At 66.5% G+C, this 56,815-nt stretch carries 50 protein-coding genes (2 of these 50 cut by a window edge); 19 read left to right on the top strand and 31 right to left on the bottom strand.

Features of this window, described 5'->3' with window-relative positions:
• Positions 1–88, top strand: partial view of an SH3 domain-containing protein gene (locus U0177_RS01160; protein WP_409568746.1) — the end only. 1,265 nt of this gene lie to the left of the window's left edge; 88 of the gene's 1,353 nt are visible here — the last part of the coding sequence; the start codon falls outside the window, past its left edge; the stop codon is at positions 86–88.
• A gap of 461 nt (positions 89–549) precedes the next feature.
• Complete coding sequence (locus U0177_RS01165) at positions 550–1,617, top strand: glucose-1-phosphate thymidylyltransferase (protein ID WP_409568747.1); 1,068 nt, start codon at positions 550–552, stop codon at positions 1,615–1,617.
• 160 nt (positions 1,618–1,777) lie between these two features.
• On the opposite strand, the gene cas6 is transcribed toward U0177_RS01165, so the two are convergent.
• From cas6 to cas10, 5 genes are all read right to left on the bottom strand, one after another.
• Positions 1,778–2,737, bottom strand: a complete 960-nt coding sequence (gene cas6 / locus U0177_RS01170; RefSeq protein WP_409568748.1) for a CRISPR system precrRNA processing endoribonuclease RAMP protein Cas6 — start codon at positions 2,735–2,737, stop codon at positions 1,778–1,780.
• Positions 2,738–2,999: 262 nt separating this feature from the next.
• A complete protein-coding gene (locus U0177_RS01175; RefSeq protein WP_409568749.1) occupies positions 3,000–3,899 on the bottom strand; it encodes a hypothetical protein in 900 nt (299 codons plus the stop codon).
• Positions 3,896–4,564 carry a type III-A CRISPR-associated RAMP protein Csm3 gene (gene csm3, locus U0177_RS01180; RefSeq protein ID WP_409568750.1) on the bottom strand — a complete coding sequence of 223 codons (669 nt, stop codon included), beginning with the start codon at positions 4,562–4,564 and terminating at the stop codon, positions 3,896–3,898. The genes U0177_RS01175 and csm3 overlap by 4 nt, the downstream gene beginning before the upstream one ends.
• Before the next feature lie 32 nt (positions 4,565–4,596).
• Positions 4,597–5,292 (bottom strand): type III-A CRISPR-associated protein Csm2, encoded by a 696-nt coding sequence (csm2, locus tag U0177_RS01185; RefSeq protein ID WP_409568751.1) that lies wholly within the window; start codon positions 5,290–5,292, stop codon positions 4,597–4,599.
• Between the two features lie 30 nt (positions 5,293–5,322).
• Positions 5,323–7,476 carry a type III-A CRISPR-associated protein Cas10/Csm1 gene (cas10, locus tag U0177_RS01190; RefSeq protein ID WP_409568752.1) on the bottom strand — a complete coding sequence of 718 codons (2,154 nt, stop codon included), beginning with the start codon at positions 7,474–7,476 and terminating at the stop codon, positions 5,323–5,325.
• Between the two features lie 256 nt (positions 7,477–7,732).
• Here cas10 and U0177_RS01195 point away from each other — a divergent pair, with 256 nt between their 5' ends.
• The 5 genes from U0177_RS01195 (at position 7,733) to U0177_RS01215 (ending at position 12,059) form a co-directional block, all read left to right on the top strand.
• The gene (locus U0177_RS01195; RefSeq protein WP_409568753.1) at positions 7,733–8,209 is read left to right on the top strand and encodes a DinB family protein; all 477 of its coding nucleotides are present in this window, start codon (positions 7,733–7,735) and stop codon (positions 8,207–8,209) included.
• A 33-nt stretch (positions 8,210–8,242) separates the two neighbouring features.
• Positions 8,243–9,826 (top strand): flippase, encoded by a 1,584-nt coding sequence (locus tag U0177_RS01200; protein ID WP_409568754.1) that lies wholly within the window; start codon positions 8,243–8,245, stop codon positions 9,824–9,826.
• Between the two features lie 74 nt (positions 9,827–9,900).
• Positions 9,901–10,302 carry a hypothetical protein gene (locus U0177_RS01205; protein WP_409568755.1) on the top strand — a complete coding sequence of 134 codons (402 nt, stop codon included), beginning with the start codon at positions 9,901–9,903 and terminating at the stop codon, positions 10,300–10,302.
• Between the two features lie 104 nt (positions 10,303–10,406).
• Positions 10,407–11,660: a Glu/Leu/Phe/Val family dehydrogenase gene (locus tag U0177_RS01210; protein ID WP_409568756.1), complete on the top strand. Its 1,254-nt coding sequence runs from the start codon at positions 10,407–10,409 to the stop codon at positions 11,658–11,660.
• Between the two features lie 24 nt (positions 11,661–11,684).
• Positions 11,685–12,059 (top strand): YraN family protein, encoded by a 375-nt coding sequence (locus U0177_RS01215; protein ID WP_409568757.1) that lies wholly within the window; start codon positions 11,685–11,687, stop codon positions 12,057–12,059.
• Positions 12,060–12,204: 145 nt separating this feature from the next.
• Here U0177_RS01215 and U0177_RS01220 read toward each other — a convergent pair whose 3' ends face one another.
• From U0177_RS01220 to U0177_RS01260, 9 genes are all read right to left on the bottom strand, one after another.
• The gene (locus U0177_RS01220) at positions 12,205–12,765 is read right to left on the bottom strand and encodes a dTDP-4-dehydrorhamnose 3,5-epimerase family protein (protein WP_409568758.1); all 561 of its coding nucleotides are present in this window, start codon (positions 12,763–12,765) and stop codon (positions 12,205–12,207) included.
• A gap of 137 nt (positions 12,766–12,902) precedes the next feature.
• Complete coding sequence (locus U0177_RS01225) at positions 12,903–14,225, bottom strand: dihydrolipoamide acetyltransferase family protein (RefSeq protein ID WP_409568759.1); 1,323 nt, start codon at positions 14,223–14,225, stop codon at positions 12,903–12,905.
• Entirely contained in the window at positions 14,213–15,211 is a 999-nt protein-coding gene (locus tag U0177_RS01230; RefSeq protein WP_409568760.1) for a pyruvate dehydrogenase complex E1 component subunit beta, read from the bottom strand. Before U0177_RS01230 ends, U0177_RS01225 begins: the two co-directional genes overlap by 13 nt.
• A 3-nt stretch (positions 15,212–15,214) precedes the next feature.
• On the bottom strand, positions 15,215–16,300 hold the full coding sequence (gene pdhA / locus U0177_RS01235) for a pyruvate dehydrogenase (acetyl-transferring) E1 component subunit alpha (RefSeq protein ID WP_409568761.1): 1,086 nt from the start codon (positions 16,298–16,300) through the stop codon (positions 15,215–15,217).
• Between the two features lie 93 nt (positions 16,301–16,393).
• Positions 16,394–16,861, bottom strand: coding sequence for a CBS domain-containing protein (locus U0177_RS01240; RefSeq protein WP_409568762.1), 468 nt, complete (start codon positions 16,859–16,861; stop codon positions 16,394–16,396).
• A gap of 53 nt (positions 16,862–16,914) precedes the next feature.
• Positions 16,915–17,670: a hypothetical protein gene (locus U0177_RS01245; protein WP_409568763.1), complete on the bottom strand. Its 756-nt coding sequence runs from the start codon at positions 17,668–17,670 to the stop codon at positions 16,915–16,917.
• Positions 17,671–18,315: 645 nt separating this feature from the next.
• Positions 18,316–19,242, bottom strand: a complete 927-nt coding sequence (locus U0177_RS01250; protein WP_409568764.1) for a hypothetical protein — start codon at positions 19,240–19,242, stop codon at positions 18,316–18,318.
• A gap of 464 nt (positions 19,243–19,706) precedes the next feature.
• Complete coding sequence (lon, locus tag U0177_RS01255; RefSeq protein ID WP_409569071.1) at positions 19,707–22,112, bottom strand: endopeptidase La; 2,406 nt, start codon at positions 22,110–22,112, stop codon at positions 19,707–19,709.
• Positions 22,113–22,386: 274 nt separating this feature from the next.
• On the bottom strand, positions 22,387–22,899 hold the full coding sequence (locus U0177_RS01260; RefSeq protein WP_409568765.1) for a MarR family winged helix-turn-helix transcriptional regulator: 513 nt from the start codon (positions 22,897–22,899) through the stop codon (positions 22,387–22,389).
• A gap of 205 nt (positions 22,900–23,104) precedes the next feature.
• Between U0177_RS01260 and U0177_RS01265 the strand changes: the two genes are divergently transcribed.
• Positions 23,105–23,479 (top strand): response regulator transcription factor, encoded by a 375-nt coding sequence (locus tag U0177_RS01265; protein WP_409568766.1) that lies wholly within the window; start codon positions 23,105–23,107, stop codon positions 23,477–23,479.
• A 34-nt stretch (positions 23,480–23,513) separates the two neighbouring features.
• On the opposite strand, the gene U0177_RS01270 is transcribed toward U0177_RS01265, so the two are convergent.
• The 4 genes from U0177_RS01270 to U0177_RS01285 form a co-directional block, all read right to left on the bottom strand.
• Positions 23,514–23,984, bottom strand: a complete 471-nt coding sequence (locus U0177_RS01270; protein ID WP_409568767.1) for an MgtC/SapB family protein — start codon at positions 23,982–23,984, stop codon at positions 23,514–23,516.
• Between the two features lie 90 nt (positions 23,985–24,074).
• Positions 24,075–24,830: a triose-phosphate isomerase gene (gene tpiA / locus U0177_RS01275; protein WP_409568768.1), complete on the bottom strand. Its 756-nt coding sequence runs from the start codon at positions 24,828–24,830 to the stop codon at positions 24,075–24,077.
• Between the two features lie 240 nt (positions 24,831–25,070).
• On the bottom strand, positions 25,071–25,742 hold the full coding sequence (locus U0177_RS01280; protein ID WP_409568769.1) for a site-2 protease family protein: 672 nt from the start codon (positions 25,740–25,742) through the stop codon (positions 25,071–25,073).
• A gap of 24 nt (positions 25,743–25,766) precedes the next feature.
• Positions 25,767–26,426: a protein-L-isoaspartate(D-aspartate) O-methyltransferase gene (locus U0177_RS01285; RefSeq protein WP_409568770.1), complete on the bottom strand. Its 660-nt coding sequence runs from the start codon at positions 26,424–26,426 to the stop codon at positions 25,767–25,769.
• Between the two features lie 220 nt (positions 26,427–26,646).
• On the opposite strand from U0177_RS01285, the gene U0177_RS01290 reads away from it, so the two are divergent.
• A complete protein-coding gene (locus tag U0177_RS01290) occupies positions 26,647–27,198 on the top strand; it encodes an RNA polymerase sigma factor (protein WP_409568771.1) in 552 nt (183 codons plus the stop codon).
• Between the two features lie 62 nt (positions 27,199–27,260).
• On the opposite strand, the gene U0177_RS01295 is transcribed toward U0177_RS01290, so the two are convergent.
• The 4 genes from U0177_RS01295 to U0177_RS01310 are packed head-to-tail and all read right to left on the bottom strand — an operon-like array spanning position 27,261 to position 30,577.
• Positions 27,261–28,016 carry a phosphate ABC transporter ATP-binding protein gene (locus tag U0177_RS01295; RefSeq protein WP_409568772.1) on the bottom strand — a complete coding sequence of 252 codons (756 nt, stop codon included), beginning with the start codon at positions 28,014–28,016 and terminating at the stop codon, positions 27,261–27,263.
• Between the two features lie 13 nt (positions 28,017–28,029).
• Positions 28,030–28,866: a phosphate ABC transporter permease PstA gene (gene pstA / locus U0177_RS01300; protein WP_409568773.1), complete on the bottom strand. Its 837-nt coding sequence runs from the start codon at positions 28,864–28,866 to the stop codon at positions 28,030–28,032.
• Positions 28,863–29,726, bottom strand: coding sequence for a phosphate ABC transporter permease subunit PstC (gene pstC, locus U0177_RS01305; RefSeq protein ID WP_409568774.1), 864 nt, complete (start codon positions 29,724–29,726; stop codon positions 28,863–28,865). Before pstC ends, pstA begins: the two co-directional genes overlap by 4 nt.
• Positions 29,723–30,577 (bottom strand): phosphate ABC transporter substrate-binding protein, encoded by an 855-nt coding sequence (locus U0177_RS01310; RefSeq protein ID WP_409569072.1) that lies wholly within the window; start codon positions 30,575–30,577, stop codon positions 29,723–29,725. Before U0177_RS01310 ends, pstC begins: the two co-directional genes overlap by 4 nt.
• 186 nt (positions 30,578–30,763) lie before the next feature.
• On the opposite strand from U0177_RS01310, the gene U0177_RS01315 reads away from it, so the two are divergent.
• The 3 genes from U0177_RS01315 (at position 30,764) to radC (ending at position 33,339) form a co-directional block, all read left to right on the top strand.
• Positions 30,764–31,234, top strand: a complete 471-nt coding sequence (locus tag U0177_RS01315; RefSeq protein WP_409568775.1) for an NUDIX hydrolase — start codon at positions 30,764–30,766, stop codon at positions 31,232–31,234.
• Positions 31,235–31,240: 6 nt separating this feature from the next.
• A complete protein-coding gene (locus U0177_RS01320; RefSeq protein WP_409568776.1) occupies positions 31,241–32,563 on the top strand; it encodes a lysophospholipid acyltransferase family protein in 1,323 nt (440 codons plus the stop codon).
• 77 nt (positions 32,564–32,640) lie between these two features.
• The gene (gene radC / locus U0177_RS01325) at positions 32,641–33,339 is read left to right on the top strand and encodes a RadC family protein (protein ID WP_409568777.1); all 699 of its coding nucleotides are present in this window, start codon (positions 32,641–32,643) and stop codon (positions 33,337–33,339) included.
• Here the strand turns inward: radC and U0177_RS01330 are convergent.
• Positions 33,336–34,670 (bottom strand): hypothetical protein, encoded by a 1,335-nt coding sequence (locus U0177_RS01330; protein WP_409568778.1) that lies wholly within the window; start codon positions 34,668–34,670, stop codon positions 33,336–33,338. The genes radC and U0177_RS01330 overlap by 4 nt on opposite strands.
• A 115-nt stretch (positions 34,671–34,785) precedes the next feature.
• Positions 34,786–35,952: a GAF domain-containing sensor histidine kinase gene (locus U0177_RS01335; protein ID WP_409568779.1), complete on the bottom strand. Its 1,167-nt coding sequence runs from the start codon at positions 35,950–35,952 to the stop codon at positions 34,786–34,788.
• Positions 35,953–36,582: 630 nt separating this feature from the next.
• Between U0177_RS01335 and U0177_RS01340 the strand changes: the two genes are divergently transcribed.
• Positions 36,583–39,240 carry an ATP-binding protein gene (locus U0177_RS01340; RefSeq protein WP_409568780.1) on the top strand — a complete coding sequence of 886 codons (2,658 nt, stop codon included), beginning with the start codon at positions 36,583–36,585 and terminating at the stop codon, positions 39,238–39,240.
• An 8-nt stretch (positions 39,241–39,248) separates the two neighbouring features.
• Here U0177_RS01340 and U0177_RS01345 read toward each other — a convergent pair whose 3' ends face one another.
• Together U0177_RS01345 and U0177_RS01350 are read right to left on the bottom strand one after the other, a co-directional pair.
• Complete coding sequence (locus U0177_RS01345; RefSeq protein WP_409568781.1) at positions 39,249–40,061, bottom strand: ComEC/Rec2 family competence protein; 813 nt, start codon at positions 40,059–40,061, stop codon at positions 39,249–39,251.
• 96 nt (positions 40,062–40,157) lie between these two features.
• Positions 40,158–40,844 (bottom strand): methyltransferase domain-containing protein, encoded by a 687-nt coding sequence (locus U0177_RS01350; protein ID WP_409568782.1) that lies wholly within the window; start codon positions 40,842–40,844, stop codon positions 40,158–40,160.
• Between the two features lie 293 nt (positions 40,845–41,137).
• Between U0177_RS01350 and U0177_RS01355 the strand changes: the two genes are divergently transcribed.
• Entirely contained in the window at positions 41,138–41,434 is a 297-nt protein-coding gene (locus U0177_RS01355) for an RNA recognition motif domain-containing protein (RefSeq protein WP_409568783.1), read from the top strand.
• Between the two features lie 92 nt (positions 41,435–41,526).
• On the opposite strand, the gene U0177_RS01360 is transcribed toward U0177_RS01355, so the two are convergent.
• Together U0177_RS01360 and U0177_RS01365 are read right to left on the bottom strand one after the other, a co-directional pair.
• A complete protein-coding gene (locus tag U0177_RS01360; protein WP_409568784.1) occupies positions 41,527–42,519 on the bottom strand; it encodes an ATP-binding cassette domain-containing protein in 993 nt (330 codons plus the stop codon).
• Positions 42,520–42,573: 54 nt separating this feature from the next.
• Entirely contained in the window at positions 42,574–43,485 is a 912-nt protein-coding gene (locus U0177_RS01365; protein WP_409568785.1) for a 2-dehydropantoate 2-reductase, read from the bottom strand.
• Positions 43,486–43,801: 316 nt separating this feature from the next.
• On the opposite strand from U0177_RS01365, the gene U0177_RS01370 reads away from it, so the two are divergent.
• Positions 43,802–47,977 carry an Ig-like domain-containing protein gene (locus U0177_RS01370; protein WP_409568786.1) on the top strand — a complete coding sequence of 1,392 codons (4,176 nt, stop codon included), beginning with the start codon at positions 43,802–43,804 and terminating at the stop codon, positions 47,975–47,977.
• A gap of 7 nt (positions 47,978–47,984) precedes the next feature.
• Here the strand turns inward: U0177_RS01370 and hisZ are convergent, their stop codons facing one another.
• Both hisZ and U0177_RS01380 read right to left on the bottom strand, forming a co-directional pair.
• Positions 47,985–49,454 carry an ATP phosphoribosyltransferase regulatory subunit gene (hisZ, locus tag U0177_RS01375; RefSeq protein ID WP_409568787.1) on the bottom strand — a complete coding sequence of 490 codons (1,470 nt, stop codon included), beginning with the start codon at positions 49,452–49,454 and terminating at the stop codon, positions 47,985–47,987.
• Between the two features lie 256 nt (positions 49,455–49,710).
• A complete protein-coding gene (locus tag U0177_RS01380; RefSeq protein ID WP_409568788.1) occupies positions 49,711–50,895 on the bottom strand; it encodes a hypothetical protein in 1,185 nt (394 codons plus the stop codon).
• Between the two features lie 948 nt (positions 50,896–51,843).
• On the opposite strand from U0177_RS01380, the gene U0177_RS01385 reads away from it, so the two are divergent.
• Positions 51,844–53,193, top strand: coding sequence for a phosphomannomutase/phosphoglucomutase (locus U0177_RS01385; protein WP_409568789.1), 1,350 nt, complete (start codon positions 51,844–51,846; stop codon positions 53,191–53,193).
• 85 nt (positions 53,194–53,278) lie between these two features.
• Here the strand turns inward: U0177_RS01385 and U0177_RS01390 are convergent, their stop codons facing one another.
• Entirely contained in the window at positions 53,279–54,016 is a 738-nt protein-coding gene (locus U0177_RS01390; protein WP_409568790.1) for a peptidylprolyl isomerase, read from the bottom strand.
• A gap of 196 nt (positions 54,017–54,212) precedes the next feature.
• Between U0177_RS01390 and fni the strand changes: the two genes are divergently transcribed.
• The 3 genes from fni to U0177_RS01405 all read left to right on the top strand — a co-directional run.
• Complete coding sequence (gene fni / locus U0177_RS01395) at positions 54,213–55,250, top strand: type 2 isopentenyl-diphosphate Delta-isomerase (protein ID WP_409568791.1); 1,038 nt, start codon at positions 54,213–54,215, stop codon at positions 55,248–55,250.
• Between the two features lie 52 nt (positions 55,251–55,302).
• Positions 55,303–56,502: a DNA replication/repair protein RecF gene (recF, locus tag U0177_RS01400; protein WP_409568792.1), complete on the top strand. Its 1,200-nt coding sequence runs from the start codon at positions 55,303–55,305 to the stop codon at positions 56,500–56,502.
• 93 nt (positions 56,503–56,595) lie between these two features.
• Positions 56,596–56,815, top strand: partial view of a YhbY family RNA-binding protein gene (locus tag U0177_RS01405; RefSeq protein ID WP_409568793.1) — the 5' portion only. Its footprint extends 86 nt past the window's final position; only the first 220 of its 306 coding nucleotides appear in the window; it begins with the start codon at positions 56,596–56,598; the stop codon falls past the right edge of the window.

The following is a 56,815-nucleotide window of genomic DNA, read 5'->3' on the forward strand; positions in this document are numbered from 1 at the left end:
GACGCCACGCTACGGCGTGCAGGTCTCAAACCTATACGACGACTACTGGGTGCGCCACTACGCCGGCGCAATTCGCCCGAACCGCTAATACCCCTTTCTCAATGTGCCACAGGGAGCGTGTGAGATATTCCTCACCTACGCTCCCTGTTTATTTATAACCCTTGCACGGAGGGGTCGGAGGCGTTTTCGCAGCCCCCGGTCCTTTTTTGGCAGGTCGCCGTGTTGGTGGCAGCGACCCGCCAAAACTGAAGCACAGAAGACAGCGAGTAGCTTGCTACCGTAGGCAGAGGCAGCCCATAGCGCAGGCGACCGCGCGCCGTGTGTTATTGTCGCGAGTTACGCGGTGGGGGTTCGGGGGCGGCGCCGCCTGCTGGCTGGTCGCGGCCACTGCGGTGGCCGCGATAATTAAAGGAAAGCGTGACCGATCTTGGAGGGCTTGCGCCCTCCAAGCCTCCCACGCGAGAGGACACCGCGTAACTTGTGTTATTGACGCGCGCAGGTAGTGCTATAATCAGGCGCTTCGACAAACCGTGAACATAAGGAAGTGTGATGAAAGGCTTAGTTCTCAGCGGCGGCAAAGGCACGCGCCTGCGGCCGATCACCTATACGAGCGCCAAGCAGCTGGTGCCAGTTGCGAATAAGCCGGTGCTGTTTCGCGTGATCGAGGCGATCCGCGATGCTGGTATCGACGAGATCGGTATTGTTATTGGCGATACTGGCCCGGAAGTGCGCGCCGCCGTGGGCGATGGCAAGCGCTTTGGCGTGAGGATCGAGTACATCCCGCAGGACGCGCCGCTCGGGCTGGCGCACGCGGTGAAGATCTCGCGCGACTTCATTGGCGACGAGCGCTTTGTGATGTTCCTCGGCGATAACTGCATCCAGGGCGGTATATCGTCGCTGATCGAGCAGTTCGGCAAAAGTGAGTACAATGCCCAGATCGTGCTCAAGCAGGTTACAAACCCGCAGCAGTATGGTGTAGCCGAGCTCGACGAGCGCGGCCGGATCATCCGGCTCACCGAGAAGCCGCGCACGCCGCGCTCCGACCTGGCGCTGGTAGGCATCTACCTGTTCGACCCAAGTATCTGGCAGGCCGTCGACACAATCAAGCCCTCGTGGCGCGGCGAGCTCGAGATCACCGACGCGATCCAGTGGCTCGTGGAGCATGACAAGAACGTCTACCCCTATATCCACGAGGGCTGGTGGATCGACACTGGCAAAAAAGACGATATGCTCGAAGCCAACCGGCTGATCCTCGAAGAAATGGCCGCCGCAAACGAGGGTTATGTCGACCGCGATTCGCAGATCATCGGCAAGGTCATCATCGAGAAAGGCGCCGAGATCATCAACAGCACCATTCGCGGCCCCGCGATCATCGGCGAGCATACGCGCATCGTGAATGCGTACGTTGGGCCGTTCACCTCGGTATATCACCACTGCACAATTGAGAGCAGCGAGATCGAGCACTCGATTGTACTGGAGCATAGCACCATTCTCGATCTGCCCAACCGGCTCGAAGATAGCCTGATCGGCCGCCATGTCGAGGTGCATCGCTCGCCGTTTAAGCCACGCGCCTACCGGATGGTGCTGGGCGATCACAGCAATGTCGGGGTGCTCTGATACCGGCTCCGCTTGCCCGCTTTCTTGCTGTGATGCGCTGTTCGCCTGATCACGTATAGATTGCGTTGCACTGTCTACGAAATCACCCAAATTTGCTATGATGCCCTGCCCAGCTTCGCCGGGCAGGGCATCACAGCAAGAACGTGCTCAGATGCGGATCTTATGAGGAGATAAGCTGGTAGCGCCCGTGGCCGAACACGGCGGCCTTGCCGACGTGAACCAGCGCGCCGAGAAGCAGAAACTCGCGAAATGGCGCAAGCTCGCCGCAATAGGATATCTCGCCAACAAAGCCCCCAAGCTCGACACGCTGGTGCTGGCGCCCGGAGTAGCGACCCCAATCGACCCACGCCAGGCTCGCGCCACTCATCTCGACCCGCTCGGCGGCGGCGATCAGCGCGCGCGGGTCGCCTGGCCAGGCAGCGCCGCAGTGAAACTGCGCCAGGGTAGAGATCCGGCGCAGCAGCGCGCGCAGCAGCACGTGGAACGGCGGCTGCGCCACAAATGCCTGCTGGTACTTCAGGCGGGTGGGCGTGAGAAAGCGCAGTGTCAGCGCGTCGTCGGGCAGAAGAGCGGCTTGTGCCGCAGCCTCGGCCCAGCTGACGCTCAGGTCGGGGCCACCCAGCCGCACATCCACGCCATCGTAGACGAGCGACTGCTCGCCGCTCCACGGGTGCAGGGCGCTGATGCGCTGGAGCGCATAGCGGCCGGCGGGATGGCCGATCCCGGTGCGCCCAAGCTCCTGGAAGGCCAGCAGAAAATACGGCAGGTAGCCGATCGCCCGGCCAACCAGCACCAGCTCGAAGCCAAGCCGATCGCCCGCGCGGTACACGCGCGGCGCGCCGGATGGCGCCTCGATCACAAACGGGGGCGCGATCTCGTGGAGGTGGTGAAACTGCGGCCCCTCGGCGGGCGCGGTACTCTCGAAGATATAGCCGTATGGGCAGCTGTTGCCGCGCGCGCACGGCGTACAGGCGCGCCAATCGAGTTGAAAGCAGGCGATCTGCTTGAATGAGTGCCCGAAGCCACCACGAAACGTACTGCCCTGGTATGCGGGCAGGTGCAGCTGGTCTACCGCCTCGAGATCGAAGCGATAGCGCGCGACGCGAAATGACTCGACCATCGTGAGCATCCTTGGGCGCCGGCTGCATGGCCGGCGCGCTCGTCCCCTTTCGGCGGGGCAATGTGAACGGTTACATACTCGCCAAGTACTGGCTTGTACCAAGGCAATCCCCTGTTGGCGGGGCTACGGTGGCGTGCGCTACATCGGCGGCCTCCTTTCACAATCGGCCTGCGGCAGCACCACGAAAAGTACGCTCTGCGCGGGCAAAAACGCCGACCGCGTACGTCGTGCTGTTTGCACGAGCTGTGTGGGCTAGTTCGCCTCAGGTGCCTGGTATCGGCAGCGCGGCGGCCACGGCAAAGGCGTAGCCATACTGCACAATTGGCAGATCGCGCAGCTCGGCGATCTGCTCGACCAGGCGGCCATACCAGGGCCGGGCCGGGGTTGCACGAAAGTACGATCCGGCCGCCAGCATGAGCAGCGGAAGCTTAAACGGGTTCGCGCTGGCCGCCAACTCCTCGCCGAGCCTGCCGTATTTCACCAGCGTCGCATAGCTGCCATCGGTGGGATCGTGGCGCGCGGGCACCCAATTCGACAAGCTAATAAAGCTGTTTGCTCGCGGCGGGGCCTCGTCGAAGCCGGGCCAGGCCTCCCAATCAATCAGCTCGAACTGGCCGTAGCCGGCCGATTTGCCCGCGCCATACCCGCCAAGCGCGAGCTGCTCAAGCCAGCCGCGCGCGCGCGTGGCCCAGGCGCTATCGGCGGCGCGCACATACAGGCAGATATCAAGGCCCTGCCGGCCATCGAGCTGCGGCTCGGCGAGCGCCAGCTCTTCGACGCGATAGCCCTGGCTGGCGGGCGCGTCGCCGGGCCAGGCGCCGTTCAGCCGGCTGGCGCTGCCCTTCAGCACTACACGGCCCTGCGCAAACGCCGGCTTTTCAAACGCGGCCACTCGCTCGCCCCGGCGCAGCGCCTCGAAAGCCGCCTCGCGCACCAGCGAGGGCGCGCCAAAACCAATCGGGCCGGGCAGCCAGCCCACCGGGAAGCCATCGGAGAACAGCAGCGGCGGCGCGCCGGCACGGTAGTGCGCCAGCAGCTCGGCCAGGCCAGCCTCGCCCTGATCGTAGCGCACCTGCCAGCACAGCTGGCCGAACAGCGTATCGGCCAACCAGGGTGTACGCGCTGCCGAGCGCGGCCGGATTCGAGCCCGAAAGGTGTTCATGTGACTGTATAATCGAGACGCACCTGGCCGTAGCCGCGGCTGCCCGATGCGCCAAGGTAATCTTGCTCGAGCAGCTTCAGCCCCTCTTCGAGCAGCCCGATGATCGCCGTCTCGTCGTCGTCGTGAAAGATCCGCACCGCGATCGTGAACAGAAAGGTGGTTCCGGCCGGCACCCGCTCTTGCACGCGCGGGCTGGAGGCCACGCCGGTGGTGCGCGTGATCATATTCTCAGTCTTCACCTCGGTGAAAAACAGGCCCTTGCTGGCGCGCGCGTCTTGCAGCTGCTGGCGCGCCTGGCTCGTCAGCTGCGCGTCGCGAAACAGCGCGCGGGTGGGGCCTTGCTCGTGGCGCGGATTCTTGTGCGGCCCAAACACCCGGCAGATCATGCAGCGGCCGCACTGGCATGGCTCGCCGTCGTCGCGCGCGGTCTGGCCCTTGGGCTGGTTGCGGCTGTCGCGCCGATCGTGACGGTACTCGAGCAGCGAGCGCAGCTTGCCTTTGAGCGACGAGCCGGGGATGTACGGCTCATCGCTGATCGGGTGGCGAATGATCGTATTTTCGAGGCCACCGATCTCGATATGCTCATTCGACCCGCCGATGCGCAGGCCGGTTTCGCAGTAGATCGTGCCGCTGATCGTTCGGTATCGCGCCAGAGTACTGGCCATTGGGCTGGCTCCTTTCGGCTTACCGCGCGGGCTTATTGATCGCGAAAGTAGTACACAAAGTAGGCGAATACGCTCTCGAAATGCGGAATAAAGCCATTCTGAAAGCTCTCGGGGTCGGCCACCGACAGCTCGATGTTCCGGTTGATGAACTGCTGGAATGGCTCGGGCGCGGCTTTGCGGCCCACCTGGTAGGCGATGTCGCGCTTGAAGCTGTAGATATCGGCCACCAGCGCCGGGCAGCTATGGTCGCGGGCATAGCGCGCGTAGATGCCGTGTATCCGGCTGAGTGCCCGGCGCAGCTGCAAGCCCTTCACGCCGGCCATGCCGAGCGTACGAGCTACGCCGATCGCCAGGCTGTCGAGCAGCTCGGGCCGGATCGAGCGCCGGCCATCGCGGATCTCGAAATAGCCATCGCGCAGGTAGCTGTCGTCGAAGCGCGAGGGCGCAAAGGCTTCGCGGGCAGGCGGCTGCGCCTGGCCCACGGCGCGCTCGCTCAGCACGCCAGCCTGCGCCTCGCCGGGCCGCTGGAGGTTCTCGGCCTGGAGGCCACGCTCGGTGCGGCGTATCGTGAAGCTGATCGGCTCGCCCTGCACCAGCAGGCCCAGGCCGGCCCGCTCGACCGACGTGCGCGACACGAAAACATCTTCGCCCGCGCGCCGATCGATGAATCCAAAGCCGCGATCAGGGTTATACATTTTCACTGTGCCCTGTTCTCGTTCACTGGTCATGGCAATCTCCTTCATGAGCGCCGCACCGCGTCATTCTTCGCGCCGCAGCAGCAGCAGGTAGGTGGCGATCGGCCCGAGGTAGCGCATAGCCGGGCTGTCGCTCTGGCCGTGAAGCGATTGGATCAGTTCGTCGGCCCACTGGTAGATCTCGGCATCGCCGCGCCGCAGCGCCTGGCTGATGCTATACACAAACATGGCTTTGTAGCGCAGCCCCTCGACGCGTTGTTCTTCGCGCCAGAGCCTCTGAAGCCGCCCGTACTCGGCCAGGTCGCGCAGCAGCTGGGCGCTAAGCGTCTGGCCGTGCTGGTGCAGGCGGGCAATCTCGTCGAGCACGCCCATCGCCACCGGCCAGGGCAGCGTTTCGCCCAGCAGCGCCAGCCGATCGCCCATGCTGGCGCCTGCCGCAGCCACAGCCGCCGCGCGCGCCGGCGGGTAGCCGGGCCGGCTGAACAGCACCCCGGCCGAGCAGCTTATACCGGGATGCTGCCCAGTACGGCGGCCGAGCGAGGCGCGCAGATCGATCGCCAGCGGGGCGGCCTGGCTCCACGGCCCTGCCAGCAACACGCTGTCGCCCAGATCCAGCGCCGCGAACGGCGCGTAGCCCGCTGTGGCAAGCAGGCGCCGCGGCCCTGCCGCGCGGAACAGCTCGAGCTCGCGCTGCAGCGCCAGCACGTGCACGGCGCTGTCGCGGCGCAGCCGCCCCGGCAGCGCGCCGGCACCGTCGATCGCAAGCTGCACGTAGCCAAGCAGCGCGTGGCCCTGCGCCTGCCTGGCGATATCGGCCAGGCGCAGCGTAGCCCCGTCGTCGCCAACTGGCACGCGGCCGGCGCTGTAGCAAAATGTGCCGGGTAGCGCGGCGAGCTCGTCGATGCTCGGGTCGTCGAGCTTCACCACGAGGTATGGCTGGCCCAATGCATGCGCTTCGATCGCCGGCAGCGGCCGAAACGCGCGGCCTGGCATAAGCTCGGCGGCATCGCGAACCTCGCGATTGTAGAATGCCAGGTAGCGCGCGCGCAGCGCCTCGCCGCCCAGGCGCTCATCGCGCGCGCACTGGGGGCACAGCTTGGCCGCCTGGCTGGCGGGCAGCCGGCCACACGCCGCGCATGGCGCGCGCCTGGCGAAGCTGCGCTCGCGAAACACAAACGCATCTTCGCGCCAGCCCTCGCCACCGATCAGCGCGCCGCACCCCGGCCGGCCAATCGCGCGCTCGAGCGCGGCGTGCAGCTTTTCGATCACCTGGCCGAAGCCAGCCTGGCCGCGCGCACTGGGCTGAAACTGCGCCTCGCCCAGATCCTGCCGCGCCAGAGCAAACGCAAGCGCGCCGGCGCTAGCGCCGTGCAGCCACAGGTCGATCTCGCCCGCGAACGCAGCCAGGGCCGCGTTGGTCGCGGGCGTATTCGGCGCCAGCACGTACAATCGGCCGGCATCCCAGCTCACGACATTGCCGTACGGCAGCTCCAGGCGCTCGGCCAGCGCGTGGCCGAGCGCCTCGCGCAGCGCGCGCAGATACAGCGATCGGCCGTGCAGGCGCGCCAGGTCGGCGTGCTGATGCGCCACCGCCAGGCAGTACTCGCGTGCGCCCACGAGCGTGCCAGCCAGCAGGCAGAAAGGCTCGGCCGTGCCAGGATCGGGCATATGCGCCAGGCAGGCTGCCACCGCCGCAGTCAGCCGCGCATGATCGCAGAATGCGATGTCGCCCTGATGCACCGGCAGGCTGGCGCCGTAGCGATCGATCCAGGCCAGCAGGTGCGCGTGCGTCGCCGCGAAGTGCGTCAGGTCGACCGTCGCGGCCAGGCGGTCGAGTGCGTCAAACATCGATTCAAGGTACGCGCCGCGCGGCTGCGGGCCAGGCACAACGGCAGCGGCCAGGTCATCTTCCCACAGCTCGGCTGGGGGCAGCGGCGCCAGCGCATGCCAGGCCAGCGGCGCCTCGACCGCGCCGGCGGCAATGTGCGCAAAGACCGAGCACAGCGGCCCGGTGGCGTCGAGCGCGTAGCCATCGCCAAGCGCCAGAGCGCAGCGCTCGGCACGCCGCAGCAGCGCCAGGTCGCCTGGGTCGGCCAGGCGCGCCAGCGCCAGCACCCGGCCGGCGCCAGCCAGCGTGTGGCCGGCCTGAGCCGCCAGCGCAGGCAGATCGTGCAGGAGCCCCGCGAGAGCGAGGCGTTGTACGCGTTCGGGTATCACCGGCTTGGGCCCGATCGTTCGCTTAACCAATCTTAAGAATTTGTACTCGCATGTAGAACGGAGCAGCGGCGATTTTTAGGAGTTGTTGGCCGACGAATTTCCGAGGTTGCGGATTTTCTGAGAACCTGTTTGAAACGGGGAAGTGCGAGGGACTTCGTCCCTCCAAACCACCCTTTTCAGACAGCTTCTGAGCATGCAGCTCAAACAATGCTACAATTGCGCTATCTCCCGACCGACGCACACTGAAAGGAACGCTATGCCAACCGCAGCCGAACGCCAGGCGCTGATCGCCAAGATCCGCGCGCTGCCCGAGCAGATCGCCGCCATCTGCGCCGAGCTGAGCGATGTGCAGCTCACCACCCGCTTCCTCGCCGGCGAGTGGAGCGTCGCGCAAAACGTGCACCACCTGGCCGACTCGCACATGAACGCGTATGTGCGCTGCAAGCTGATCGCCACCGAGGATCATCCCACTCTCAAGCCCTACGACCAGGATCGCTGGGCCGAGCTGTCCGACGCGCAGGGCGCCGACGTCAGCGCCTCGCTGGCGCTGCTGCGCGCGCTGCACGCGCGCTGGGTCGCCTTCTGGGAAGCACTGCCCGGCGACGCCTGGCCGCGCGCCGGCCTGCATCCCGAAAACGGTGAAGTATCGCTCGACGACCAGCTCAGGCTGTATGCCGCGCACGGCGAGGGGCATATCGACCAGATCCGGCGCACGCTAGCTGCGCAGCCATAGCCCCTGCCCAAAAGTTTGCTATAATCGGCGCATATGCAGCTGACTACCAAAACCATTGTGTTTCTCGCCGCCGCAGCCGCGCTGCTGCCACTGCTGGGGCTGGCGGCCTGGCTGTGGCAGCGCTTCTACCGCGAAGACGAAAGCAACAACGCCAGGCGCGTGCTGAAGAACAGCGCTCTGCCAATCGCCGCCACGCTGCTGAACAAGCTCATCGATTTCGGCTTCGCCGCCGTGACGCTGCGCGCGCTTGGCCAGGCCGGCAATGGCGCATACAGCATTGTCGCCACCATCGCCAGCCTATACTTCGTCACGATCACCAACTGGGGCCTGAACGACCTGACCGTGCGCGAGGTAGCCGCCGACCACAGCCGCGCCACACGGCTGTTCAGCACCACGCTGCTGCTGCGCTGGCTGCTGACGCTGCTGGTCGCGCCGATCGCGGCCGCGATTGTGGCCACCTACCAGCTGATCGGCAACCCGCTGAGCGATCCGTCGGTGGTGGCGCTGGCGATCCTGGTGCTACACCTGCTGCCCGCCGCGCTGGCGGCGGCCTGCTCGGCCTCGTTTCAGGCCTTCCAGCGCATGGAGATCCCAGCCTCGATCGCGCTGGCCAGCAATGTGCTCAAGGTGCTGATCGGCACGTTCATGCTTGCCGCCATCCCCGATGTCGGCGGGCGCGTGATCGGCCTGGCGGCGCTGGCGCTGCTGGTCACCACCTTCAACGCGGCGCTGTTCTTTGCGCTTCAGCAGCGGATGCTTTTTCGCTTCAGGCTGGCGTGGGATTGGGCCGAGGCGCGCGCGCTACTGCGCGAAGCTTTCCCGCTCATGCTCAACAGCCTGCTGCTGGGCGTGTTCTTCAAGTTCGACTCGCTGATCTTGCGCGGCTACAGCAACGACACAGTGGTTGGCGCCTACGACGCGGCCTATAAGTGGATCGGCATGACCCAGATCGTGCCGCCGTACTTTGTGGCGGCGCTATTCCCGCTGCTGGCGCGCCACGCCGTGCACGATCGCGCGGCGCTGCAGCGGCTCTATCGCCAGGCCGCCGCGCTGCTGCAGCTGCTGGCCTGGCCGCTGACCGTCGGCATGATGGTGCTGGCGCCGCAGCTCATCCTGCTGCTGAGCGGCCCCAGCTTCGTGCCGGCCGCGTCCACTGCGCTGGCGATACTGATCTGGTATCTGCCACTGTCGTACTTCAATGGCGTCTCGCAGTATGTGCTGATTGCGCTAGGCCGCCAGCGCTCGATCTCGATCGCGTTCGGCATCGCGGCGGCGGCCAACGTGGTGCTGAACTTCGTGCTGATCGCCCGCGACCCGATCAACGGCTACCTCTACGCGGCGGCCGTCACCGTCGCCACCGAGGTGGTGCTGCTGCTGCCGTTCTTACCGATTCTGCGCCGCGAGGGCGTGCTGCCGCCGCTGCTGGCGCTGGCGTGGCGCCCGGCACTCGCGGCGCTGCTGATGGGCGCGGCGATGCTGGGCGTGTACAATCTGGGGCCAGCCGGCTTGCTGGCCGCGATCGTGGCCGCGCCGGTGTACCTGGGCGTGCTCGCCGGGCTAGGCGCGTTTGGCGCCGAAGAGCGCGCGCTGCTGCGCCGCGCCCTCGGCCGGGCCTAACGCAACACCAAAGTGTGGCCGCAGAACCCCGCCCGATGGTCGAGCCGCGCGCGCCGACTATGCTATACTGTGGTATGAGCGAACGACGATCATCCGTATATGCGCGCACGGTCCTGTCGCTGCGCCGGCTCGTCTGGCCGGTGGTGCGGCAGGTGCTTGGCTGGCTGTTCATCATCCTGGGAGTGCTCGGGCTGGTGCTGCCGGTGCTGCAAGGCGTACTGTTTCTGGTAATCGGCGTGGCGCTGGTCGGCCGCCGCAACTGGCTCATTCGCCGCTCGGCGGTGGCGATCAAGCGCGGGCTGCGCCGCTGGGCGCACGCGCGCCAGCCGCTGATTGCGCGGGCCGGCCAGGTAGCGCTGCGGGCGCAGCATGAGTGCTCGCGCCAGAGCCGCCGCCTGGCCGCGCGCACATGGTTCAGCGCCCCGCCCGCCGAACCGCATCGCCGCTATAGCTACCGCGGCGAGCCAAACGAATAGCGCAGCACGCTGCGTCGGTGGGATGCAAGGCCGACACACATAGCCTAAACCGCCGGACAGCGCAGTCTGGCACGAGCGAACCGCACTCGACGAGGAGGATCCCGATGGCACCTGAAGCCGAGAATTCTTTTGCCCATGCCCAGCGGCAGTTCGATATCGCTGCCGACATGCTCGACCTCAGCAGCGGCCTGCGCCGCATCCTACGCGTGCCCCAGCGCGAGCTGACCGTCAACTTCCCGGTGAAGATGGACGACGGCAGCATCGAGGTATTTACCGGCTTTCGGGTGCAGCACAACATCACTCGCGGCCCGGCCAAAGGCGGCATTCGCTACCACCCCGATGTCACCATCGACGAAGTGCGCGCGCTGGCCATGTGGATGACTTGGAAGTGCAATACCGTCAATATCCCCTATGGCGGGGCCAAGGGCGCGGTGATCTGCGACCCCAAGCGCCTGTCGATGAACGAGCTCGAACGCCTGACCCGCCGCTACACCAGCGAGATCTCGCTGCTGATCGGCCCCGACCGCGACATTCCCGCGCCTGATGTTGGCACCACTGCCCAGGAAATGGCCTGGATCATGGATACCTACTCGATGCAGACCGGCCACACCGTCCCGGCGGTGGTCACCGGCAAGCCGATCAACGTCGGCGGCTCGCAGGGCCGGGTCGAGGCGCCCGGGCTCGGGCTGGTGTACGTGCTGCGCGAGTCGTCGCGCGCGCTGAGCCTCGACATCACCGGCGCCAAAGTGGTGATCCAGGGCTTCGGCCAGGTCGGCAGTGTGTGCGCACGCGTGCTCGACGAGCTGGGCGCGCAGGTGGTGGCAGTCAGCGACAGCCAAGGTGGCATCTACAACCCGCACGGCCTGCCGATCAGCGATGTGCTGGCGTATAAGCATCGCACCGGCGCGCTGCGCGATTTCGCCGAGGCCGATAACGTCACCAACGCCGAGCTGCTCGAGCTGCCCTGCGATATCCTCATCCCCGCCGCGCTCGAAAATCAGATCACCGAGGCCAATGCCAACAAGATCAAGGCGCGCGTGATCGGCGAAGCCGCCAACGGCCCGGTCACACCCGCGGCCGACGCAGTCCTCTACGACAACGGCGTGTTCGTGATCCCCGACATCCTGGCTGGCGCGGGCGGCGTGACGGTGAGCTACTTCGAGTGGGTGCAGGGCTTGCAGGAATTCTTCTGGACCGAGCGCGAGGTCAATGCTCAGCTCGAGCGCGTGATGGTCAACGCCTTCCAGAATGTGCTGCGCAAGGCTCACGAGCGCCGCCTGTCAATGCGTACGGCCGCGTACCTGCTGGCGGTCGAGCGCGTGGCCCAGTCGACGCTGACGCGCGGCATTTACCCGTAGCGGCGGCCTCCGTGCACCAGCACAATGCCTCCTAAGCGCGCCAGGCTGGGCGACTTCGGCGAGCAGGCGGCCGCGACCTACCTGCTGCGGCGCGGCTACACCCTGGTGGCGCGCAAGTGGCGCTGCGCCCACGGCGAGCTCGACCTGGTGATGCACGAGGGGCCAGTGCTGGTGTTCGTTGAGGTGCGGGCGCGCCAGGGTGCTGAGCCTGGGCTGGCCGAGCAGTCGATCGGCCCTGCCAAACAGGTGCGCCTGGCCGCCCTGGCCTACGCCTTTCTTGAAGCGCACGCGATCGACCAGAGCCACCCCTGGCGCATTGATGTGGTGGCCATCGATCTCGACCGCGCCGGGCGCGTGGCGCGTATCAACCATATCCGCGACGCGGTCGAAGAGGCCTGAGCGTGGCCGGCTATGCCACATCCGGCCGATCGCTTGCTGCATGTGGGGCTTCGGGGCGGCTTCGCCGCCTCCGAAATTTCGCGTTGCAATGCCCTGACCGGCGAAGCCGGGCAGGGCATTACGCAGCGATCAAACGGGGTAGGTATTAGCCGTTGCGCGGCTCCCACACCTCTTCCAGCACGCAGTTCCAGGGGAACTTGAACTCATCGGCGGCGTCGTAGACGTGCGACTGCAGATTCACCACGATCACCTCCGGCGGCGTCAGCGCTTTCCAGCCGTGCATGATCATCGGCGGAATCTTGATCAGCCGCGGGCGCTGCGAGCCGAGAAAGATCGCGTTCACGTGCCCAAATGTCGGCGAGTCGGGCCGGATGTCGACCAACGACACCTGCAGCTTGCCGCGCGTTACAGTGAACTGGTCGGTATGAATGTCGTGCAGGTGCCAGCATTTCACCACGCCATGGTCGGTGGCGCTCTGGTACACGTGCGCCGGCATCACCAGGTTCTCGGCCTCGATCCACGGCCGGCTCCACAGCTCGATCACGTCGCCGCGGCCGTCGAGGTTCACGCGCAGATCCTTGACAATCACGCCCTCGATCGTCGGCACGCGCGATGCCGGCTGTATCTGGTAGCGAATACTGCGTAGCCACTCGATCGTCACATCGGCGGCGTGCTTAGGCGTGCTGTCGCTCTGGGTAGCGCTCATGGCTGTCGTATCTCCTTGGGCCAGCGATTGGATATCTTCTTGCTGGCGCGCATTATAGCAGAGAACCGGGCATCAAAAACCGAGAGCCGGGCGCCGCGAGGCGCGCCCGGCTCTCGGTTTTCGGTTCGCCGCGTGCGCTATACCAGCAGGCTCATCGGCGCCTCGAGCAGCTTGCGCAGCTCGGCCAGGTACTGCGCCGCCACCGCACCATCGACAATCCGGTGGTCGGCGCTGAGGGTCACATTCATCACCTCGCCCACCACGATCTGGCCGCCGCGCACCACCGGCACCTGGCGCACCGCGCCAACCGCCAGCGAGGCCGCCTGCGGCGCGGTGATGATCGAGCCAAACTCGACCACGCCATACATGCCCAGGTTGGTCACTTGGAAGGTCGCGCCCTCGAGCTCGTTCTGCTTGATCTTGCCCTCGCGCGCGCGGCCGGCCATGTCTTTCACTTCGGCGGCGATCGTGCCGATGCTCTTTTTGTCGGCGTCCTTGATCACCGGCGCGATCAGGCCATCGTCCAGCGCCACCGCCACGCTCACGTGCACGCCGCTGTGCTTCACAATCCCGGCCTGGCCATCGCCGGTGGTGGCGAAGCTGGTATTCACCGCCGGCAGCTTCACCAGCGCCTTCGCGGCAGCCTTCACCACCAGGTCGTTCACCGACACCTTGACATCGGCCGCCCCGCTGTCGTTGATCTGTTTGCGCAGCTGCATGGCCGCGCCCATGTCGATCTCGACCGTGACGTAGATATGCGGCACGCCCGGCTTCGACTCGCTCATTGCCCGCGCGATCGCGCGGCGCATGCGCCCAAGCGGCTCGGCGGCTGCGTTTGGCGCGGGCGCCTGTGGCTGCGGCGCCGGGGCCGCTGGCGCTGGTGCTGGCACGGGCGCCTGTGGCTGCGGCGCCGGGGCCGGCGCGCTGGCGGGCTGGAAGCTCTCGACATTCTCCTTGATGATCCGGCCGCCCGGCCCGGTGCCCTGCACCTGGCGCAGGTCGATCCCGCGCTCGGCCGCCAGCCGGCGCGCCAGCGGCGAGGCCTTGATATGCTCGTCGCCCTGGCCATTCGCTGGCGCGGCCTGCGGCTGTGGCGCGTTCGGCGCAGGCGCCTGCTGGGCCTCGGCGCGCGCCTCAGCGGTGTTACGCGCTACTGCTTCGGCGCCACCCTCCTCGGCCGGGGTCTGCTGGTCGCCGGCCGGCGGTGCGGCCTCGGCCGGGGCCGCGCCCTCGCCGATCAGCGCGATCACCTGGCCAATCGGCACCACCTTGCCCTCTTCGACCAGGATCTTCTGCAGCGTGCCGCTCTCGAACGATTGCAGCTCCATTGTCGCCTTGTCGGTCTCGATCTCGGCGATAATATCGCCATTCTCGATCCTGTCGCCCGGCTTCTTCAGCCAGCGGCCAACCGACCCCTCCGACATTGTGTCGCTCAGGCGCGGCATGGTTACTTCTGCCATCGTTTGCCTCCTTCCAGCGAGCGATAGATCGCATTGATCAGATCTTGCGCGCCCGGCTTGGATGCTTGCGATAGCTTGGCGGCATACGGGAGCGGGACCTCCACGCCGGCCACCCGCAGCACCGGCGCGTCGAGGTAGTCGAACGCGCCCTCCTGGATGGTCGCGGCGATCTCGGCGCCAATGCCATACGAGTACCAGTCTTCCTCGATCACCACCGCCCGGCTGGTCTTCTTCACCGAATTGACGATCGTCTCACGGTCGAGCGGCCGCAGCGAGCGCAGGTCGACCACCTCGACGCTGATGCCTTCTTTTTCGAGGTTCTGGGCTACCTGCATCGCCACAACGGTCATGCGCGAGTAGGCCACCACCGTAATATCGGTGCCCTCGCGCTTCACCTCGGCCTTGCCAATCGGCAGGGTGTAGTCTTCGTCTTGCGGAACTTCGCCCTTGGTATCGTACAGCGCCAGGCTCTCGATAAAGATCACCGGGTCGTCGTCGCGGATGGCGGCGCGCAGCAGCCCCTTGGCGTCGTAGGGCGTTGAAGGCGCCACCACCTTAAGGCCCGGGCAGTAGGCGAACCAGTTCTCGAAGCTCTGCGAGTGCGTGGCAGCCAGCTGGCCCACGCCGCCCGAAGGCGTGCGAACCACCAGCGGCACGCGTGCCTGCCCGCCGAACATATAGTGGATCTTCGAGGCATGGTTCACGATCTGGTCGATCGCCACCAGGATGAAGTTGATCGTCATGATCTCGACCACCGGGCGCATGCCCAGCATCGCCGCGCCAACGGCCAGGCCCACGAAGCCTTCTTCGGCGATCGGCGTATCGACCACGCGCTGCTTGCCGAACTCGCTCTGCAACCCCTCGGTGATCCGGTACGAGCCCTGGAACTTGCCGATCTCCTCGCCCATCAGCACGACGCGCTCATCGCGCGCCAGCTCTTCACCCAGGGTGTCGTTGAGCGCCTGGCGGTAGGTTATCACTGGCATACGTTATCGCCCTCCTTGCGCCTGCCGGGCGATCGCCAGCGCTTCCTCGCGGCCGGGCGTGTTTGGCACGGGCGTGGCATACATATAGTCGAACAGGTCTTCGATCTTGGGGTCGGGGCTCTTGTCGGCGAAATCGATCGCCTCCTGCACCTCGCGCTCGACGCGCGTGGCCGTCTCTTTCAGCCAGGCGTCGTCGGCGATCTTGGCGTCGCTCAGCTGGCGCGCGAACATCGACACCGGATCCTGCGCGCGGCCCTGCTTCACTTCCTCAGGGTCGCGGTAGCGGTCGGCGTCGATCACCGAGTGGCCGCGGAAGCGAAAGCTCACCGCCTCGAGAATCGCCGGCTGCTTCTCGTTCTCGGCGCGCTCGCGCAGCCGCCGGGCCGCGTCGCGTATCGCCAGCACATCGCGGCCATCCACGCGCTCGCCGTGCATGCGGAACGCCGCGCCGCGCTTGTAGAGATCCGGCTCGGCCGCGCCTTCCTCGACGGTTGTGCCCATGCCGTAGCCGTTATTGACGATCAGGTAGATCACCGGCAGCTTCCACAGCGCCGCCAGGTTGAGCGACTCGTGCCACGCGCCGATGTTCGTAGTCGCGTCGCCCATCTGGCACACCACGACGCCAGGGCGGTTCTGCTGCTTCAGCGCGTAGGCCGCGCCGGTTGCTAGCGGCAGCTGCCCACCGACGATCGCGTAGCCGCCCATGAAGTGGGTGCCTGCATCGAACAGGTGCATCGAGCCGCCGCGCCCGCGCGACACGCCCGTCTCTTTGCCGAACAGCTCGGCCATCACCGGCCCCGGCTCAATGCCGCGCGCGATGATATAGCCGTGCTCGCGGTAGTTTGTGAAAATGTAGTCGTCGGCCGTCAGCGCCGCCATCAGGCCCACGATCGTCGCCTCTTCGCCCAGGTTGAGGTGGCAGTAGCCGCCAATCTTGGCCTTGGTGTACATCTCGCCGGCGCGCTCCTCGAAGCGCCGGAGCAGCAGCATCTGGTAGTAGTAGTGCTTCAGCTGCTCCGGGTCCTCGCCCGAAAGGTCGCGCCGTACCTCCTCGGCGCCATCAACCGGCTGTTTGGCTTGTTTCGCCATGGTTCCTCGCTCCTTAACACTGCGTCAGGCGCGCACCGGTACGCAGCGGGGCGCCTCCATCCCACTGCTGCGTCGGCTGCGCGTTATTCGCTCCTACATCCCCGGGTGCATCGTCTCGTGGGTGAAGACGCTCTGAGGCGCGTGGCAGCGCGGGCACTGCTCGGGCGCCTGTGGCCCACGAACGACCTCGCCACACACCGGGCACACCCAGCGCATGGCGATCTGCTTGATCAGATCCGACCGGCTCACAATACCGACGAGCCGATCGCCTCGCAGCACCGGCACACGCCGAATGCGCCGGTTAGCCAGCAGGTGCGCCACCTCTTCGACATTGGTATCTTCGGTGACGCTGATCACGCCGCGGCTCATAATGTCGGCCACGGTATGCCCTTCTTTCGAGATAAAGTCGTACTCTGTCGCCAGGCCCACCAGCGAGCCAGCGTCGTTCACCACCGGCAGGCCGCTAATGCGGTGGCGCGCTAGCACGCGGGCGGCATCTTCGATGGTGCTGGTCTCCAGCACGCTAATCACGTCGGCGGTCATAATCTCGCGAACTTGCATGGCTCTAGCTCCTATAACGCTCGACACAGCTGCGAATTACGCGGTTCATTGATTTAGCGCCGGCCCTGGGCCGGACGCTCGCCCTGGATCACACGCACCAGCTCGGGCAGGCTCAGGCGCGAGGCCACCCGCGGCGGCGCCTTCGGGCTGCCGCACAGCAACAGCCGCGTGCTCGGGTGCAAATACCAATCGGCATCGCCATCGACCAATTGCAGCGCCTGGAACACCGGCGTCAGATCGACCTTCGACCGCGCCTGCGCTGCCACGCCCATCCAGCCGTGGCCGTCGCGGTAGGCGTATAGCACTGCGCCATGCCGGTATGCGAGCTTGCTCGAGCCGCCGTCTTCGCTCTCCATAGCAATTCCCAAACCCCAGCGCGTATCGAACTCGAGCCGCCGCGCAAACGCCTGCTCAAGGCGTATCTGGCGGATCTCATGCTCGTACCAGGCGTCCAGGTTGGGTAGCATCGCGTAGGCAACGTGGCGCGGCCGGTTGGGGAACAGCAGGTTATAGCCGGTGATCAGCGCATTGATGTTGAAAAAGCCCTGCTCGCTAGCTGGCGCCAGGGCGTTGTCGATCTGGCAGACCTGGCGCACCATTCGTTCGAGCGCTTGGTCGTAGGGGGCAAGCGCGCGGCGCACCAGCTCGGCCGAGCACAGGTTCTGCACCTTGCGCTGGTGATGGTCAAAACGGCCACCACCAGTGTCAACATGCACGATGCGTGGGTTGGCATCGGCCGGCAAGCTCTGCCAGGTGCTGCCGGCCGGCACAAACTCGAGCTCGGCATCGCCGGCATCGGCGAATCGCATCAGGATCCAAATCGCGGTGACACAATCGAGATCCGGCGCCAGATGCCCAACGATCGTCATCGGCTGCGCCAACGAAACTGCGCTCGCTTTCCAGGTTCTGTGCCGCGGGAAGCCAGGTGCTTGCCGTGCCACGTCGCGGGTGTGCACAACCATACGCCGCGCGAAATCGGATGGTTAGCACATCGTCATTCTGCTATCAGACGCTGAATCCAGCCGGGAAGTATAGCAGAAAGGCAGAGGCTCTGCAACCGCCAAAAACACACGGGGTGTGACGGAAAGTCTTGCAGGTGGTAGGATGAGGTCGCGACACATTTTCTCTAGGAGCGATGCGATGAGCCACCCGCTTGACGAGCACACCTGGCATCGGATGACTGAGGAGATTCTGGCTGGGATGCGCGAATGGCGCCAGGCCCATCCCAAAGCCACGCTCCGCGAAATCGAGGACGAACTGGATACCCGCTGGGCGCGCGTCCGAGCGCGTATGCTCGAAGCTATGGCGCTCGCCAGTGCGGCCGCCAATTGGACTGCTGCACCGGCGGAGCAGCAGCCGACTTGCCCGGATTGTGGCCAACCGCTCCGCCTCCGTGGCACTGACACACGCACACTCCAAACACACGGCGGCCAATCCTTGAACCTGGCGCGTTCCTACGGCACCTGCCCTGCCTGCGGCACGGGCCTTTTCCCCCCTCGATGACGAGTTGGGCGTTTGTTCGCGCTCTCGACCATCCCGCTGCCAATCGGCCACCCGTCCGCGATGAACTGCGGGTACTGCATCTGCGCCTCTCGGCTTTCGAGATAGGCCAGGCAACTGGCCAGTTCGGTGGTGCTCGGCACTGTCGCGATCAGCGTCCGAAGCAGCGGCAGCACCGAGGCCGGGCCATCGTGTTTGAGCGCGTGACGCAGTTCCGCCACCCGAGCCGGTGTGAGAAGTGCGCCGTCTCTGCCAGCCGTTTGGCCGATCTCTGTCAGATATTCCGCCGCGTGGGCAAAGTCGAGGATGCGCACCGCGTCGGGGTAGTGCAGATCCACGAATGACTGACACCAGACCGCTCCGTCAACCACTGCGCCGACCTGTCGTGCGCCTTCAAGCCCGCGCCGGTGCAATTCAAGGGTCGCCAGCTCGCCAAAGCTCGTACTGTCGGTGCGGCGCGAGAAATAGGACAGGGTGGTCGTGTGCACACCTGGGCCATCGGCGGTGTTCTGGGCCGGCTGTACCTCGCCAACCGCGAGTGTGCGCACTTCGGTCCATTGGCCGTGAACGAGCGGCACCATGGCGCCATCGACGCTGAGCAGCAGGCGGTTCGGCGCGCAGGGTGGCGCGGGCTGCTCACGCAGGATGCGTTCCGCTTCGGTGGTCTCGTAGGCGACCAGCATCGCACCAGCCGCTTCCGTGCGCGCTCGCGCAGTATCGGGATGGATCTGGGCACCGGTAAAGAAGGCCAGCTCGCGAGCGGCTTTCGCGAATGAGGGGATATGGGTGCTGAGCCGAACCAGCGCTTCGTGCAGTCGTGGGGTCAGAGAGCCGGGCAGCAAGCCCAGTTCTTCATCGAGGGGGAAAAAGGCCCGCGCCACAGGCGGGGCAACTTCCGTACTGGCGATTGAGCGTGAGCGTTTGACCACCGTGGGTCTGGAGTGTGCGCGTGTCAGCGCCACGGAGGTGGAGTGGCTGACCGCAATCCGGGCAAGACGGCTGCTGACCCTCCGGTGCGGCGGTCCAGTTGGCGGCAGCACTCGCGAGTGCCATAGCTTCGAGCATCCGCGCTCGGACGCGCGCCCAGCGAGTATCCAGTTCGTCCTCGAGTTCGCGGAGCGTGGCTTTCGGATGCGCCAGGCGCCAGTCGCGCATCCCAGCCAGAATCTCCTCCGTCATCCGATGCCAGGTGTGTTCGTCAAGCGGGTGGCTCATCATATCGCTCCTGCAGAAATTGAGTCGCGACCTCATCCTACCACGTGCAAGACTTTCCGTCACACCCAAACACACGCCCCCGCCTCCTGGTTGGGAAGCGAGGGCATGCTTGCAGGTAGTGGCTGCAGGCCTACTGGCTACGCGCCAGCGCGATCTTCAGCACTTCCTCCATCGACGACACCGGTATAAGCTGCAGATCGTCGCGCACTTTCTGCGGCAGCTCGCTGATGTCTTTGGCATTGTCCTTCGGCAGAATAAACGTCTTGATGCCGGCGCGATGCGCTGCTAGCGTCTTCTCCTTCAGGCCGCCAATCGGCAGTACCTTGCCGCGCAGCGTTACCTCGCCGGTCATCGCCACATCGCGCCGCACCGGCCGCCCGGTCATCGCCGAGATCAGCGCAGTCGTCAGCGTGATGCCGGCCGAGGGGCCATCCTTCGGCACCGCGCCTTCCGGCACGTGCACGTGGATGTTGTGCTCCTCGAAGTAGTTCGGGTCGATCCCGAGCTGGTCGGCGCGGTAGCGCGCGTACGAGAGCGCCGCCTGCGCTGACTCCTTCATCACGTCGCCGAGCTGCCCGGTGAGCTGGAGCGCGCCTTTGCCGCGCACCGGCAACACCTCGATCGACAGCGTGTCACCGCCGGTTGGCGACCAGTACACACCAGTGGCAACGCCGATCTCGTCTTTCTCCTCGGCCAGGCCGAACGAGAATCGCTCCGGGCCAAGGTAGGTCACAATGTCGCCCTCGTCGATCACGTACTGCTGGGCTGCTGCCTCGCTCGCGGGTGCCTCTACGCCATCGGCCGATTGTGCCTTGGCCGCATCGCCGGCTGCCGCGACCTTGCGCGCCACCTTGCGGCACAGGCTCGCCAGCTCGCGCTCGAGGTTGCGCACGCCCGCTTCGCGCGTATACTCGCGGATGAGCTTTAGCACCGCTGCGTTGGTGATCTGCAGCTGCTCGGTCGTAAGCCCGTGGAACTCGCGCTGCTTACGTACCAGAAAGCCCTGCGCGATCCCGAGTTTCTCGTCCTCGGTGTAGCCGCCGATCTCGATTACCTCCATGCGGTCGCGCAGCGGCCCAGGGATCGGGTCGAGCTGGTTGGCAGTGGCAATAAACACCACCTGCGAAAGATCGTACGGGATCTCCAGGTAGTGATCCGAAAACGTATTGTTCTGCTCCGGGTCGAGCACCTCGAGCAGCGCCGAAGTCGGGTCGCCGCGAAAGTCCTGCCCGATCTTGTCGACTTCGTCGAGGATATAGACCGGGTAGCGCGACTTCGCCGTCTTCATACCCTGAATGATCCGGCCGGGCATCGCGCCGATATAGGTACGCCGGTGGCCACGGATCTCGGCCTCGTCGCGGATGCCGCCCAGGCTGGTGCGCACAAAGGCGCGGCCCAGCGCCCGCGCGATCGAGCGCCCCAGGCTGGTCTTCCCAACGCCGGGCGGGCCGACCAGGCACAAGATCGGGCTGCGCATCTTGCTGCCGGCCAGCTTGCGCACCGCCAGGTATTCCAGCAGGCGCTCCTTCACCTTCTCGAGCCCATAGTGGTCTTCGTCGAGCACCGCCTGGGCCTGGCTGATGCTGATCTCGGGCATGTCCTCTTCCGACCAAGGCAGGGAGATGATCCAATCCAGGTAGGTGCGGATCACGCCCGACTCGGGGCTGTTCATGCCTTGCTGGGCCAGCCGCTTCAGCTCGTGTGTGGCCTGCTCTTTTACATACTCGGGCGCTTTCAGCTCGGCGATCTTGCGCTTCAGCTCGTCGATCGGGTCGTCGCTATCTTCATCCTCGCCAAGCTCGCGGCGGATCACGCGCATTTGCTCGCGCAGAAAATACTCGCGCTGGCTCTGATCCAGCATCTCTTTGGTATCCTGCTGGATCTTCTGACGCAGCTTCAGCAGCTCGAGCTGGCGCGCCAGCAGCATATACGCCTTGCGCAGCCGCTCGATCGGGTCGATCTCGTTCAGAATATCAAGGCGCTCGCTGAACTCAAACGCTGGCGCGTAGGTCACGATATCGGCCAGGTGGCCAGGCTTGTCGATCCGGTGCACGAACGCCACGGCGTCCTGCGGCACCTCGCCCAGGTGATCGACCAGCTCGTCCATCTGCTGCTTGACCGTGTCCATCAGCGCCTCGACCTCCATACCGGTCGGCTCGGTTTCGACGATCGGCGTGCAGCGTACCCGGTAGAACGGCTCCGCCTGCACAATCGCCTCGATCCGCGCGCGCTGCGAACCCTGCAGAATAATGCGGAATGTATCGTCGGGCAGCTTGATCAGCTCTTCCAGCTGCGCGATCACCCCAATTGGCGGGAGCTGGTTGGGCTGCCCGCTTTTATAATTCTCGATCTCTTCGGCCGAGACAAAGATCAGCAGCACTTCCTGATCATCACCCCATGCCTGCTCCATCGCCCGCGATGATTTTCCAAAAGGCACCTGGAGCGGCACCGACATCCGCGGAACAATGACCATCTCCCCAAGCACTACCAGCGGAAGGTCGCGCTCGACCGGCTCGGCGCGGCCAGGGCTGGGCATTGCTGGCTCTCGCTCGGAGAGTTCTCGGTTCTTACTCATCGTGTATCCTCGCTTGTCAGGCTATCTGACCGGGTGAGTGCGCTCTATGCAAAACGTTTGATCTTTGCTTTAAAGGGCTTAAGTTTAGCTTCATACACTACGCATGGTACCACATCTTTGCTAGCTTTGAGATGAGCGCTGGCTGAAAACAGCGCTCCCGCGCCTCGCGCACCTTGAGCGGTTTCACTGTTACACCGATTATTAACCTTCTCAGGTTCGGCCGGCACGAAATTGGCTATGCGCTATGCATGCCAAACGGCGGCTCGGCCGCTTCAATCGTATGCAGCATCGCGGCCAACACTGCGTCGAGCAGGCGCTGAAGCTCGTGGAGATCTTCGGGCCGAATATGCTCCAGCGCGGCGCGCAGCTCATCGCGCCGCGTATGCTCGATCGCCCGTAGCAGCTCGCGGCCGCGCTCGGTGACGCTCACCACCACCTGCCGCCGATCGCCCTCGGGCCGGCCGCGCTCGACCAGCCGCTTTTCGAGCAGCCGGTCGACCACGCCGGTGAGCGAGGCAGCCGATTGGTGCGTGGCGCGCGCCAGATCCGACATCTTGCACTCGCCATGGCAGTAGTTCAGGTGTAACAGTGTATGATACTGCGGTATCGTCAAGTCGAAACGCGCGTGAGCCAGCAGCTGCATGAACTGACGCTGCCCTAGCCAGCCAATCTGGATGATCGCCCGCTCGATCTGCTCGAAGGGATCGCTGCCCTGTGTGCCCATGCGCCTGCCCTTTTCGCTGAACATATATCCTGTAAATATTTAATATCATTAAGTATATCACGAGCAGGCAGCCGCGTCAAATCAATTCAGGAAATAATTTTGTGAATAGAAATATATTACAACCCCGCCACTATTCCGCTACTATCTTGTGAGCCACAGCGGATCGGCTGAAGAGTATCATTCTAGCATTGCGACAACACATCCTCGCAGCAATGCGCCGAGGCATATCATGACATTCCGCTCGATCCTGATTGTTGATGATGAAGAGAACCAGCGCTTCCTGGTGGCCCAGGCCCTACGCACGCTCGCCTGCGACTGGCTGATCGCAACAGCCGCCTCCGGCCACGAAGCGCTCGAGGCTATCGGCGAGCACACCCCCGACCTGATTATCACCGACTATAACATGCCGGCGATGAACGGCCTCGAGCTGATCTCACAAGTGCGGCACCGCCATATCGCGGCGCGGATCATTCTGATGACCGCCTACAGCTCGCCGGAATTATACGCGGCCGCGCAGCGATTGCAGGTCGATCATTACGTAACGAAGCCAGTGAAGGTCACGCATCTCCGCCGGCTGGCCACGACCACGCTCGAAGAGCGCTGAGCCGCAGCGTCAATGCCACGGAGGCGCGTCCGCCCTAGCGGTCATCGCCCGACCTGAGCGGCAGGCGCCCGAGCACATACAGGATCAGCCAGATCATCAGCGTGCTGCCCACCGCCAGCACGTAGCGCTCGAGCCCTACCGCAATGCCGATCGCGGCGGTTACCAATATCGACGCCGCAGTGGTCAGGCCCTGCACGCGGTCGCGCTTGCCCGAGACAAAGATCGTGCCGGCGCCTAGAAAGCTTATGCCCGTAACAATCGCTTCAACAGTGTTCAGCGGCTCAATTTGAAGGCGAAAGTTGCCAGGCGGCGCCGGCGGGGCCAGCGGCTGATACTCCAGAATAAACAGGTCGGTAAATGATACAAACAGCGTGGCGCCAACCGCAACCAGCATATGCGTGCGCAGGCCGGCATCTTTGCCGTGCATCTCGCGCTCGTAGCCAATCAGGCCGCTGAGAAGCGCCGCGACAAACACGCGCAGCAAAATCCATAGCTCGATCTCCATTTACCGCTCCTCCACAGACAAGCCACCAGGGCGCCAAAACGGCAGCCTGGTGGCTTGTTCAGCAAGTAGCGTGCGCCGGGGGTTGCGTGGCTATGCTTTGAAGTGCACGATCCGCAGAAAGCTATCGGCCTTGAGCGACGCGCCGCCAACCAGCGCGCCGTCGATGTCTGGCTGGCGCATCAGCTCGTCGACGTTATCGGGCTTGACGCTGCCGCCGTACTGGATGCGGATTGTATCGGCGATTTCGCGGTCGTACAGCTCGGCCAGCGTGCCGCGGATGGTTGCGTGCATCGCCTGGGCATCGGCGGGCGTGGCGGTATCGCCGGTGCCAATCGCCCACACCGGCTCGTAGGCGATCACACAGTTGCCGAGCGCGCCAGCTTCGACCCCAGCCAGCCCTGCGCGCACCTGGCTTACCACCACCGCCTCGGCCTCGCCGGCGTCGCGCTGCGGCTTGGTTTCGCCCACACACAAGATCGGGCGCAGGCCACTGCCGAGCACCGCGTGCAGCTTGCGATTGATCAGCGCGTCGCCCTCGCCGAACACGTGGCGGCGCTCGCTATGCCCAACAATCACATAGCGGCAGCCAACATCGGCCAGCATGCCCGGTGCGATCGCGCCGGTAAAGGCGCCCTGCGGCTCGGGGTAGACATCCTGCGCGCCCAGCGCAATCGGCGTCTCTTGCAGCAGCGAGCTTAGCGCGTGCAGCGCCGTATAGGGCGGGCATACCAGCACCTCGCGGTCGGATGTGTCGCCGAGATCGCGCAGCAACGCCTCGACCAAATCCACCGCTTCGCCAATCGTCTTGTACATCTTCCAATTCCCAGCAAGCAGGGGAATACGCATGATTTCACTCCTTTTCAAGCCACATAGAACAGGCCGCGTGTGCCTACTGTACCGCATCTCGCGCAATTCGTGGCAGGCGAAATCTCACCGTGGCGTTAGAATCCGACAATTTGTGCGCCAGGCGCAGAGTGGGGCGGCGGCATAGACCCGAGCAGGCTTCGATATGACACTGTACGGGCGCGATCTATCGCGCCCGTACGCCTTTGGGGCAATGAGCTGGAACGCTGGCTTGAACCGTGCCTACCGAAAAAAGCGCAGCAGTGTGACAATCGTCGATTCGCTACCGAGCACGAACGTGAGCAGAATGCCAATCGCCACGGTGATGCCGAATACTAGCGGGCTCCAGTTGAGCACTTTGGCGCCGTCGAACGGGCCGGCCGGGATCATATTGAACAGCCCCAGCCAGGCATTCAAGCTAAAGCCAATAAAGCAGATATCGATGACAATGCGCGGCACGCTTACCTGCGCAACCACAATGCCTATCAGGGCAATAAAGAACAGCAGCGACAGCACCAGGTTTGTGGCCGGGCCTGCCAGGGCGATCAGGCCACCCTGGCGGGTGGTGAGATAGCCACGGTGCCACACCGCCCCTGGCGCGGCGATAAAGAAGCCAGCGAAGGCGATCACGATCGACAGCAGCAGCCAGCCGTTGTTCGCCACGAAATGCGCCTCGGCGCCATAGCGGCGCGCCACCACCCGGTGCGCCAGCTCGTGCAGCACAAAGCCCAGGCCACACACCACCGCCGATACCAAGAGGTTCGAGATGAACCCGGTGCTCAGCAGGTTTCCGGCGCCGGTGCGTAGCACTGCGTACGCTAGCGTAGTGCCGGCCCAGGCCTTCAGCAGCTCGAAATTGTCGTTGGCCTGGCCGCGAAAGATCGCTTCGTCGGGGGTTTGAAACAGACGATTCACAATTGTTCGCTTTCCTGCATGCTGTCAACCATCGGCGTGCCCGCTAGGCTGCCAGGCGTGCTCGCCAATCAGCGGCACGAAGCGCACCTCGCCCAGGCGCTCGGCCTGCGTCTGGTGATCGCGGCGCGTCAGCCGCAGCAGCAGCTGCGCGTCGCGCCCACCAACCGGGATCACCAGCCGGCCACCTTCGCCCAGCTGGTCGCGTAGCGGGCGCGGCACCCACGGCGCCGCAGCCGACACGGCGATGCCATCAAAGGGCGCGTACTCGGGCAGCCCGGCCGTGCCATCGGCGGCGATCACGTGTACATTCGTATAGCCAAGCTCGCGCAGCCGCCGCTCGGCGCTCTCGGCCAGCGCGGGCTTACGCTCGACAGCATACACCTCGCCAGCCAGCAAGCTCAGCACTGCGGCCGCGTACCCCGACCCCGCGCCAATCTCGAGCACGCGCTCGCTGCGGTTCAGCAGCAGCGCCTGCGCCATGAGCGCCACGATAAACGGCTGTGAGATCGTCTGGCCCTCAAGGATCGGCAGCGCGTGATCGCCATACGCCTGGTCGCGCGTCTCTTCGGGCACGAATAAATGGCGCGGCACGCTGGCCATCGCGTCGAGCACGCTCTGATCGTGTATCCCGCGCCGCTCGAGCTGGTTGCGCACCATGGTGTAGCGTTCGTGTTTTGAGTCCATATCACTCCTCCGCTGCCGGTATTATACCGCAGTCGGCAGAATACGGCTGGCTGTCGTACAGCCTCGGTGACAAAGTAGCGCTGGCCGAAGTCAATCACACCATGCGCGGCAGGCCGGCCGCCCTGGTAACAATCTGGTATGGTGCAGTTGCTAGACTCTCTCCAGTTAATAGCTCGACACAGCAGCGCCGCCACGCAGCGGCCAAGCAGGAAGCAGAACAATGTTGCACAACGTCTCAGATGCCGAGTTGGTTGTTCGTGCGAAAGAGGGTGATCACGGTGCGTTCACGCAGATCTACGAGCGCTACGCGCCGGCGATCTACCGCTACATCTACTTCCGCATCGGCGAGGTCGAGCTCGCCGAAGATCTCCAGGCCGAGGTCTTCTTACGAATGCTTGAGGGGATTCACCGGTATGAAGATCGTGGCTGGCCCATCTCGGCGTGGCTGTATCGCATCGCGCGCGACCGAACGATCGACGTTATGCGGCGGCGGCGCAACCGCCAGCAGGTTCCGCTCGATTCCTGGGGCGGCTGGTGCGATGGCCCTGAAATCAGCGTTGGCGCACAGCTAGAGTACGAGGAGCTGACCAGCACGCTGGATGACCTGACGGCCGAGCAGCGCCAGGTGATTCAGATGCGCTTTCTTGCCGAGATGTCGATCCAAGAGGTCGCGCAGAAGCTGGGCCGTACCGAAGGCTCGGTGAAAGCGCTCCAGCATCGCGGCCTCCAATCGCTAGCCCGCCGGCTGCAAACAACCGCCGTAACCGCATAGCAATATTTGGCCCGACGCAGCCGCTCGCCAGTAAGCCTGGCGGGCGGCTTGTTGTATGCGCGCTAGCCGAACCGGCCGGTCACATATTGTTCGGTGCGGGTATCGCGTGGCGACACAAACAGCTGGTTGCCGGGGCCATACTCAACGCATGAGCCGTTGAGGAAAAAAGCCGCCGCGTCGGCCACGCGCGCGGCCTGCTGGATGCTATGCGGCACGATCACGATCGTGTAGTTCGCTTTGAGATCGAGCAGCATATCCTCGATCTTGCCGGTCGAGATCGGGTCGAGCGCGGCAGTTGGCGCGTCGAGCAGCAACACCTCGGGGCCAAGCGCGAGCGCGCGCGCGATGCTCAGGCGCTGCTGCTGGCCTCCCGAAAGGTTCAACCCCGAGCTATCCAGCCGATCCTTTACCTCGTCCCACAGAGTCGCCGCGCGGAGTGATCGCTCGACCGCCTCATCGAGTTGGCGGCGTTCGCGCTTGCCGGACAGCCGCAGCCCATAGCTCACATTATCGTAGATCGACATTGGCAGTGCCACCGGCTGCGCGAACACCATCGCGGCGCGGCGGCGCAAGGCCGGCAGGTCGACGCCGGGCACGAACAGGCTGGTGCCATCCATGCGGATATCGCCGCTGTGGCGTTCGTTGGGCTCGAGCTCGGCCATACGGTTGATCGAGCGCAGGAAACCGCTCTTACCGCTGCCGGCCGGCCCAAACACCGCCAGCACGGCATTGCGCGCAACCGAGAGCGTAATGTCGTTCAGCACGGTATCGCGGCCATATGCCAGCGTATAATGATCAAATTCGATTTTGCTATCCATAGCGCCTTTACACTTACCGCCGCACTTGGCGGCGCACCAGGCGGGTAATCAGCGAGCTGGCGATGATATTGATCAGCAGCACCGTCACAATCAGCACTGCGCCGGTAGCGTAGGCTTTTTCGAGCGAAATGCCCTCGACTGCCAGGATGTAGAAGTGCACTGCCATGGTGCGCACGGGCGAGAACGCCGACTTAGGCAGATTAAGCGCGGTGCCGGCGGTAAAAATCACCGCAGCGGTCTCGCTGACGGCGCGGCCAAACGCCAGGATGACGCCTGTGACAATGCCGGGCAGCGCGCTTGGCAGCACCGCCGTGGTGACCATTTGCCAACGCGTGGCGCCCAGGCTATAGCTGACATTGCGGTAGCTCTGGGGCACGGTTCGGATCGCCTCTTCGGTGGTGCGGATGATTGTCGGCAGCACCATGAGCGCCAGTGTCAGGCCGCCCGCGAGGATCGACCAGCCCATTTGCAGGTAGGTAACGAAGAAGATAAAACCGAACAGGCCGAAGATGATCGAGGGCACACCGGCCAGCGACTCGGTGCCAAAGCGGATCGCGCGCGTCAGCAGGCTTTCGTGGGTATATTCGGTGAGGTAGATCGCCGCGCCGACGCCGAGTGGTGTCGCGATCAGCAGCGACACCGCGCCAAGCACAATAGTGCCGACAATCGTGGGGAAGATACCGCCGTCGCGGCCGAGATTCTCGGGCGAGCCGCTCAGGAAGCCCCAGCTGATCGAGGGCAGGCCACGGATCATAATCAGGCCGACGACAAGCGCCAGCACGGCCAGCGTCAGCACGGCGGCTGCCCAGATGCAGCCAAAGGCGATGCGTTGAGTGCGCGCAGTGGTCATGCACTTCTCCGGCTGGTAGCGGGGCGCCGCACAAATGTGGTGGCGAGCGCGTTTAAGATCATGATAAAAATAAACAGCACAACGCCGGTGCCAAACAGGGCCTGGCGATGATCGCCGCCGGCGTAGGCCATTTCGAGGCCGATGTTGCTGGTGAGCGTGGTGGCCGGCTGGAGCGGCGAAACCGGAATATTCAGCGAGTTGCCGATCATCATGATCACGGCCATGGTTTCGCCGAGCGCGCGGCCCATGCCCAGGATCACGCCAGCGATAATGCCCGAGCGCGCGGCAGGCAGGATCACACCGATGATCACCTGCCAGTGCGACGAGCCCAGCGCCACCGCGCCCTCGCGAATAGCCAGCGGCACTGCGCGCATAGCATCTTCGGAGATTGCGATTATCGTGGGCAATATCATGAAGCCAAGAATGATCGCGCCGGTAAGCACGCTCAGGCCCGGCCCGCCCAGCGTCGCACGGATCAGCGGCGCCAGCAGCGTGAGGCCGATAAAGCCATAGATCACCGAGGGAATACCGGCCAGCAGCTGGATCGCCGGGCGCATCAGCACTGCGAGGCGCGGCGGCGCCAGCTCGACCATGAAGACCGCCACGGCCAGGCCAAGCGGAACGCCTATCAGCAGCGAGCCAAACGTGAGCCACAGCGAGCCGACGATCATCGGCAGAATGCCAAACTTCGGCACTTTCGCGGTTGGATTCCACTCGGTGCCGCTGAGGAACTGCCACAGGCCAACTTTTGCAATCAGCGGCACGCCGGCCTGAAAGATGAAATAGGTGATCAGGCCCAGCGCGATCAGCGCGCCAAGGGCTGTGGCGAGCAGCAGAACGCCAATGCCGCGCTCTTTCATCGCGATGCCGCTCCTTTCACCAGGCCGAGCTTTTGCAGCTCTTGCTGGCCTTCATCGCTCATAACAAACTTGACGTATTGTTCGGCCAGCGGGCTGAAGGTATGATTTTTCTGCCAGATAAATAAAAACGGCCGGACAAACTTGTAGCTACCGGCCTCGACATGCGCCACCGACGGCGCTACATTGTCGATCGTCAATGGCTTGACGCTTGAGTCGACGATGCCGAGCGAAATATAGCCGATGGCATTGGGATCCTCGGCCACGACCTGCCGGATGGCGCCGTTCGAGCCTTGGCGCAGCGCGCTGGTGGTAACCTGCTTGCCTTTCATCACCAACTCGTCGAACGCGCTGAAGGTGCCTGACCCAGCTTCGCGGATCACGAGGTTGATCGGCTCATCCGGGCCGCCAAACGCCTTCCAGGTGCGAATCTTGCCGGAAAAGATATCTTGCACCTGCGCAAGGCTCAGCTGGGAAACCGGGTTGTCGGGATGCACGATCACGGCCAGCGCGTCACGGGCGATCACCAGCTCGTCGAGCTTGGCGGCCTCTTCGGGCTTGAGCTGGCGCGACGACATGCCGATCTCGGCCACGCCGTCGATGGCGGCCTGGATGCCTGCGCCCGAGCCGAGCGATTGGATATTGATCGCCGTGCCGACGTGGGCGCGCTGGTACATTTCGGCAAGGTGCTCGGCGAACGGCGCGACCGAAGTCGAGCCGGTAACCGTCAGGCCCGACTGATCTTGGCCGCAGGCGGTGAGCAGCAGCAGCGCCAGCCACAGCAAATACCGCCAGCGTACCGACGGGCGTCGGGGCGTGGCGGCGTATGGCGGCAACGAGCAAACGATGTGCATCAAATGGTTGTCTCTGGTATATTAAGCAATTATTAAAAGCGTGCGTATTATACCATGTTCTTACAGGCAGGCACCGGCGGTGGAGCGTCACATCGCGCCCACCGCGCCGGCAGGCGGGGCGATCGTCCATGCTGCAGCGCGCTGCGGGGCACGGCTCTGGAGGAGCGTACACGGATGAGTCTTGACATGGATCCAACCGCATTCGAGGGGCCGGATCTCGACGCGCTGATCAGCGCGGCCGGCGGCGTGGTATACCGGCGCAACGCCCGCGGCCAGATCGAGATCTTGCTGATCAAGAAACAGGGCGGCTTCTGGACGCTACCAAAGGGCCGGATCAAGCCAGGCGAAGAAGAGCGCTTAGCCGTAGCCCGCGAGGTAGCCGAAGAAACCAGCATTACGGGCGAAGTTGAGCAGCTGGTGGGCCAAGTCGTTTATACTATTCAGAAGGCTGGGCGGCCGCGCCGCAAAAGTGTGACGTACTACCTGGTTCGGGCGGTTTCGGGCCGGCCGCGGCCGCAGGCAAAAGAGCGCATCGTGCGCACGCGCTGGTTTCCGCTCACGGCAGCGCTGCGGCGCATCCGGCGCAAGCGCGTGCGCAACATTGTGCGCGATGCGCGGGCGCTGTTGCTGGGCGGGCCAGAGGCAAAGCAGAGCTAATATCGCATGCGCCTGATCATTCTGCAGCTGGTTCGGCTGTTCTACCCGCGCATCGAGGTGCGCGGGCTTGATCGGCTGCCCACCGGGCAGCCGATGCTCATGGTTGCGAACCATCCCAATGGCCTGCTCGACGCGCTGGTGCTGATGATTGGGCTGCGCCAGCATGTGGCGTTTCTGGCGAAAAGCACGTTTTTCGCCAACCCGGTGGGCCGCGTGCTCATGGCGGCGTTTGGCGCACTGCCGGTGTATCGCCCGCGCGACGAGGGGCTGGCGGGCGGGGCGCAGGGCGACCGCAGCAGCCGCAACGAGGCAACCTTCGCGCGCTGCCGCGAGCTGCTGCAGCGTAATCACCCGCTCGCGCTGTTTCCCGAAGGCACGACGCACTCGCATACCACAATGCTGCCGCTGCGCACTGGCGCGGCGCGGATCGCGCTAAGCGCCGAGGCCGAAACCGGCTGGGCGATCGATCTGCGGGTGGTGCCGGTAGGACTGTGGTACCAGGACAAAGCACGCTTTCGCTCGGCGGCGCTGGTGGTGGTAGGGCGGCCATTTACGATCGACGATCTGGCAGCGCTGTACGCCAGCGACCCGCACGGCGCCGCCGACCGCCTGACCGAGCGGATCGACATGTATCTCGACGAGGTGGTGCTGCAGGCCGAGAATGCCGAGCTGCTGAAGGGCCTGCCGCTGGTGGCGGCCTGGACAGCGCCACACGAGCCGCAGACGCTTGAGGAGCAGCACGCCCGCACTGCCGCGCTGCTAGCGGCATACCAGCGCCTGCGGGCAACCGACCCAGCCAGGCTCGCGGCGCTCGAGCAACAGGCGCGGCGCTACGCGCGGGTGCTGCGCACCTTCGGCATAACCGATCCGTGGGATCTCGAGCTGAGCGCAGTGCGGCGCGGGCGCCTGTTTGGGCTGGGGCTACTGCTGCTGGCGCTGTTGGCGCCAGCGCTCGCCGGATTCGTGCTGAGCTACGCGACCTACCGGCTAGCGGCGCCGCTGACGCCGGTGCTGCTGGGCAAATTCGAAGAGACAACCAGCACCGGCAAGCTGATCATCGGCACCGTGCTGGTGGTGCTTGGCTGGGTCATTGCGGCGCTGATCGCCGGATGGCTGGTGAGCGGCTGGTGGGGGCTGGCGCTGCTGATAGCCGCGCCGGCGCTGGCCTATGCCGCGCTGCGCTGGGGCGAGTTCTGGCGCGAGTTCCGCGAGGCGCTGGGCTACACCTGGCTGACGCTGCGGCACCGCGCGCTGGTGCGCGAGCTGGTGGCGCGGCGCACGGCGCTAGCCGAGCAGGTAGGCAGGGCCGTGCAGGCGGCGCAGAACTGAGACTTACAGGCCATATCACCACCATACACGGCACGGTAGTACAGGCATGGGTTCAAGCCATAGCATGAAGGACCGTGATGCCCGAGTACCATCTACGAATCAAGGAGCTGCCGGCCGGCGCGCAGCCGCGCGAGCGCCTGCGCGACCTGGGCGCGCAGGCGCTAAGCGACGCCGAATTGCTGGCGATCGTGCTGCGCGTAGGCGTGCCCGGCACGAACGTACTGCTGCTGGCGCAGCAACTGCTGGTGGAACAGGGCGGCTGGCCGGGGCTGCTGCGCTGCGACTACGGCGAGCTGTGCCGGCGGCACGGCATCGGCGAAGCCAAAGCCGCCACGCTGAAAGCCGCGCTGGAGATCGGGCGGCGCCTGCTGCTGGCCGACCCGGCCGAGCGTTTGCAGATCAAAAACCCCACCGACGCCGCGCAGCTGCTCATGCTCGAAATGGGCCACCTCGACCAGGAGCACCTGCGAACCGTGCTGCTCGACACGAAAAACCGCGTCCAGGCGGTATCGACTGTCTATGTCGGCAGCCTGAATGCCTCGCTGGTGCGCGTGGGCGAGGTGTTCAAGGCAGCGCTGCGGCACAACAGCGCCGCGCTGATTGTTGCGCACAACCACCCATCGGGCGACCCAACGCCCAGCCCCGAGGATGTGCTGGTAACGCGCGAGATCGTTTCTGCCGGCAAGCTCCTCGATGTCGAAGTGCTCGACCACCTTGTGATCGGGCAGGGCCGCTTCGTGAGCATGCGCGAGCGCGGGCTTGGCTTCAGCCGCTAGTTTTGCACCACCGGCAGGTAATCGAAGAACAGGTCGATCGCGGCGACCCGCAGGCGGCTCAGGTGGCTCAGGCGCGCGATAAAGCGCAGGCTCTGCGGGTCGCCGCCGGATGCGATGCCAGTGAAATCCCAGCGCTGATGCTGCTCGTCGTAGAAGAACAGCATGAGCTTGTTCGCGTCGGCGCCGCTGAGATCCTGGGGCGTATAGCTCAGCTCGGCGGTTATCTGCTTGGTGCCGTTGAAGCTGCGCAGCTCCTGGCCGCCGGCCGCTGCGGTTACTTCAAAGCCGAGCTGGGTCGGCTGGCCAGGCGGGGCGGTATCGAACACGCGCGGCGCGACCAGCAGGTCGACTGGCTGGCTGAAGGTATTAAGCGGTACGGTGATCGTCACCAGGCTGGTCGTGCCGACAATATCGTTCAGCGCGCCAGCGCCAATCGCCGCCTCGACCTGACCCTGCGCATTTGGCGCCACGATCGCGCGGCCAGCCGGCGCCTTCGTGAACGGCTCAACGTTCACCAGCCCCTGCCCACAAATCAGCTCGGCGGGCGACGACCCCGGCGCTGGCGCGGCCGAGTTCTGGCAGGTGAGCGAGTCGTTGGATAGGATCTGCGGCCCGCCCGCGTCGTTCCACCACTGCCACCCAGCCTCAAGCTGCCCGCTGCTGATATTGAGCGCCTTGAGGCCAATGCCGTTGCTCACAAAGCTGTTGTAGCTCAGCCCAAGCACCGACTGGCCCGCAGGCTTGCCATTGACGCGCAGCCCGAGCAAATTGCCGGTGATCAGGTTATTGCGCATGGTCAGGCGCACGCTATTGCCGAGCGTGTAGTCGGCGCTGACGCCAACCGTATTGGCGCGCAGCAGGCTTTCGAGCAGATCGACGCGGCGCGGCGCGGCGCCTGGCGCAAGCGTGGAGGTGGGAGTGATCGACAGGCCAGACAGGCCGTTCTCAAGTGTCACCGACTGCAGCAGAATGTCGCCGGCGGGCTGGACGACTTCGAGGCCGGCCCAATCGTCGCCGGCGGCGTGCAGCCAGATCTGGCGCGCGTGGGTGCCGCGCGCCTGCAGGCCGCCGTCGATGCGCAGGCCCGTGGCTTTGAGAAACTGCACCTCGACGCCAGGCTCGATCGTGAGCGTGGCGGCGGCAGCGACGGCAATCGGCGCTGTGACCAGGTACGGGCTGTTAGCCAGCGTCCAGGTCGTGCTGGTGGTAATGTTTGAGCTAATCAGCGTCTTCGGCGAGTTGACGGCCACAGCCGGCGTGACGGCAAGCCCGGCTGCTGCGAGCAGCCCGGCGAGCATGGCCAGGCAGGCGATGATCCGAAGCAGGGGCATGGGATGCGGTTTGTTCATTGTCGTCCCCACGCGAGCGATTATAAGCCGGTATTAGAGGAAACGTACGATCCAAATGGGAAGGGCACGTAGATAACAAAAATGTCATTTGGCTAGGCTATTCGAGCGGTATTGCCACCTCGACGCGCGTACCGCTGCCGCTGCCGCTATGCATGCGCATGGTGCCGCGCAGCATATGGGCGCGCTCTTGCATGCCAATCAGCCCAAAACCACGCCGCTCGGACGGCGTGCCGGCCGACGCCTGAGCCGCATCAAAGCCGCGGCCATCGTCGGCGATCACCAGCAACACCTGGCTACCGCTCAGCTGGAGCGACAGCGCGACGTGTGCGGCCTGGGCGTGGCGGCGTACATTCACCAGGGCCTCCTGGGCGATGCGATACAGCGCCTCTTCGACGCGGGCGGGCAGGCGCGGGCTGATCGGCGGCAGATCGGCCCGAATGGCGATCTGCGTCTCGCCGGCGAAGCGTTGGGCCAGCTCGGCCAGCGCGGCGGGCAGCGCCTGGCGCTCGAGTGGGCCGGCGCGCAGATCGAGCACCGAGCGGCGGGCTTCGTCGAGGCTCTCGCGCGTACGTTCGAGCGCCTGGCGGATGCGGGCGCGGGCGCGCTCGGGGGCGCTCGCGAGCAAGGCATCGGCCGCCTCGAGCTGCAGCGCAATGCCGGTTAGCTCCTGGGCCAGCGTATCGTGCACCTCGCGCGCCAGGCGATTGCGCTCTTCGACCAGGGCCACGCGCATGGCCTGCTCGGCCAGCTGGGTGCGCTCTATCGCCGTGGCGATCTGATGACCGATCGCCGACAGGATCTCGATATCTTGCGGCGTAAAAACATCCCACTGCGGCGTGGCAACGTTCATGATTCCAAGCATGCGCTCGCCTTTCACGAGCGGCACGCTGGCGTGGTAGGCCAGGCCCTGGCGGTCGCCAGCGGCGCCGCGCAGCCGGCTGCATTCGACGACCTGGGCGCCGGTGTGCAGCGAGCCGGCGCATGCGAGCTTCTGGCACTCGCACTCACCCTCCCAGGCCGGCCCAGGAAAAGCAAGCGCAGGCGGAAGCTCGTGCGATGTAGCCAGCGCGAAGGCCAGCTGCTCGTCGGCAAGGAACAGCCAGCCGGTGTGGAGCTGCAGCAGCTCGATCACCAACGGCATAGTACCAGCAAGAGTTTGGCGCAGGCTTACGCCATTATTGAGCGTTTCGGCGATCACCTTGAGCGTGGCAAAATAGCGCACCTGGCGGTCACGCTGCTGCTCGCGGCGCTGGATATCGCTCATTGCTTGGCCTCGGCAATTAAAATGGATGTCTATTGTACCATGCGGCGCGTGCGCGGATATCGGCGGCTTTGACGTCGCCCTGAGCACCCCTACCCTTGGCCGGGGCATCATCTGCGTAGGAGCTATGCACGTGCGTTAGAAGTTGGCTGAAAAGGGTGGTTTGGAGGGACGCAGTCCCTCTAAATATCCACTTTTTCTGGCGGGTGGCGGCCACGAACGTGGCCGCCACCCGCCAGAAGGAAGTGCGAGGGGCTATGCCCCTCGCCCCCCTTTCAAACAGGCTCTAAGGACAAGGGCAAAGAGCGCCGGGCCTAGCCGAATACGACACAGGCTCGCAGCGCGGGCGCAAGAAACAGCACAAGATGCAGCGCCGATCAGCAAACAAGGGGGATAATAACGAGGGGCCAAAAAAAGAAAGGCGGCAAGATCGGCGGCAACCAGCGAATTGGGGGAAATCCGCCGGCCGCCGGCCGATGCGATAGCAGCACGCCAAGTATACACCGCCGCGCACACCGAGACCTGACATTTCTTGACAGATCACGATCAGAATTCGGCCCGAATTGCCCGTTTACTTCCATAGGCAGCCTACGCCGACAATCGACACTTCGACCTGCGCACGCGGGAGGCTCTATGCAGGCAGGCCCAGGCACCCCCTCCATCGGCTTCGCCAATTTCGGCGAGATGTTGCGCTACTTGCGGCGCCGGGCGCGGCTTCAGCAGCGCGACCTAGCCATTGCCGTCGGGTACAGCGAAAGCCAGATCAGCCGGCTCGAGCAGAATCAGCGCCTACCGGACATGAGCACGCTAGCGGCGCTGTTCGTGCCCGCGCTCGGCCTCGAGACCGAGCCCGCCCTGGCCGAGCGCCTTCTCGAGCTGGCTGCCGTGGCGCGCGGCGAGGCGCCGGCCAGCAGCGCACCGCGCGCCAGGCCGCCGGCGGCTGCGGCGCACATCCCAACCCCGCTCACGCCGCTGATCGACCGGGTACGCGAGACCGAGCAGCTGTGCGCGGCGCTCGCGCGCGACGACCTGCGTCTGCTCACGCTGGTGGGGCCGCCGGGGATCGGCAAGACACGCCTGGCGCTACACGCGGCTGCCAGCTCGGGCCAGCTTTTCGCCGACGGCATGTACTTCATCGCGCTGGCGCCGATCTGCGACCCCGCGCTGGTGCTGCCGACGATCGCACAGGCGCTGGCGCTCGGCCACACCGACGATCGCCCGTTGCTCGATATGCTGAGCGACGCGCTGTACAACCGGCGCATCCTGCTCATCCTCGACAACTTCGAGCAGGTGCTGGCGGCCGCGCCACTGGTAGCCGATCTGCTGAAGGCTGCGCCGCAGGTCAAGGCGCTGGTGACGAGCCGCGCCGCGCTGCAGCTTTCGGGCGAGCACCTGTTTGCGGTGCCAGCGCTGGCGCTACCCGCACCACAAGCCAGCGCAACGCCGGCGCAGCTAGCCGAATACGCAGCGGTGCAGCTGTTTGTCACCAGGGCCGAGGCGGTTGATACTAGCTTCGAGCGCAGCGAGGAAAACCTGCGCGCGATTGCGGCGATCTGTGCGAACCTCGATGGGCTACCGCTCGCGATCGAGCTAGCGGCGGCGCGCAGCCGGCTGTTTAGCCCGGTGTCGCTACTCAAACGGCTCCACAATGCCTCGGGCGCACGAGCGCTCCACATTCTGATCGATGGCCCGCGCGACCTGCCATCGCACCAGCAAACCCTGCGCGGCACGCTCGACTGGAGCTACGCGCTGCTGCACGCCGAGGAGCGCGCGCTGCTGGCGCGGATGGTGGTGTTCGCGGGTGGCTGCACCGCCGAAGCCGCCGCAGTGGTGTGCAGCCAGCCTGCCTGTGGCATCGACGAAAGCGCGGTACTGGCCGGCCTGCAGGCGCTTGTCAACCAGAGCCTGCTGAATTGCGACACCAGCGCGGATGGTCAACCGCGCTTCGGCATGCTCGAGACAATACGCGAGTACGCCCGCGAGCAGCTTGACACCGGCACCTTTGCCGAAACAGCCAAGCGCCACGCCGGCTACTACCTGGAGCTGGCGCGCGCGGCGATGCCCGCGCTCAGCGGAGCCGAGCAGGAGCGCTGGTTCCGGCAGATCGAGACTGAGTTCGCCAACCTGCGGGCGGCGCTGGCCTGGTTCGCGGCCGAAGATCCAGCCGGCGGCATCGAGCTGATCGTCTGCTTGCGCCAGTTCTGGCCAATGCGTGGCTACCTGCCGGAAGGCCGCGCGCAGATCGAAGCGCTGATGGCCGATGCACGCAGCGCCGCGATCCCGCTGCCGACGCGCGCGCGCGGCCTGGCGACCGCTGGGTTTCTGGCGTATCAGCAGGGCGACTTGCCCGAAGCCCGCGCGCGATCCGAGGCGGCGCTGGGGATCAGCCAGCTGCTTGGCGATCGGCGGGGCATGGTCGACGCGCGCTTGAATTTAGGCAGCGTCGCATTCTACCAGAATGATTATGCCACGGCGAAGGCGCTGTACGCCGAGTGCCTGGAAACGTACCGCGGGCTTGGCGCGCTGCCCGAGGCCGCGTCGGTGCTGAAGAATATCGGCCTGGTGGCGAAAGACCAGGGCGAGTTTGCTCAGGCGATCGACTGCTTCACCGAGAGCCTGGCGATCTACCGCGCCTTGGGAAACCAGCACGGCGTAGCGCAGGCGCTGTTTAACTTGGCGGTGGTGGCCTACTGGCAAAGCGACTTCGCGCGCTCGAGCGAGCTTTCAGAGCAGAGCGTAGCCGCGTACCGCGAGCTTGGCGACCGAATGGGCACGGCCTACGCGCTCGACACACTGGGCATGGCGATGTCGCGGCAGGGCGATCAGCAGCGCGCGCGCGTGCTGCTGGACGAGAGCATGCGGCTGATACGCGAGGTTGGCGACCGCATGGGCGTCGCGCTGCTGCTTACCGATATGGGCGAGGCAGCGCGCGCGCGCGGCGACATGGCGATGGCGCGGCAGCTTTTTGGCGAGGGGCTGGTGCTATCGGCGCAGGTTGGCGACAAGCGGCGTATGGCTTTTTGCCTTGAGGGCCTGGCGCAGACGCTCGAGGCCACGCGCGGCCCCAAGGCCGCGCGGCTGCTGGGTGCGGCCGAGGCGCTGCGCGAAGCGATTGGCGCGCCGCTGCCGCCTTCCGAGCGGCCCGGCTACATGCAGGCGGTTGAAAAAGTGCGCCAGCGCTGCCGCAACGACGCAATTTTTGCCGGGGCCTGGGCCACCGGCCGCAGCGCAGCGCTCGAGAGTGTGCTGGCCGACGCGATCGAGCACCTGCCGCCGATGCGCAGTGTGTAGCGGCCGCCCTAGCGCTCGGTGGCAATCCAGAAGCGCCGGCCATCGCTGGCCCAGCTGATCGTACCATCGACACGTTCGTGGTACAGCCGTGTGCCGGCCGGGGCACGCTCGGCGAAACTCAGCTCGGCCGGCTGCTCGGCCTGGCTGCCATCGGTGAAGACGATCGCACGCGGGCGAAGCGTGGCCACCAGCCCGACGCGCGGGTCGTGCTCCCAGGGGAAGGCCAGGAGATCGACGGAGCGCGCGGCCAGCCCGGCAGGCAGCTCGTCGAGACCACTTTGATCGAACACAACGCTGGTCGCTCCGTACTCAAGCCGCAGCAGCAAGCCACGCTCGGCGTCGGCGGCCAGCACCCTCAGCAGCGCACCGCCCAGCCCAAGCCGCTCGCCCGCCCGCGCGACGCGCACGGGTGTGCCCTCGGCCAGCGCCAGGCGCCGCCACTCGTCGAGGGCCGCGCCGCGCCCAGCCGCGGGCGGCAGAAGCGCGAGGTTGGCATGGTAGCGCGCCAGCGCGGCCACCTGGCCCGGCAGGCGCGCGGCGTCGGCGCCGGTGAGCACAACCGCGTCGAGCGTACGGCGCCAGAATGGCAGCTGGCGGCCGAGCGCCGCAGCCAGGGCTGCCGGGTCGGAGCCGCCATCGATCAGCACATAGCCGCCGGCGGGCGTCTGGATCAGCGCCGCGTCGCCCTGAGTTTCGAGAAAGATCACATGGAGGGCGCCATCGGGGCGGGCGCGCCAGGCGAGCGCGGCCAGAAGCAGCGCGAGCAGCAGCGCCTGTGCCAGCAGCCGGCGCGCGGGCGAGGTAGGCGGAGTGGCGGGCATACGCGGGGCGTACCTTTCAGCTAAAAGCACACGCGCCAGGCGCGGGGCGAGCGCGGAAGCCCAGCTAGTGTAGCGCACGGCCGTTACCGGCACGGATTATGCTATGCGAAGGGTGATCAACATGCGGAAAGGCGCGTAGGCGACGACGCGAGCGCCCGGCAGCCCAGCGCGCACGGCCAGCGCGCGCGCCTCGGCCAGCGTGTAGGCGCGCAGCACCGAGAGCGGGCCATCGTGGCGGGCCATGGCATGCCAGGGGCCAAGCGCCAGCAGGCGCGCGCCCCAGTAGGCCGGCCGGGCGCGGCGCAGGTCGTTCACCACCACGCCATGGCGCGAGACTCGCGCCAGCTCGCGCAGCAGCGCTGCGGCGGCCTCGGGATCGAAGTGGTGCAGCGCGAGCGCGCAGGTCGTGAAATCGACGGCGCGGTCGGGCAGCGGAATAGCCAGCGCGTCGTGGCGGATGAGCGGGAAGGCAGCGCCGGCAGAGCGGGCCAGCCGCAGCACTTCGGCCAGCCGGTCGGAGGCGAACGGCCGCAGATTGTAGCCACGGCGGCCGGCAGCGCGTGCGAGGTAGCGCGGCCCGACCGCGCCGCCGGTGGCGACGTCGAGCAGGGTGATCGGGGCGCTAGGCGGCAGCTGCCGAAGCATGGGCCAGAGGCCGCGCCAGGTGAGCGCGCTGCTGCCCAGAAGTCGGTCGAGGTCGCGCAGGTCGCGCAGGTTCTCGGCCAGCGCGCCGAGGTTGGGCGCGGGCAAATCAAGCAGTTCAGCGTCAGCGCTACGGGGCAATGGTTGCAATAGATTCATTGGGTGGTTCACACTTTTTTACAAGCAATTTTACGATGTATGCGGTATACTTAGCCGGTTAGCCAAGCTAAGGCTGCGCGACGTGCATGCTCTCCTGGGCTGTGGGCGCTCGCGAGCGCCGCTGCCTTACACGGTAGCAGCGCCGAGCAGGTGAAGAATGCCGCTTCGCTCGATCGGCAGTACTACGGTTCGGCCTAACGGATGTCTGCAGCAGCCCGGCATGGATCTGTTGCTGAATAGCTGCCGCACATTTTGTGTGAGCAAAGGAGCATAGCATGCATATCAAGTTATTCGTCGGAAATCTCTCGTGGAACGTCGACGACGTTCAGCTCGAGCAGATCTTCAGCGAGTATGGCGAAGTGACGAGCGCGCGGGTCGTGACGGATCGCGACACCGGGCGTTCGCGCGGCTTCGGCTTTGTCGAGATTGACGCGTCGGACGTCGCCGCAGTGATCAGCGCCACAAACGGCCGCGATGTCGACGGGCGGCAGATTCGCGTAAATGAGGCCGAAGACAAGCGCGACGCGGGTGGCCGGGGCGGCAGCCGCGGCGGGTCGCGTGGCCGCTACTAGCCTGCCCAAACCGCTGGTGGCGTTACTAGCCCCCCTTTCCCTGAACGGAAAGGGGGGTTGCTTGTTGGCTGGGGCAGCCGAGTAGCGCCAAACTACTGAACGATCCCTTTGGTGACCTGCATGAAGATATCTTCGAGGTCGCTCGACTGCTCGGCGAAGCGCGTGACGACCACGCCAGCGCCGACGAGCGCGGCCAGCAGATCGCCCAGGCCGCGCTCGTCGCCGGTGTAGTCGAGCAGCAGGGTATACGCGCCGTGGGACGGCTCGGCCTCGGCCTGGGCGGGCGGCTGCTCGGCCTGGGCAGGCGCGTCGCGGCGCACGCTCAGAACATCGGGGCGCGGGCGCAGCAGCGCCTCGGCCTGCTCGGCGCCGTCCAGTACGCGGATCTCGATCGTGCGGTGGGGCTGAAGCGAGCGCATGATCGTCTGGACATCGCCGGCGGCCAGCAGCTTGCCGCGCTCGATGATCGCGATGTGGGTGCACATCTCGGCCAGCTCGGTGAGGATGTGCGAGCTAATCATCACGGTTTTGCCGAGCGCGCGCAGCTCTTTCAGCAGCTCGCGCAGCTCGATCCGCGCGCGCGGATCGAGCCCGCTGGCCGGCTCGTCGAGGATCAGCAGCGAGGGGTCGTGGATCATAGTGCGCGCCAGGCTCAGGCGCTGCTTCATGCCGCGCGAGAGGCCCATGACGAAATCGTCGCGCTTGTGGCCGAGATCGACCAGGGCGAGCAGCTCGTCGATCATGCCGGCGCGGCGGCCAGGCGCAATGCCATAGGCGCGCCCGAAGAAATCGAGGTACTCCCACACCTTCATGTTGTCGTAGACGCCGAAGAAATCGGGCATGAAGCCGACGACCTTGCGCACCTCGAGCGGCTCGCGCAGCACCGAGCGACCCGCGACCCATGCCTCGCCGCTGGTAGGCGCCAGAAGGGTGGTGAGGATGCGCATGGTAGTGGTTTTACCGGCGCCGTTCGGCCCAATAAAACCGAAGATCGCGCCCTGCGGGATCTCGAGGCTCAGGCGGTCGAGCGCCAGCGTCGCGCCGTAGCGCTGTGTCAGGTCGCGCGTCTCTACGATTGCGCCCATGCTGTCTCCTCTGGCGGTGCGATGGGTGTAGTGTACCATGTTTTGCCGCGCCACTCAGCCGGGCTGGTGCAGCCGCAGCACCGCGTAGATCGCCTGGTTGGCCGGGGTGGCCACGCCTGCCGCGCGGCCAAGGCGCACCACCGCGCCATTGAGCGCCTCGATCTCGAGCTGCGCGCCGCGCTCGAGATCGCGTAGCATCGACGATTTCGCATCATAGGGGAAGCGCTCGGCGGTAGCCATGGCCGCGGCCACCGGATCGGCGTCGAAGCGCACGCCGCGCGCCAGCGCCAGCGCCCGCACCTCGGCCATGACGTCGTGCAGCAGCGCGCGGGCCTCGGCGTCGGCCAGCAGCGCGCCAAGCGGGCGGCGCGCCAGGGCGGTGCAGCCGCCCATGGCGCAGATAAAGCAGAACTTGCCCCACAGCGCGCCGAGCACATTCTCGCTGGCGACTGTATCGATGCCGGCGTCGGCGAGCGCGGCGGCCAGGGCCAGCACGCGCGGCGAGCGCGTGCCGTCGCGCTCGCCCAGCACGACGCGCTGGAGCGCCGAGCCCTGCACGATGACGCCCGGCTCGCGCACCGACACCTCGGAGTAGACCAGGCCGGGCAGCACCGCCGCGCCAAACGCGGCGGCGGCTTGGTCGGGCGCCTCGACGCCATTCTGCAGCGTCAGCACCGTGGTGGCGGGCCCTACCAGCGGGCGCATCTGCTCAAGGGCGGCGGGCAGATCGTAGGCCTTGACGCACACCAGGGCGAAGTCGACCGGCCCGATCTCGGCCGGGTCGTCGGTGGCATCGGCAGGCGCCACCACAAACCCGCCGCCGAGCGCCTCGACGCGCAGGCCACGGGCGCGAATAGCCCGCAGGTGCGCGCCACGCGCCAGAAACGCCACGGCATTGCCCGCCTGGGCCAGCCGGCCGCCGATATAGCCGCCCACGCCGCCCGCGCCCACAATCGCTATGTTCATACGGCTGCTCCATGAGACCGGCCGCGTGTGGCGCGGCCGCTACAGCGAGGCATTTACGAAAATCGCGTCGAGCTACGTTTATCATATAATACTGCGATGCAGGAATCCATCGCGTTTTTGCCCATAACAGCAAAGCAAGAAAAGCGTTCTTTGCGGGCGGCGGAGCCGCCCCAGCCTCCACCGAACGGTGACATTCGGCAAACCTGCCTTAGCCACATATTGTAGCAGCTGCGCGCCCACCACACCGCGTCATCGCAACCCACGCGATACCCGACGTACCAGTGTATGTCGCCCGATACAGCAGAAGAGGTTTGAAATGAACATGCACACCCGCCGCATGTGGCTGCTGTTGCTCGTGCTGCTGCTGGCGATCCAGCCAGCCGGCGCGCAGGCGCGGCGCGGCCTGCCGGCCCATGGCCAGAAGTTCGGCAGTGCGACGGCGGCAAAGCCATGCGCCGGCGCCACGGCCTGCCCGCGCGAGCTGGTAGCGCCGCTGCCGAACACAACTTCAGCCGAGATCAACGGCGCGCCCTTCCGTATCATCGGCTACAGCGACGGCAGCGTAGCGGTATACCGCGATGGCGTGCAGCAGTTCTACGGCGGGCGCGCCAGCGGCGTATACCTGTGGGCCGCCGGGCTGGCGTGGGGGCCACGCGTGCCGTTCAATAACACCGCGCCGGTACCCTACAATGAGCTAGGCATCAGCGGGCCAACCGGCGACGGCAGCGACGCGAACCCGTGGCAGCTCAGCACCACGCTCGCGGCGCCCGACGCCCAGCTGCAGATCGAGCAGCGCATCAGCTATGTGAACGGCAGCAGCTTCATCGGGTACGAGTGGGTGGTGCGCAACACCGGCGCGGCACAGCAGAGCTACGCGCTGTTCCACGCCGCCGACCTGTACCTGAACGGCGACGACCGAGGCACCGGCTACTACAACCCCGACACCGGCGCGATCGGCGGGCGCAACCGCGCACAAGATCAGTTCGAGCTGTTTGTGCCGGCCACCCCGGCCAGCGCCTACCAGGAAGCCGGCTATAGCACGATCTGGCGGGCGATCTCGGCCGGCGGCGCGCCCGGCCCTGGCTTCGACAACACCACCGTGCCCGACTACCTGGACAACGGCGCCGGCCTCGAGTGGGCCGGGCGCGCGCTGGCCCCGGGCGACAGCGAGAGCATCCGCGATTACCTGAGCTTTGCCGACAGCGCGATCAACCCGACGCTTACCGCCGACCCCGATCGCTCGACGCTCGAAGCCGCGCCGGCCGAGGTGCTGGCCGACGGCCGCGCCAGCGCCACGCTGACCGTCACGCTGCTCGACAGCCAGGGCCGGCCGGTGCCGGGCAAGCAGGTGGAGCTGCGCTCGGATCGCGCCGACGACCACGTGACCCAGCCGGGCGTGCCAACCGACGCGCACGGCCAGGCCATCGCGCAGATTCGCTCGGGCACGCTCGGCCAGGCGACGATCACGGCCAGCGATCTGTCCGACCAGATCCAGCTAAGCAGCCCAGCGCTGGTGAGCTTTGCCGAGCCGCCCGCCAGCGACTTTGCCGAGGCCGTGCGCGCGTTCACCGCGTCGGGCCAGGAGGATGAAGCTCACAGCGCCAGCAACACCGCCCAGGTGGCGCAGGCCGGGCGCTATTTCACCGTGCAGCTCGGCGGCGACATTGTCAGCACGATCGTGGGAACATTCCTCGACGGCTGGTCGCTTGGCAGCGCGATCGGCGGGTTCAGCTCGTCGCTCGCCAGCAAAAGCATCAGCCAGATGAACGCGCCCGGCTACAAAGCCGCGCTCAACGCATCGTGGCAGGGCTACACCAAGAATGGCTCGGCCGAGCGGCAGTTCCTCAAGCCGATCTACGACAGCATGCACAACGGCCGCGAGCTGACCGGCCCGGTGCTCGACCAGGTGATGAAATCGGGCGGCAAATTCGCAATAACAAAGCTCGCCAAGAAACTAGCCCCCCAGCTCGCGGGCGCAACCGAGCGCCAGATCCTTGAATTTCTGCTGAGCAACACCGGCGACCCGTTTGGCGAATATGGGCAGGTGATGCAAGACTTGGCCGACTCGTACAGCGCCGAGCTGGCGGCCCCGCGCGACGAGCTGCTGGCGGCGCTGCCGGGCCTAGGCCTGACGCCTGAGGAAGAGGCGAGCTACAAGGCCGACATGCGCGCGCGCCAGCAAGCCAACCTGGCGCTGGCCGAGCGGATTGCCTCTCAGACCGCATACATGCAAACGGCGCGCGCCGACCGCGAGGCCCAGCAAGCCAACTTCTGCCACCAGTGGTGTCCATTTCTCATCAAGAACGGCGCGGTGATTGGCGCCACGCTGATCTGGGATGGGCCGGGCTACTATGTCGCGAACCTGCTGGGCGAAGGCGCGATGTTCGCATGGAATCGCTGGCAGGACGTGAAAAAGCTGCGCCAGGACAGCCGGATCGTGTTCGACAGCCTGGCGTTCATGAACGGCGCCGAGGCCGCGCTGACGCTGCAGCGGATCAACCAGAACACCATGAACGGGCTGTACCTGGTGAAGACGCGCGACGCAGCGGTGCCACCGCAGATCTCGCTTGGGCCGCCGGCGCAGTACAGCGTGGGCGAGTGCCGCAGCTGGCTGGGAACCAAGTTCGTGGAAGACGGCGCCTACACTGTGGTAGATGTGTACAACAACACCGGCGAAGACGTGACGCTGGAGGCCTGGGCCACCTACCAGCACAAGCCGGGCTGGTTCAGCAAGCCAGTGCCGCTGTACCGCGAGGCGCCGGGCATCACGCTGGCGCCGCAGCAGGCCGGCCGGCTGCGCTTCGACTACCGCCAGGGCGGCGAGGGCGACGCGCCGATCGACCCATCGGCGGTGCCGATCACGATTATCGGCAGCACCTCGACCGGCACATACCTCGTGGGCACGCTCGACGCCCAGTACGCGCATCCACAGCGTATCGACGCGGCCGGCAACCCGGTGAGCTGCCTGGCCGGCGCGCCGCCGCACGGGCCGGCCGCCGCGAGCGAGCAGGCCGCCGCAACCGTGAGCTTCCCGCTGCGCTCGTCGATCGCCCAGGCTAGCGGCAGCGATCAGGAGCTGCTAACCGTGTTCGTGGAGAATCCGCTCACCACCGCGCTGCAGGCGGCGATTGCCCAGCCTATTCCTGACGGCATGGCGGTTGTGGATGCCGGCGGCGGGAGTGTGGTCGACGGGCGGATCGAGTGGGCGCAGACGCTCGGGCCGGGCCAGCCCGCGCTCTTCACGGCGGCGCTGCAGCCCATGCAGGCCGGCACCGGCGGCATGCTGCCAGGCGCGCAGCTGACGTTCACCGACCCCGACACCGCCGAGGCGGCGCAGTTCGGCGTACCCGACCGTACACTGCCGCCGCCGATCGCCGCCGACCTCGACGCGGCCATCCCCGACAGCGCCGCCGCCAGCGGGCCGATCGACATTGCCGTGCAGCTGCACAGCCGGCAGAGCAGCAGCGCGCTCAGCGGCACGCTTCAGCTCGAGCTGCGCGCCCTCGACGAAAGCGTGCTTGCGCGGATCGACCAGCCGATCGGGCTGGCGCCCGGCGCCGACAGCCAGCTGACGCTCAGCCTGAGCGCGCCGGCCACACCTGGCAGCTACATGGTCGTCGGCACGCTGGCGGGCGTACCAGGCGCGCCGCGTGGCTTCGCCGGCCTGGTCGAGGTTCAAGCCAGCGCGCCTGCGCCACAGCCGGCGATCACATTTGTGTCGCACCGCGACGGCAACGACGAGATCTACCGCATGAACCCGGACGGCGGCAACCAGCAGCGCCTGACGAACAGCGCCAGCGCCGAAGGCTGGCCGGGGATGTCGGCCGACGCCCGCCAGATCACCTTCTGGTCGGCGCGCGACGGCAACAACGAGATCTACGTGATGGACGCCGACGGCGCCAACCAGCGCCGGCTGACTTTCAACAGCGCCAACGACGAAGCGCCGGCATGGTCGCCCGATGGCCGCTCGATCGCGTTTATGTCGGCGCGCGACGGCAACAACGAGATCTACGTGATGGACGCCGACGGCGCCAACCAGCGCCGGCTGACCTTCAACAGCGCCGACGACAACGCCCCGGTGTGGTCGCCTGACGGCGGCTCGATCGCGTTTCGCTCGCGGCGCGACGGCAACGACGAGATCTACGTGATGGATGCGAATGGCGGCAACCAGCGCCGGCTGACCTTCAACAGCGCCGACGACCGCGCGCCGGCATGGTCGCCCGACAGCGGCTCGATCGCGTTTCACTCGCGGCGTGACGGCAACTGGGAGATCTACGTGATGGATGCGAATGGCGCCAACCCGCGCCGGCTGACCACCGGCGCGGCATCCGACCAGACGCCGACGTGGTCGCCCGATGGCCGCCAGATTGCGTTCATGTCCGATCGCGACGGCAACCAAGAGATCTACGTAATGGACGCAAGTGGCGCGAGCCAGCAGCGCCTGACCTTCACCGCCGCCAACGATCACTCGCCAGGATGGTGGTCGCGGTAGGCGCGGCCTATAGGCTTTCGCCGGCCGGTGGCACATCGGCCAGCGCCACACGCCGCTCGGCGCGTGTCGCAAGATCGCGCCAGAGCAGCTCCTCGGTCGCAGCGTCGGCGGCAGACACCAGCACGAGGGCGGCAACCCCACGCCGCGCGCCGTCGCGCTGGTTGGCGGCGGCGCTGCGCGCGCGCACATCGGCGGCGGCGATGTAGCCGCGCGCGCGCAGCGCCTGGGCCACATGGAGCGCGTATGGGTAGGCAGTGTCGTCAGCGGCCGACACCAGCAGCTCGGGCGTGCGCGGCGGCGCGGCGGGGCGCGCGGCGGCCACGACCCGCTCGAGGCCATAGGCGAAGCCGACGGCGGGCGTCGGTTGGCGGCCGCCCAGCGCGGTCACAAGGTCGTCGTAGCGGCCGCCGCCGCAGAGCTGCAGCTCATCGGCATCGTAAATTTCGAAGATCAGGCCGGTGTAGTAATGCAGCCCGCGGCCCAGGCCAAAATCGAGCGCGATGCGATCGGCCGGCAGGCGGTGGGCGCCGAGCAGATCGACGATCGCGCGCAGCTCGGACAGCAGCGCGGTGGGCAGATCGAACTCGCGCAGCAGCGCCTCGGCCTGCTCGAACGCGGCGGCCGGCGCGGCCTGGATGGCGCAGAGGCGCTCGAGCAGCGCGAGGGCGCGCTCGATCTGCGGCTGTGGGTCGGCGCGGCGCAGCTTGCGCACCAAGCGGCCGACGATCGCGGCCGGGGCGCGCGTGCCGAACTCGAGGTTCACGCCAATCGCGCCCAGCGAGCCAAGCAGCAGCGCCTCGGCCTGGGCATCGCTGAGCCCCGCGAGCAGCGCGGCGTCGAACGGCAGCGGGCTCTGCGCGGCGTCGAGGCGCTCGCGCACCGCGTCCACACCGCGCTCGCGCATACGCTCGAGGCTCCAGGCCAGCAGGCCCTGGGTGCGCTCGGCCAGGCCCAGGCTGCGCAGCACCTGGCGCACCAGCCCGATGTGGCCGACCCGCACGCGGTAGCCCTCAACGCCGGCGGCATCGAGGCCGGCGCACGCCAGCGCCAGGCACTCGGCGTCGGCGCGCGGCGCGGGGCCGCCGATCAGCTCGACGCCTACCTGGGTGAACTGGCGGTAGGTGGCGCGCTGCGGGCGCTCGTTGCGGAACACCGGCCCGGCGTAGCGCAGCCGCAGCGGCAGCGGCTGGCCCTGCAGCTTGCCGACATACGCCCGCAGCACCGAGGCCGTCCACTCGGGGCGCAGCGCCAGCTCGCGGCCGTTGAAGCTAAACTCGTAGACCTTGCCGACAAGCTCTTCGCCAAGCTTGCGGCCGTATAGGTCGCGCTGCTCGATGATCGGCAGGTCGATCGGCTGGTAGCCGTAGCTCGCCAGCGCCTGCTCGAGCCGCGCCGACACAGCCAGCTGCGGCGCCAGCTCGGCCGGCGGCACGTCGCGCATGCCGCGCACCGGGTCGATGGTGGTGCTATTGCTCATATGCCCTTGTTCTTTGCGGTAGGCTTCGATGCGTCGCCGGCATTGTACTCGATCTTGCGAGTGCCGCTGGTTTTGGCGGGCGAGCACGCGCGCTCACACCAGCGCCGTTTGCTCCCTTTCGTTTTGGTATGTCCTGCCCGGCTTCACCGCGCAGGATATACCAAGAGATTTCGGGGCGGCGAAGCCGCGCCCGAACCCCGCCTTAGGGCAAGTGAGCAGCCGAATTTGGTATCATAACAAGAGCGGCTGGCGCCAATCAGGCGTTTTCGAGCAGCGCGGCAATGGCCTCGGCCTGCGTGGAGCCAGCGGCAAGCGCGCCAACTGCGCTGGCAACGTAGGCCTCGGCGGCACGCCAGGCGGCGACATACGCCTCGACCTGGCTGAGGCCAGCCGCCGCGCCTGCAAGCTCGTGCGCGGCGGCGCGCAGGGCTGTGGCTGGCGCGCCCGGCTGGGCGGCAGCGGCGGCGTGGTTCAGCAGCGCGGCGCGGGCGCGCAACAGGGTGGCAAGGTAGGCGCGGATGAAATCGGGCAGCGCGCGGCCGGGCGGCAGCGCGATGTAGCAGTCGGTCTGGCCGAGGTCGTCGTCGGCGAGGTACGGCAGGGTCAGGTGCGCGGCATCGGAGTCCAGCTGCGCGGGAAGCGGCGCGCCGTTGAGCAGCAGCCGGTAGGCGGCTATCTCGGGCCAGGGCTGGCTGGCGCGCAGCTGAAAGCGGCCATTCTGCGCGGCAGTGGCGATCAAGAAGTGCTGATCGGCCACGATCGCGGCCGCGCCGCCGCTGAAGGCCAGGCTTGTCTGCAGGCCGCGTACGCGCCATCCGGCTTCGGCGCCGTCGCCGTCGATCGCCGCGCCGAGCACCTCGTCGCCATGCAGCAGGATCGCGCCGGAGCGCGCGGCCGCAATGCTGGCATGCAGGTGCAGCACCGCGCCGTCGGGCGCGCGGTAGGTCAGCATACCGCTGTAGAATTGCGCGCCGCGATTGTGCGCGAACAGATAGCTGTAGCGCGAGCCGTGGCACAGCCGCAACGAGAGGCCGCGGTCGCTGGCCCAGCTGTAGCGCGGCCGTCCGCCCAGCGCCTCAAGCATCTCGTGCAGCGGCTCGGCGGCCGGCGCGTGTGGCAGGCGCGGTTTGTAGAAAAACTCCTCGGCGGGAAGCTCGCCAGGGTGCGCCAGCAGCGCGATATTATTGGCCTGTGCCAGCGGCGCGGCGTCCGGCTGATGCGTGAGGTGCGCGGGTACGAGCGCCAGGGTGTAGCGCGCGAGCCGCGCGGGCGTGGCTGCGGCGATGTCGATCAGGTCGAAGGCGATGTCGTCGCGCTCAAGCGCGTGCGCAAGCGCCAGCAGCGCGGCGTCGGGCGGGGTGCCGGCCAGCAATGCCAGGTCGGCTGGCGCGCGTGCTGCGGCGAAATCGGCAGCGGCGGCGCCAACCAGCAGCCGCGCCATCTTGGCGCGCCAGAACGCCGGGCGCGCGCCGCCATCGCGCCGCAGCAGCGCCGCCAGGGCTCGGCCGGCACGAGAGCCACGCTTCGCCAGCCAGCAGCGGCGGGGTCGGCGGCGCGGCGGGCATGCCCGCCGGCAGCAGCTCGATCGGGGCGGCCCAGCTGGCGGCGCGCAGATCCTCGGCGATTGCCGCGTCGGCCGGGCTAAGCCAGAGCGCGGCAATCGAGCCGCGCGGCGCCTGGTAGGGCGCGAGGTCGTGGGCCAGCGCGGCAAGCCAGCCCCGCAGCCGATCGGCCGGCAGGCCGCAGCCGGCCAGCGGCTCCAGCCGCAGCACCAGTGCCAGGCCCGCGCTGGCGCAGGCCTGCGCCAGCGCCGGCAGGCGCAGCCGGGCGGCGCTGCTGCCGAGCAGATCGAGGCCGCCGTCGGGCAGCGCGTGGCGCGCCAGATCGAGCGGCGCGACAATCGTATCGGCGCCGAGCTGGCCTGCGCGCAGCAGCGCGAGCGGCCATACGTCGCAGGGGATGTCGAAGTAGCACAGCGTCGCGGCGCGCAACGGCAGGCTAGCAGGCCAATCGCTTGCGGTCATTGAGATCGTGAGAGGCCGAACGGCCCGATACGCGCCGGCCGGCAGAGCATCTGATAGGGCGATCCTTCACAGATTGCACAGATTGCACAGATTGCACAGATGATGATCGTGTCTATGCCAACGCTCGGCGTGGTTGTACAGCCTGTATCTGATCGCTCTATGAATACCAGGACTATACCATAAAACATGTGGAAATATCGTTATCTGCATGCCAATGCCGGATGACAGTTTCTGCAGATCGCGGGGGCGGCTTGCGAGTATAATGAAAAAGGCCCACGCGGCGGGCCGCGTAGCTTGTGCATGAGTAGAACAGCGTTTTCACCGGCCGCGCGGCCGGCGCGCCCATAACTGTAATGGAGGAAGCAATGCAGGTAAACCCTGGGATTTTCAAAGCCTACGACATCCGTGGTATCTACCCGACTGATCTGAACGAAGCCGCGGCCTACGCGATTGGGCGGGCATTCGTCACATTCCTCAAAGCCGACACCGTGCTGGTAGGGCGCGATATGCGCACCTCGGGGCCGCAGATCTTCGACGCCGTGACGCGCGGCATTATGGACCAGGGCGCCGATGTGGTGAACATCGGCATGGTCAGCACCGACCAGTACTACTTCGCCTGCGCGCAGACGAAGCTGCCGGGCATGATGGTGACGGCCTCGCACAATCCGAAGCAGTATAACGGCTTCAAGATGGTGCGCCAGATGCCGTACCTGCTGAGCGGCGACCAGGGCATCCAGGATCTGCGCCGGATCGTCGAGACCGACGACTTCGCGCCGGCCGGGCGCCACGGCAGCATGCGCGAGCTCGACCTTTCCGAGCAGTTCATCGAAGCAGTGCTGGGGCTGATCGACGTCGAGGCGCTGAAGAGCCGGCCGATCAAGGTGGTGGCCGACACCGGCAATGGCATGGTCGGCCCGATCCTCAAGCGCGTCTACGCGCGCCTGCCCGTCGAGCTGACCGGCCTGTACCTCGACCCCGACGGCACGCTGCCGAACCACGGGCTCGACCCGCTGCAGCCCGAGAATCGCGCCGAGCTTGAGCAGCGGGTGCTGAGCGAGGGCGCCGACGCAGGCTTCGCCTTCGACGGCGACGGCGACCGCTTCTTCACGATCGACGATCGCGGGCAGTTCGTGGCCGGCGACTACATGACCGCGCTGCTGGGCCGCTACCTGCTGGAGAAGAAGCCGGGCAGCAAGATCGTGTACGACGTGCGCGCCTCGTGGGCGGTGCCCGATCTGATCAGCGCGGCCGGCGGCACGCCGCTGATCGAGCGGGTGGGCCACGCGTTCATCAAGCGGCGCATGGCCTCGGAGCAGGTATTATTTGGCGGCGAGGTTTCAGGGCACTACTACTTCCAGGATTTCAACTACGCCGACTCCGGGCTGATCCCGTCGCTGCTGATCATGGAGATGCTGGCGAAGAGCGGCAAGAAGATGTCGGAGCTGCTGACGCCGCTCGAGGGCAAGTATTTCATCTCGGGCGAGATCAACTCGACTGTTGCCGACGGCAAGGCCAAGATGGCCGAACTGGCCGAGCGCTACGCCGACGGCGCGATCGAGCGGCTCGACGGCGTGTCGGTGAGCTACGACACCTGGCACTTCAACGTGCGCGGCTCGAACACCGAGCCGCTGCTGCGGCTGAACCTCGAGTCGGTGGCCAGCCAGGCCGAGATGGAGCAGAGGCGCGACGAGGTGCTGGCGATCATTCGCGGCTAGCGCCACATCCAGCCGGCAACGCACGACGAAGGACGAATCGGCCAGATTCGTCCTTCGCCTTTTTCGCCTCGGGGGCGCCGCGCGCCTACGACTCGGCGATCGTGATCTTCACGATCTGCTCGCCGGGGGTAGTGGGGTTCTGGTCGGGGTCGCGCAGCGGGATGCCGTTGACGATATCCTGGCCCTGCTCGACCTGGCCGAAGATTGTGTACTTGCCGTCGAGGTAGTCGGCCGGGGCAGTGGTGATAAAGAACTGCGAGCCGCCGCTGTTCGGCCGGCCGGTGTTGGCCATGGCCAGCAGGCCGGGCTTATCGAACTTCACCTGGGTAGTAAACTCGTCGGGCACGGTGTAGCCTGGCCCGCCCGTGCCGGTGCCGGTCGGGTCGCCGCCCTGGGCCATGAAGTTCTGCAGCACGCGGTGCCATGTCACGCCGTTGTAGAAGCCCTCTTTCGAGAGAAACACAAAGCTGTTGACCGTCTGCGGCGCCAGGTCGGGGCGCAGCTTCACCACAATATCGCCGCGCGGCGTGGTGATGGTGGCGGTGTAGCTCTTCTTAGGGTCGATCGCCAGAGGCGGGGCGCCCTGGGCCTTGTACTTATCGTTGCGCGCGGCCACGTCGGCCGCAGCGGCCCCGGCGGTGGGCGCGGCCGCGAATGGCGCGGCGGTGGGCGCCACCGCAGCCGTGCCGCCGCGATTGCCCACTAGCATCAGGATCAGGCCGAGCAGCAGCACCACCACTGCGGCGGCCGAAAGAATAGCGGGCAGCGAGTTCTGGCGCGGCGGCGGCGCGCCACCGGGCCGGGATTGCTTTGACTGGCTCACGAGCAACACTCCTCTTGCAAGCGTAGATTGGCTGGTGCGGCGATATGCCAGCGGCTATTATACTCGATCGCCTCCGGCGACAAGCTAAAGATCTGCTGAGAAGCACGCGCGAGCCAGGCCATTTGACACAGCACCAGGAGATTGGGTATGATCTGCGGGCGAATGCGCACCAAGCACAGCTCTGCCAAAGGCCCACATGAACGATAACGATACCACCAGCAGCCGCAAGCTCGATCACGTGCGGATCGTGCTCGACGAGGACGTGGCCGCCAAGGGTGTGTACACCGGCTTCGCGAGCTACCGCCTGCCGCACGAGGCCGCCCCCGAGATCGACCTGGCCGAGGTGGACATGTCGGCCACGTTCCTAGGCAAGCGGCTGCGCGCGCCGCTGCTGATCAGCTCGATGACTGGCGGCGCGCACGATGTCGAGCGGATCAACCTGGCGCTGGCCGAGGCCGCCGAGGCGCTCGGGCTGGCGATGGGGGTTGGCTCGCAGCGCTCGGCGATCGCCGACGCCAGGCTGGCCTACACCTACCAGGTGCGCCAAGTGGCGCCGACGATCCCGCTGCTGGCGAACCTCGGCGCGGTGCAGCTGAACTACGGCTACGGCGCCGACGAGTGCCGCCGCGCGGTCGAGATGATCGAGGCCGACGCGCTGATCCTGCACTTCAACCCGCTGCAAGAGGCAGTGCAGCCCGAGGGCAACACCAATTTCAAGGGGCTGCTGCGCAAGATCGAGCAGGTGTGCCGCGCGCTCGACGTGCCGGTGATCGCCAAGGAGGTAGGCAACGGCATCGGCGCGGCCACGGCGCGGCGCCTCGTCGACGCGGGAGTGTGGGGCATCGATGTGGCCGGCGCGGGCGGCACCAGCTGGAGCGAGGTCGAGCGCTTCCGCCACAGCAGCGCGGCCGGCGTGCGCGTCGCAAGCGCCTTCGCCGGCTGGGGCCTGCCAACCACCGAGGCGATCTGCCAGGTGCGCGCGGCTCTGCCCACCACCACCCTGATCGGCAGCGGCGGCGTGCGCAGCGGCGTCGATATTGCTAAGGCGATCGCGCTGGGCGCCGATCTGTGCGGCACCGCCAAGCCCGCCCTCGGCCCCGCCGCCGACGCCGGCGGCACCGGCACGGTGATCGCCGGGCTGCAGGCATTTATCGACGAGCTGCGGATCGCCATGTTCTGCAGCGGCTGCGCCGACCTGCGGGCGCTGCGCAGGCTGAAGCTGGAGCAACTATGAACAGCCGCCAGCCCGCCGACCGATCGCTGCCGGCTGCCGGCAGCCAAATGCCATGCATGTAACCCACCTGTCGCTGCGCGATTTCCGCTCCTACGACCGGCTTGAGCTGAGCCTCGAGCCGGGAACGACGCTGTTCTACGGGCCGAACGCCGCCGGCAAAACCACCATCCTCGAGGCGCTGTTCTACTTGGCCACCACCCGCTCGCCGCGCGCCGGGGCCGATCGCGAGCTGGTGCGCTGGGATGCGCAGGGCGACATCGGCACGCCGCCATTCGCGCGGCTGCTGTGCGAGCTGAAGCGCAGCGACGGCAAGGTGCGGCTCGAGGTGATCGTGCAGCGCCGCGCCGACGAGGCCAGCAGCACGGTGGCCGGCCCGCCGGCCAGCGGCGCCTCGCTGAAAACCGTGCGCGTCGACCGCAAGGCAGTGCGCGCGCTCGACCTGGTGGGCAACCTGCGGGTGGTGCTGTTCACCCCGGCCGACCTGGCGCTCGTGACTGGCGCCCCGGCCGAGCGCCGCCGCTACCTCGACGTGACGCTCTCGCAGCTCAACGGCCGGTATGTGCGCACGCTCTCGCACTACCAGAAGGTGGTGCAGCAGCGCAATAGCCTGCTGCGCGCCTGGCGCGAGCGCCGCCGGCCACAGCGCGGCGCCGAAGACGAGCTGGCCTTCTGGGATCGCGAGCTGACGCTCGCCGGCGCGTATGTGCTGCGCGAGCGCATGCTGGCGGTGCACGAGCTGAACGGCCTGATCGGGCCAATCTTCCGCAGGGTGACCGCCGGCGACACCCCCCTGATCGCCACCTACCAGAGCAGCGTGGCCGGCCTGGGCGATATTGGCGACGAGCGCGCGATCGAGGCGGCCTTTCTGGCGCACCTCGGGCGCCTGCGCGACGAGGAGATCGGCCGTGGGCAAACGCTGATCGGGCCGCACCGCGACGACCTGCTGCTGGCCATGGGCAACATTGGCGTTGGCACCTACGGCTCGCGCGGCCAGCAGCGCAGCGCTACGCTGGCGCTGAAGCTGGGCGAGGCCGAGCTGATGCACGCCCGCGCCGGCGACGCGCCGGTGCTGCTGCTCGACGACTTGCTCTCGGAGCTGGACGCCGAGCGCCGCGCCCACCTGCTTGGCACGCTCGCGCGCCCCGACCAACAGACGCTGGTGACGGCCACGGGCATGGAGGATTTCGACGCGGCATTTCTGGCGCGCGCCAAAAAGATCCGCGTCGACAACGGGCGGCTGTACCCTTCGTAATATCACACCGCCTGATCACATGCGTTATAGTGGGGTTTGGGGGCGGCTTCGCCGGGCAGGGCATCGCAAAACAATTGAAAGGAAACACATTCAGTGGCAAGCATCTCGCAAAGCCAGCGCCAGTTTCTGCGCAGGCTCGCGCACGATCTGAAGCCGATCGTGCATATCGGCAAAAACGGCCTGAGCGACAGCCTGTTCGAGTCGGCCGGAATCGCGATCGACACCCACGAGCTGATCAAGGTCAAGTTCAACGACCTGAAAGACGAGAGGCGCGAGTTGGCCGAGGAACTGGCCGGCCATCTGCGCGCCGAGC

It is taken from the genome of Kouleothrix sp. (genome assembly GCF_046328425.1).
Classification (GTDB): domain Bacteria; phylum Chloroflexota; class Chloroflexia; order Chloroflexales; family Roseiflexaceae; genus Kouleothrix.

Excerpts from the sequence above, each read along its gene's own strand:
- U0177_RS01165 (WP_409568747.1), top strand. The coding sequence starts at position 550 with ATGAAAGGCTTAGTTCTCAGCGGCGGCAAAGGCACGCGCCTGCGGCCG.
- cas6 (WP_409568748.1), bottom strand. The coding sequence starts at position 2,737 with ATGGTCGAGTCATTTCGCGTCGCGCGCTATCGCTTCGATCTCGAGGCG.
- U0177_RS01175 (WP_409568749.1), bottom strand. The coding sequence starts at position 3,899 with ATGAACACCTTTCGGGCTCGAATCCGGCCGCGCTCGGCAGCGCGTACA.
- csm3 (WP_409568750.1), bottom strand. The coding sequence starts at position 4,564 with ATGGCCAGTACTCTGGCGCGATACCGAACGATCAGCGGCACGATCTAC.
- csm2 (WP_409568751.1), bottom strand. The coding sequence starts at position 5,292 with ATGACCAGTGAACGAGAACAGGGCACAGTGAAAATGTATAACCCTGAT.
- U0177_RS01195 (WP_409568753.1), top strand. The coding sequence starts at position 7,733 with ATGCCAACCGCAGCCGAACGCCAGGCGCTGATCGCCAAGATCCGCGCG.
- U0177_RS01200 (WP_409568754.1), top strand. The coding sequence starts at position 8,243 with ATGCAGCTGACTACCAAAACCATTGTGTTTCTCGCCGCCGCAGCCGCG.
- U0177_RS01205 (WP_409568755.1), top strand. The coding sequence starts at position 9,901 with ATGAGCGAACGACGATCATCCGTATATGCGCGCACGGTCCTGTCGCTG.
- U0177_RS01210 (WP_409568756.1), top strand. The coding sequence starts at position 10,407 with ATGGCACCTGAAGCCGAGAATTCTTTTGCCCATGCCCAGCGGCAGTTC.
- U0177_RS01215 (WP_409568757.1), top strand. The coding sequence starts at position 11,685 with ATGCCTCCTAAGCGCGCCAGGCTGGGCGACTTCGGCGAGCAGGCGGCC.
- U0177_RS01220 (WP_409568758.1), bottom strand. The coding sequence starts at position 12,765 with ATGAGCGCTACCCAGAGCGACAGCACGCCTAAGCACGCCGCCGATGTG.
- U0177_RS01225 (WP_409568759.1), bottom strand. The coding sequence starts at position 14,225 with ATGGCAGAAGTAACCATGCCGCGCCTGAGCGACACAATGTCGGAGGGG.
- U0177_RS01230 (WP_409568760.1), bottom strand. The coding sequence starts at position 15,211 with ATGCCAGTGATAACCTACCGCCAGGCGCTCAACGACACCCTGGGTGAA.
- pdhA (WP_409568761.1), bottom strand. The coding sequence starts at position 16,300 with ATGGCGAAACAAGCCAAACAGCCGGTTGATGGCGCCGAGGAGGTACGG.
- U0177_RS01240 (WP_409568762.1), bottom strand. The coding sequence starts at position 16,861 with ATGCAAGTTCGCGAGATTATGACCGCCGACGTGATTAGCGTGCTGGAG.
- U0177_RS01245 (WP_409568763.1), bottom strand. The coding sequence starts at position 17,670 with ATGCGATTCGCCGATGCCGGCGATGCCGAGCTCGAGTTTGTGCCGGCC.
- lon (WP_409569071.1), bottom strand. The coding sequence starts at position 22,112 with ATGCCCAGCCCTGGCCGCGCCGAGCCGGTCGAGCGCGACCTTCCGCTG.
- U0177_RS01260 (WP_409568765.1), bottom strand. The coding sequence starts at position 22,899 with ATGTTCAGCGAAAAGGGCAGGCGCATGGGCACACAGGGCAGCGATCCC.
- U0177_RS01265 (WP_409568766.1), top strand. The coding sequence starts at position 23,105 with ATGACATTCCGCTCGATCCTGATTGTTGATGATGAAGAGAACCAGCGC.
- U0177_RS01270 (WP_409568767.1), bottom strand. The coding sequence starts at position 23,984 with ATGGAGATCGAGCTATGGATTTTGCTGCGCGTGTTTGTCGCGGCGCTT.
- tpiA (WP_409568768.1), bottom strand. The coding sequence starts at position 24,830 with ATGCGTATTCCCCTGCTTGCTGGGAATTGGAAGATGTACAAGACGATT.
- U0177_RS01285 (WP_409568770.1), bottom strand. The coding sequence starts at position 26,426 with ATGGACTCAAAACACGAACGCTACACCATGGTGCGCAACCAGCTCGAG.
- U0177_RS01290 (WP_409568771.1), top strand. The coding sequence starts at position 26,647 with ATGTTGCACAACGTCTCAGATGCCGAGTTGGTTGTTCGTGCGAAAGAG.
- U0177_RS01295 (WP_409568772.1), bottom strand. The coding sequence starts at position 28,016 with ATGGATAGCAAAATCGAATTTGATCATTATACGCTGGCATATGGCCGC.
- pstA (WP_409568773.1), bottom strand. The coding sequence starts at position 28,866 with ATGACCACTGCGCGCACTCAACGCATCGCCTTTGGCTGCATCTGGGCA.
- pstC (WP_409568774.1), bottom strand. The coding sequence starts at position 29,726 with ATGAAAGAGCGCGGCATTGGCGTTCTGCTGCTCGCCACAGCCCTTGGC.
- U0177_RS01310 (WP_409569072.1), bottom strand. The coding sequence starts at position 30,577 with ATGCACATCGTTTGCTCGTTGCCGCCATACGCCGCCACGCCCCGACGC.
- U0177_RS01315 (WP_409568775.1), top strand. The coding sequence starts at position 30,764 with ATGGATCCAACCGCATTCGAGGGGCCGGATCTCGACGCGCTGATCAGC.
- U0177_RS01320 (WP_409568776.1), top strand. The coding sequence starts at position 31,241 with ATGCGCCTGATCATTCTGCAGCTGGTTCGGCTGTTCTACCCGCGCATC.
- radC (WP_409568777.1), top strand. The coding sequence starts at position 32,641 with ATGCCCGAGTACCATCTACGAATCAAGGAGCTGCCGGCCGGCGCGCAG.
- U0177_RS01330 (WP_409568778.1), bottom strand. The coding sequence starts at position 34,670 with ATGCCCCTGCTTCGGATCATCGCCTGCCTGGCCATGCTCGCCGGGCTG.
- U0177_RS01335 (WP_409568779.1), bottom strand. The coding sequence starts at position 35,952 with ATGAGCGATATCCAGCGCCGCGAGCAGCAGCGTGACCGCCAGGTGCGC.
- U0177_RS01340 (WP_409568780.1), top strand. The coding sequence starts at position 36,583 with ATGCAGGCAGGCCCAGGCACCCCCTCCATCGGCTTCGCCAATTTCGGC.
- U0177_RS01345 (WP_409568781.1), bottom strand. The coding sequence starts at position 40,061 with ATGCCCGCCACTCCGCCTACCTCGCCCGCGCGCCGGCTGCTGGCACAG.
- U0177_RS01355 (WP_409568783.1), top strand. The coding sequence starts at position 41,138 with ATGCATATCAAGTTATTCGTCGGAAATCTCTCGTGGAACGTCGACGAC.
- U0177_RS01360 (WP_409568784.1), bottom strand. The coding sequence starts at position 42,519 with ATGGGCGCAATCGTAGAGACGCGCGACCTGACACAGCGCTACGGCGCG.
- U0177_RS01365 (WP_409568785.1), bottom strand. The coding sequence starts at position 43,485 with ATGAACATAGCGATTGTGGGCGCGGGCGGCGTGGGCGGCTATATCGGC.
- U0177_RS01370 (WP_409568786.1), top strand. The coding sequence starts at position 43,802 with ATGAACATGCACACCCGCCGCATGTGGCTGCTGTTGCTCGTGCTGCTG.
- hisZ (WP_409568787.1), bottom strand. The coding sequence starts at position 49,454 with ATGAGCAATAGCACCACCATCGACCCGGTGCGCGGCATGCGCGACGTG.
- U0177_RS01380 (WP_409568788.1), bottom strand. The coding sequence starts at position 50,895 with ATGGCGCGGCTGCTGGTTGGCGCCGCCGCTGCCGATTTCGCCGCAGCA.
- U0177_RS01385 (WP_409568789.1), top strand. The coding sequence starts at position 51,844 with ATGCAGGTAAACCCTGGGATTTTCAAAGCCTACGACATCCGTGGTATC.
- fni (WP_409568791.1), top strand. The coding sequence starts at position 54,213 with ATGAACGATAACGATACCACCAGCAGCCGCAAGCTCGATCACGTGCGG.
- recF (WP_409568792.1), top strand. The coding sequence starts at position 55,303 with ATGCATGTAACCCACCTGTCGCTGCGCGATTTCCGCTCCTACGACCGG.